The organism is Ruegeria sp. YKSD163 (genome assembly GCF_059612905.1).
In genome coordinates, this window is the sequence record NZ_JBXWRM010000007.1 from 167,484 (window position 1) to 223,340 (window position 55,857).

55 protein-coding genes (1 of these 55 cut by a window edge) are annotated in these 55,857 nt (G+C 63.1%); 32 read left to right on the forward strand and 23 right to left on the reverse strand.

Going from position 1 to position 55,857, the window contains the following annotated elements; all coding sequences use genetic code 11:
• Nucleotides 1-113: 113 nt before the first annotated feature.
• The 5 genes from AC2FNA_RS11640 (at nt 114) to lpxK (ending at nt 6,289) form a co-directional block, all read left to right on the forward strand.
• Nucleotides 114-1,640, forward strand: a complete 1,527-nt coding sequence (locus AC2FNA_RS11640; protein WP_496826665.1) for a DUF2125 domain-containing protein — start codon at nt 114-116, stop codon at nt 1,638-1,640.
• Between the two features lie 129 nt (nt 1,641-1,769).
• Nucleotides 1,770-3,116: a TldD/PmbA family protein gene (locus tag AC2FNA_RS11645; RefSeq protein WP_496826667.1), complete on the forward strand. Its 1,347-nt coding sequence runs from the start codon at nt 1,770-1,772 to the stop codon at nt 3,114-3,116.
• Nucleotides 3,103-3,906 (forward strand): inositol monophosphatase family protein, encoded by an 804-nt coding sequence (locus AC2FNA_RS11650; protein ID WP_496826669.1) that lies wholly within the window; start codon nt 3,103-3,105, stop codon nt 3,904-3,906. The genes AC2FNA_RS11645 and AC2FNA_RS11650 overlap by 14 nt, the downstream gene beginning before the upstream one ends.
• A gap of 237 nt (nt 3,907-4,143) precedes the next feature.
• Entirely contained in the window at nt 4,144-5,301 is a 1,158-nt protein-coding gene (locus tag AC2FNA_RS11655) for a 3-deoxy-D-manno-octulosonic acid transferase (RefSeq protein ID WP_496826671.1), read from the forward strand.
• Nucleotides 5,288-6,289 carry a tetraacyldisaccharide 4'-kinase gene (gene lpxK, locus AC2FNA_RS11660; protein WP_496826673.1) on the forward strand — a complete coding sequence of 334 codons (1,002 nt, stop codon included), beginning with the start codon at nt 5,288-5,290 and terminating at the stop codon, nt 6,287-6,289. Before AC2FNA_RS11655 ends, lpxK begins: the two co-directional genes overlap by 14 nt.
• A 2-nt stretch (nt 6,290-6,291) precedes the next feature.
• Here the strand turns inward: lpxK and AC2FNA_RS11665 are convergent, their stop codons facing one another.
• Together AC2FNA_RS11665 and AC2FNA_RS11670 are read right to left on the reverse strand one after the other, a co-directional pair.
• A complete protein-coding gene (locus AC2FNA_RS11665) occupies nt 6,292-6,960 on the reverse strand; it encodes a DsbA family protein (protein ID WP_496826675.1) in 669 nt (222 codons plus the stop codon).
• Nucleotides 6,961-6,974: 14 nt separating this feature from the next.
• Complete coding sequence (locus AC2FNA_RS11670; protein ID WP_496826677.1) at nt 6,975-7,481, reverse strand: DUF721 domain-containing protein; 507 nt, start codon at nt 7,479-7,481, stop codon at nt 6,975-6,977.
• Nucleotides 7,482-7,562: 81 nt separating this feature from the next.
• Here AC2FNA_RS11670 and mutY point away from each other — a divergent pair, with 81 nt between their 5' ends.
• Both mutY and AC2FNA_RS11680 read left to right on the forward strand, forming a co-directional pair.
• Nucleotides 7,563-8,618: an A/G-specific adenine glycosylase gene (mutY, locus tag AC2FNA_RS11675; RefSeq protein WP_496826679.1), complete on the forward strand. Its 1,056-nt coding sequence runs from the start codon at nt 7,563-7,565 to the stop codon at nt 8,616-8,618.
• 60 nt (nt 8,619-8,678) lie between these two features.
• Nucleotides 8,679-9,812: an alkane 1-monooxygenase gene (locus tag AC2FNA_RS11680; protein WP_496826681.1), complete on the forward strand. Its 1,134-nt coding sequence runs from the start codon at nt 8,679-8,681 to the stop codon at nt 9,810-9,812.
• Between the two features lie 6 nt (nt 9,813-9,818).
• On the opposite strand, the gene AC2FNA_RS11685 is transcribed toward AC2FNA_RS11680, so the two are convergent.
• From AC2FNA_RS11685 to AC2FNA_RS11700, 4 genes are all read right to left on the reverse strand, one after another.
• Nucleotides 9,819-11,195, reverse strand: coding sequence for an adenylate/guanylate cyclase domain-containing protein (locus tag AC2FNA_RS11685; RefSeq protein WP_496826683.1), 1,377 nt, complete (start codon nt 11,193-11,195; stop codon nt 9,819-9,821).
• A gap of 159 nt (nt 11,196-11,354) precedes the next feature.
• Nucleotides 11,355-12,458: a site-specific DNA-methyltransferase gene (locus tag AC2FNA_RS11690; RefSeq protein WP_496826685.1), complete on the reverse strand. Its 1,104-nt coding sequence runs from the start codon at nt 12,456-12,458 to the stop codon at nt 11,355-11,357.
• A gap of 91 nt (nt 12,459-12,549) precedes the next feature.
• Nucleotides 12,550-13,182, reverse strand: coding sequence for a ribonuclease HII (rnhB, locus tag AC2FNA_RS11695; RefSeq protein WP_496826687.1), 633 nt, complete (start codon nt 13,180-13,182; stop codon nt 12,550-12,552).
• Between the two features lie 96 nt (nt 13,183-13,278).
• Complete coding sequence (locus tag AC2FNA_RS11700; RefSeq protein WP_496826688.1) at nt 13,279-13,755, reverse strand: hypothetical protein; 477 nt, start codon at nt 13,753-13,755, stop codon at nt 13,279-13,281.
• A 180-nt stretch (nt 13,756-13,935) separates the two neighbouring features.
• Here AC2FNA_RS11700 and AC2FNA_RS11705 point away from each other — a divergent pair, with 180 nt between their 5' ends.
• The 3 genes from AC2FNA_RS11705 (at nt 13,936) to AC2FNA_RS11715 (ending at nt 16,844) form a co-directional block, all read left to right on the forward strand.
• On the forward strand, nt 13,936-14,223 hold the full coding sequence (locus AC2FNA_RS11705; RefSeq protein WP_496826690.1) for a hypothetical protein: 288 nt from the start codon (nt 13,936-13,938) through the stop codon (nt 14,221-14,223).
• Nucleotides 14,195-14,896 (forward strand): winged helix-turn-helix domain-containing protein, encoded by a 702-nt coding sequence (locus AC2FNA_RS11710; protein WP_496826691.1) that lies wholly within the window; start codon nt 14,195-14,197, stop codon nt 14,894-14,896. The genes AC2FNA_RS11705 and AC2FNA_RS11710 overlap by 29 nt, the downstream gene beginning before the upstream one ends.
• A 370-nt stretch (nt 14,897-15,266) precedes the next feature.
• On the forward strand, nt 15,267-16,844 hold the full coding sequence (locus AC2FNA_RS11715) for a DUF427 domain-containing protein (RefSeq protein WP_496826693.1): 1,578 nt from the start codon (nt 15,267-15,269) through the stop codon (nt 16,842-16,844).
• A gap of 12 nt (nt 16,845-16,856) precedes the next feature.
• Here the strand turns inward: AC2FNA_RS11715 and AC2FNA_RS11720 are convergent, their stop codons facing one another.
• From AC2FNA_RS11720 to AC2FNA_RS11745, 6 genes are all read right to left on the reverse strand, one after another.
• Nucleotides 16,857-17,654, reverse strand: a complete 798-nt coding sequence (locus AC2FNA_RS11720; RefSeq protein WP_496826695.1) for a DUF1217 domain-containing protein — start codon at nt 17,652-17,654, stop codon at nt 16,857-16,859.
• On the reverse strand, nt 17,651-18,055 hold the full coding sequence (gene flbT, locus AC2FNA_RS11725; protein WP_496826697.1) for a flagellar biosynthesis repressor FlbT: 405 nt from the start codon (nt 18,053-18,055) through the stop codon (nt 17,651-17,653). Before flbT ends, AC2FNA_RS11720 begins: the two co-directional genes overlap by 4 nt.
• Nucleotides 18,052-18,429, reverse strand: a complete 378-nt coding sequence (gene flaF, locus AC2FNA_RS11730; RefSeq protein ID WP_496826699.1) for a flagellar biosynthesis regulator FlaF — start codon at nt 18,427-18,429, stop codon at nt 18,052-18,054. The genes flbT and flaF overlap by 4 nt, the downstream gene beginning before the upstream one ends.
• 68 nt (nt 18,430-18,497) lie before the next feature.
• Nucleotides 18,498-19,709 carry a flagellin N-terminal helical domain-containing protein gene (locus AC2FNA_RS11735; protein WP_496826701.1) on the reverse strand — a complete coding sequence of 404 codons (1,212 nt, stop codon included), beginning with the start codon at nt 19,707-19,709 and terminating at the stop codon, nt 18,498-18,500.
• A 210-nt stretch (nt 19,710-19,919) separates the two neighbouring features.
• Nucleotides 19,920-20,279 (reverse strand): flagellar biosynthesis protein FlgN, encoded by a 360-nt coding sequence (locus AC2FNA_RS11740; protein WP_496826703.1) that lies wholly within the window; start codon nt 20,277-20,279, stop codon nt 19,920-19,922.
• Nucleotides 20,269-20,556, reverse strand: a complete 288-nt coding sequence (locus AC2FNA_RS11745) for a rod-binding protein (RefSeq protein WP_496826705.1) — start codon at nt 20,554-20,556, stop codon at nt 20,269-20,271. The genes AC2FNA_RS11740 and AC2FNA_RS11745 overlap by 11 nt, the downstream gene beginning before the upstream one ends.
• 107 nt (nt 20,557-20,663) lie before the next feature.
• On the opposite strand from AC2FNA_RS11745, the gene AC2FNA_RS11750 reads away from it, so the two are divergent.
• From AC2FNA_RS11750 to AC2FNA_RS11760, 3 genes are read left to right on the forward strand one after another with little or no spacing between them, the layout of a single operon-like run.
• On the forward strand, nt 20,664-22,943 hold the full coding sequence (locus AC2FNA_RS11750) for a flagellar hook-length control protein FliK (protein WP_496826707.1): 2,280 nt from the start codon (nt 20,664-20,666) through the stop codon (nt 22,941-22,943).
• Nucleotides 22,944-22,946: 3 nt separating this feature from the next.
• The gene (locus AC2FNA_RS11755; RefSeq protein WP_496826709.1) at nt 22,947-23,618 is read left to right on the forward strand and encodes a flagellar hook capping FlgD N-terminal domain-containing protein; all 672 of its coding nucleotides are present in this window, start codon (nt 22,947-22,949) and stop codon (nt 23,616-23,618) included.
• A gap of 36 nt (nt 23,619-23,654) precedes the next feature.
• Nucleotides 23,655-24,554 carry a phosphotransferase family protein gene (locus AC2FNA_RS11760; RefSeq protein ID WP_496826711.1) on the forward strand — a complete coding sequence of 300 codons (900 nt, stop codon included), beginning with the start codon at nt 23,655-23,657 and terminating at the stop codon, nt 24,552-24,554.
• A 4-nt stretch (nt 24,555-24,558) separates the two neighbouring features.
• On the opposite strand, the gene AC2FNA_RS11765 is transcribed toward AC2FNA_RS11760, so the two are convergent.
• From AC2FNA_RS11765 to AC2FNA_RS11785, 5 genes are all read right to left on the reverse strand, one after another.
• Nucleotides 24,559-25,863: an NAD(P)/FAD-dependent oxidoreductase gene (locus tag AC2FNA_RS11765; RefSeq protein ID WP_496826713.1), complete on the reverse strand. Its 1,305-nt coding sequence runs from the start codon at nt 25,861-25,863 to the stop codon at nt 24,559-24,561.
• A complete protein-coding gene (locus AC2FNA_RS11770; protein ID WP_011049149.1) occupies nt 25,863-26,678 on the reverse strand; it encodes an ABC transporter permease subunit in 816 nt (271 codons plus the stop codon). The genes AC2FNA_RS11765 and AC2FNA_RS11770 overlap by 1 nt, the downstream gene beginning before the upstream one ends.
• Nucleotides 26,675-27,556: an ABC transporter permease subunit gene (locus AC2FNA_RS11775; protein WP_496826715.1), complete on the reverse strand. Its 882-nt coding sequence runs from the start codon at nt 27,554-27,556 to the stop codon at nt 26,675-26,677. The genes AC2FNA_RS11770 and AC2FNA_RS11775 overlap by 4 nt, the downstream gene beginning before the upstream one ends.
• Nucleotides 27,556-28,683, reverse strand: a complete 1,128-nt coding sequence (locus AC2FNA_RS11780; RefSeq protein WP_496826717.1) for an ABC transporter ATP-binding protein — start codon at nt 28,681-28,683, stop codon at nt 27,556-27,558. Before AC2FNA_RS11780 ends, AC2FNA_RS11775 begins: the two co-directional genes overlap by 1 nt.
• 80 nt (nt 28,684-28,763) lie before the next feature.
• Nucleotides 28,764-29,849: a polyamine ABC transporter substrate-binding protein gene (locus tag AC2FNA_RS11785; RefSeq protein WP_496826719.1), complete on the reverse strand. Its 1,086-nt coding sequence runs from the start codon at nt 29,847-29,849 to the stop codon at nt 28,764-28,766.
• Between the two features lie 146 nt (nt 29,850-29,995).
• On the opposite strand from AC2FNA_RS11785, the gene AC2FNA_RS11790 reads away from it, so the two are divergent.
• The 6 genes from AC2FNA_RS11790 (at nt 29,996) to AC2FNA_RS11815 (ending at nt 36,924) form a co-directional block, all read left to right on the forward strand.
• The gene (locus tag AC2FNA_RS11790; RefSeq protein ID WP_496826721.1) at nt 29,996-30,676 is read left to right on the forward strand and encodes a GntR family transcriptional regulator; all 681 of its coding nucleotides are present in this window, start codon (nt 29,996-29,998) and stop codon (nt 30,674-30,676) included.
• Between the two features lie 77 nt (nt 30,677-30,753).
• Nucleotides 30,754-32,148, forward strand: a complete 1,395-nt coding sequence (locus AC2FNA_RS11795) for an aspartate aminotransferase family protein (protein ID WP_496826722.1) — start codon at nt 30,754-30,756, stop codon at nt 32,146-32,148.
• Nucleotides 32,149-32,351: 203 nt separating this feature from the next.
• On the forward strand, nt 32,352-33,452 hold the full coding sequence (locus AC2FNA_RS11800) for an ABC transporter ATP-binding protein (RefSeq protein ID WP_238904674.1): 1,101 nt from the start codon (nt 32,352-32,354) through the stop codon (nt 33,450-33,452).
• 117 nt (nt 33,453-33,569) lie between these two features.
• A complete protein-coding gene (locus AC2FNA_RS11805) occupies nt 33,570-34,643 on the forward strand; it encodes an ABC transporter substrate-binding protein (RefSeq protein ID WP_496826725.1) in 1,074 nt (357 codons plus the stop codon).
• Between the two features lie 70 nt (nt 34,644-34,713).
• Nucleotides 34,714-35,997, forward strand: coding sequence for an ABC transporter permease (locus tag AC2FNA_RS11810; RefSeq protein ID WP_496826727.1), 1,284 nt, complete (start codon nt 34,714-34,716; stop codon nt 35,995-35,997).
• A 6-nt stretch (nt 35,998-36,003) separates the two neighbouring features.
• A complete protein-coding gene (locus AC2FNA_RS11815) occupies nt 36,004-36,924 on the forward strand; it encodes an ABC transporter permease (RefSeq protein WP_234138237.1) in 921 nt (306 codons plus the stop codon).
• A gap of 73 nt (nt 36,925-36,997) precedes the next feature.
• Here AC2FNA_RS11815 and AC2FNA_RS11820 read toward each other — a convergent pair whose 3' ends face one another.
• Together AC2FNA_RS11820 and AC2FNA_RS11825 are read right to left on the reverse strand one after the other, a co-directional pair.
• The gene (locus tag AC2FNA_RS11820) at nt 36,998-37,345 is read right to left on the reverse strand and encodes a hypothetical protein (protein WP_496826729.1); all 348 of its coding nucleotides are present in this window, start codon (nt 37,343-37,345) and stop codon (nt 36,998-37,000) included.
• A 35-nt stretch (nt 37,346-37,380) separates the two neighbouring features.
• Nucleotides 37,381-38,103: a DUF599 domain-containing protein gene (locus tag AC2FNA_RS11825; RefSeq protein ID WP_496826731.1), complete on the reverse strand. Its 723-nt coding sequence runs from the start codon at nt 38,101-38,103 to the stop codon at nt 37,381-37,383.
• Between the two features lie 81 nt (nt 38,104-38,184).
• Here AC2FNA_RS11825 and AC2FNA_RS11830 point away from each other — a divergent pair, with 81 nt between their 5' ends.
• From AC2FNA_RS11830 to glcF, 3 genes are all read left to right on the forward strand, one after another.
• Complete coding sequence (locus AC2FNA_RS11830; protein ID WP_496826733.1) at nt 38,185-39,633, forward strand: FAD-linked oxidase C-terminal domain-containing protein; 1,449 nt, start codon at nt 38,185-38,187, stop codon at nt 39,631-39,633.
• A gap of 65 nt (nt 39,634-39,698) precedes the next feature.
• The gene (locus tag AC2FNA_RS11835; RefSeq protein WP_496826735.1) at nt 39,699-40,784 is read left to right on the forward strand and encodes an FAD-binding protein; all 1,086 of its coding nucleotides are present in this window, start codon (nt 39,699-39,701) and stop codon (nt 40,782-40,784) included.
• 3 nt (nt 40,785-40,787) lie between these two features.
• On the forward strand, nt 40,788-42,110 hold the full coding sequence (gene glcF, locus AC2FNA_RS11840; RefSeq protein ID WP_496826737.1) for a glycolate oxidase subunit GlcF: 1,323 nt from the start codon (nt 40,788-40,790) through the stop codon (nt 42,108-42,110).
• Here the strand turns inward: glcF and AC2FNA_RS11845 are convergent.
• Nucleotides 42,107-43,276 carry a YbfB/YjiJ family MFS transporter gene (locus tag AC2FNA_RS11845; protein ID WP_496826739.1) on the reverse strand — a complete coding sequence of 390 codons (1,170 nt, stop codon included), beginning with the start codon at nt 43,274-43,276 and terminating at the stop codon, nt 42,107-42,109. The genes glcF and AC2FNA_RS11845 overlap by 4 nt on opposite strands.
• Nucleotides 43,277-43,481: 205 nt before the next feature.
• Between AC2FNA_RS11845 and AC2FNA_RS11850 the strand changes: the two genes are divergently transcribed.
• The 3 genes from AC2FNA_RS11850 to AC2FNA_RS11860 all read left to right on the forward strand — a co-directional run bounded on the left by AC2FNA_RS11850 (nt 43,482) and on the right by AC2FNA_RS11860 (nt 45,705).
• On the forward strand, nt 43,482-44,294 hold the full coding sequence (locus AC2FNA_RS11850; protein WP_496826741.1) for a trypsin-like serine peptidase: 813 nt from the start codon (nt 43,482-43,484) through the stop codon (nt 44,292-44,294).
• The gene (locus tag AC2FNA_RS11855) at nt 44,291-45,109 is read left to right on the forward strand and encodes a trypsin-like serine peptidase (protein WP_496826743.1); all 819 of its coding nucleotides are present in this window, start codon (nt 44,291-44,293) and stop codon (nt 45,107-45,109) included. Before AC2FNA_RS11850 ends, AC2FNA_RS11855 begins: the two co-directional genes overlap by 4 nt.
• Nucleotides 45,110-45,234: 125 nt before the next feature.
• Complete coding sequence (locus AC2FNA_RS11860) at nt 45,235-45,705, forward strand: Hsp20 family protein (protein ID WP_496826745.1); 471 nt, start codon at nt 45,235-45,237, stop codon at nt 45,703-45,705.
• Nucleotides 45,706-45,952: 247 nt separating this feature from the next.
• Here AC2FNA_RS11860 and AC2FNA_RS11865 read toward each other — a convergent pair whose 3' ends face one another.
• Nucleotides 45,953-46,651 carry a glutathione S-transferase family protein gene (locus AC2FNA_RS11865; RefSeq protein WP_496826747.1) on the reverse strand — a complete coding sequence of 233 codons (699 nt, stop codon included), beginning with the start codon at nt 46,649-46,651 and terminating at the stop codon, nt 45,953-45,955.
• An 84-nt stretch (nt 46,652-46,735) separates the two neighbouring features.
• On the opposite strand from AC2FNA_RS11865, the gene AC2FNA_RS11870 reads away from it, so the two are divergent.
• The 3 genes from AC2FNA_RS11870 (at nt 46,736) to pheT (ending at nt 51,291) form a co-directional block, all read left to right on the forward strand.
• Nucleotides 46,736-47,425, forward strand: coding sequence for a helix-turn-helix transcriptional regulator (locus tag AC2FNA_RS11870; RefSeq protein WP_496826749.1), 690 nt, complete (start codon nt 46,736-46,738; stop codon nt 47,423-47,425).
• A 63-nt stretch (nt 47,426-47,488) separates the two neighbouring features.
• Entirely contained in the window at nt 47,489-48,760 is a 1,272-nt protein-coding gene (locus AC2FNA_RS11875) for a lytic murein transglycosylase (RefSeq protein WP_496826751.1), read from the forward strand.
• A gap of 134 nt (nt 48,761-48,894) precedes the next feature.
• A complete protein-coding gene (gene pheT, locus AC2FNA_RS11880; protein WP_496826753.1) occupies nt 48,895-51,291 on the forward strand; it encodes a phenylalanine--tRNA ligase subunit beta in 2,397 nt (798 codons plus the stop codon).
• A gap of 55 nt (nt 51,292-51,346) precedes the next feature.
• On the opposite strand, the gene AC2FNA_RS11885 is transcribed toward pheT, so the two are convergent.
• Complete coding sequence (locus AC2FNA_RS11885) at nt 51,347-52,231, reverse strand: LysR family transcriptional regulator (RefSeq protein WP_496826755.1); 885 nt, start codon at nt 52,229-52,231, stop codon at nt 51,347-51,349.
• 84 nt (nt 52,232-52,315) lie between these two features.
• Here AC2FNA_RS11885 and AC2FNA_RS11890 point away from each other — a divergent pair, with 84 nt between their 5' ends.
• From AC2FNA_RS11890 to AC2FNA_RS11900, 3 genes are all read left to right on the forward strand, one after another.
• The gene (locus AC2FNA_RS11890) at nt 52,316-52,948 is read left to right on the forward strand and encodes a class I SAM-dependent methyltransferase (protein WP_496826757.1); all 633 of its coding nucleotides are present in this window, start codon (nt 52,316-52,318) and stop codon (nt 52,946-52,948) included.
• Nucleotides 52,949-53,015: 67 nt separating this feature from the next.
• On the forward strand, nt 53,016-53,465 hold the full coding sequence (locus AC2FNA_RS11895) for a YtoQ family protein (RefSeq protein WP_496826759.1): 450 nt from the start codon (nt 53,016-53,018) through the stop codon (nt 53,463-53,465).
• 73 nt (nt 53,466-53,538) lie between these two features.
• Nucleotides 53,539-54,696, forward strand: coding sequence for an MFS transporter (locus AC2FNA_RS11900; RefSeq protein ID WP_496826761.1), 1,158 nt, complete (start codon nt 53,539-53,541; stop codon nt 54,694-54,696).
• A gap of 6 nt (nt 54,697-54,702) precedes the next feature.
• Here AC2FNA_RS11900 and AC2FNA_RS11905 read toward each other — a convergent pair whose 3' ends face one another.
• On the reverse strand, nt 54,703-55,404 hold the full coding sequence (locus AC2FNA_RS11905; RefSeq protein WP_496826763.1) for a glutathione S-transferase family protein: 702 nt from the start codon (nt 55,402-55,404) through the stop codon (nt 54,703-54,705).
• Between the two features lie 280 nt (nt 55,405-55,684).
• On the opposite strand from AC2FNA_RS11905, the gene mscL reads away from it, so the two are divergent.
• A protein-coding gene (gene mscL / locus AC2FNA_RS11910) for a large conductance mechanosensitive channel protein MscL (RefSeq protein ID WP_496826764.1) crosses the window boundary here: on the forward strand, nt 55,685-55,857 show its 5' portion. It continues 259 nt past the right edge of the window; 173 of the gene's 432 nt are visible here — the first part of the coding sequence; the start codon lies at nt 55,685-55,687; its stop codon lies beyond the right edge, outside the window.

Genomic DNA, 55,857 nt, shown 5'->3' on the forward strand with positions numbered 1-55,857 from the left:
TGCTTTGCCAAGTCCTACGCCGTGACGCGGGAAGGGTCCAGTACCAGCCCCCTTGACGCCCGTTGCCCACCGAAACACGATAGGGACGAAATTGATCCAGAGAGGTTCTTGTGATGCCCGTTTTCCTCCGCCGCACGTCCGGCGCCATACTCGCCTATGCCATTGCAACCCAGGGCGCCTGGGCCGATCTGACCGCCGAACAGGTCTGGGCCGACTGGAGCGCCTATCTGGGCGGCATGGGCTATGACGTCGCAGGCACGGAAAGCCGATCGGGCGACACGCTGACGATCACCGATTTCAGCATGTCCATGGGCATTCCCGAGCAGGACAGCGCGATGTCTTTCTCGATGCCACAGATCACCATGACCGATCAGGGCGACGGATCGGTGCGGATCGGCCTGCCCGAAGAGTTCCCGCTGACCTTCGTTTTCTCTGTCGAGGACGAGGCACCGGTAACGGGCACGCTCACATACGCCAACCGCAACATGTCCATGGTCGCGACCGGCGACCCGGATGACATGACCTATGATTATAGCGCCGATCAGGTCAGCCTGCGGCTTGCCTCGCTGGAGGCCGATGGCGAGACGATGCCCGCCGATGCGCTGAGTTTCCTGTTGGAGATGACCGCCGTCACCGGCACCTCGCAAATGATTCTGGGCGAGATGCGCAATCTGGTGCAAAGCTTCACCGCCTCCGGCCTGACATATGCGCTGTCTTTCGACGATCCCGACTCGGACGATGCGGGGAACTTCTCGGGCACGCTTTCGGATGTACGCTATTCCGGCACCGGCAGCCTGCCGAGCAGTTTTGACGCGACCAACTTCTCGGACATGCTGAAATCGGGTTTCGCCTTTGACGCACTGATGAGCTATGGCGCTGGCAGCGGCAATATGGCGGCCAAGGGTGATGGCGACGATTTTGCCATGACATCCTCATCGCAGGGCGGTGATTTCCGGATCGCCATGGATGCCAGCCACGTGGTCTACGATCTCAAGGGCCGCCAGTCGCAGATTTCCATGACGACACAGAACCTGCCCTTTCCGATCGATCTGGCCATGGCGGAATCGGGGTTCAAGCTGGATATCCCCACCCAGGCGGGCGACGATCCGCAACCGTTTGGCTTTGGCATGAACCTGACCGGTTTCACCATGTCGGACATGATCTGGGGCATGTTCGACCCCGCCGGCGCCCTGCCGCGCGATCCGGCAACCGTCGCGCTTGATCTGTCGGGCATGGTGACAGTCTTGGTCGATTTCCTCGACCCGACCGTGGCCGAAACGCTCGAAGCGACCGGCCGTGCGCCGGGCGAGTTGAACGAGTTGACCATCAACCAGCTGCTGGTCTCGCTGGTGGGGGCCAAGCTGACCGGTACTGGCGCCTTCACCTTTGACAATTCCGACTACGAATCCTTTGACGGCATCCCGGCGCCTGCCGGTGTGGCGAACCTGACCCTGACCGGGGCAAATGCGCTGCTCGACAAGCTGATCGCCATGGGTTTCGTGTCCGAGGATGACGCCATGGGCGCGCGGATGATGATGGGCATGCTGGCCGTACCCGGCGATGCGCCCGATACGCTGAACTCGAAGATCGAGATCAACGAGCAGGGCCATATCCTCGCAAACGGTCAGCGTATCAAATAACGGCTCCAGCGGGGTGCGCGCATCGGCTGCGCGCCCTGCTGACACCTTGGTCACCCGCACCGCGCGCCGTGGGTCTTGCAGCGGGCGGCGGCGGGGGCTACCTCCCTGACAACAGCCAAAGGACAGCCCATGCCGCACAAGGCCGAAGACCTCAGCCACGCTCTCTTGCACGCCGCCCGTCAGGCTGGCGCCGAAGCCGCCGATGCGTTGGTGGTCGAGGGTACTTCGGTCTCGGTCGAGGTGCGCGGCGGCGCACTGGAACATGCCGAACGTTCCGAAGGGACCGATCTGGGCCTGCGGGTGTTTGTCGGCAAACGGCAGGCGATCGTGTCCAGCTCGGACAGCCGCCCCGAGGCGCTGGCCGCAATGGCGGAGCGCGCGGTGGCGATGGCGCGCGAGGCCCCTGAGGATCCCTATGCCGGGCTTGCCGATCCCGATCAGCTGGCGCGCGGCTGGGACCTTGCCGCGCTGGACCTGCGTGACCCTGCCGCCGAACCCGACCCTCAGGCACTGATGCAGGACGCGCTGGCCGCCGAGGCCGCCGCCGCAGCGGTAAGCGGCGTGACCCAGGTGTCGGACGCCGCCGCCGCTTACGGTCAGCACCATGTGCACCTGGCCGCCACCAACGGGTTTTCCGGCGGCTACGGGCGCAGTGTGCGCTCGCTTTCCTGCGTTGCGATTTCGGGCAGCGGAACAGGGATGGAGCGGGACGCCGATGGCGACAGCCGCACCTATCAGTCCGACCTGCGCAGCCCCGAAGAGATCGGCCGCAGCGCCGGCGAACGAGCGGTGGCCCTGCAAGGGGCGCGCAAACCGGCGACAGGCAGCTATCCGGTGCTGTTTGACGAACGCATTTCAGCCTCGCTGATCGGGCACCTTCTGGCAGCGGCAAATGGCGCCTCGGTCGCGCGCGGGTCGTCCTGGCTCAAGGACAATCTGGGCGAGCAGGTGCTGCCCGCTGCCCTGTCGCTGATCGAGGATCCGCATCGCCCGCGTGTCTCTGGATCGCGCCCCTTCGATGCCGAGGGCCTGCCGACGCAGGCCCGCGCCATCGTCAAAGACGGGGTGCTGACCGGCTGGACGCTGGACCTGGCCAGCGCACGCAAGCTGGTGTTGGCCTCGACCGGTAATGCCACGCGCGGCGTGTCGGGTCCGCCCTCGCCCAGCAACTGGAACCTGACGCTGACGCCCGGCACGGCCAGCCGTGATGATCTGATCCGTGACATGGGAACCGGGCTGCTGGTGACCTCGCTGATCGGGTCGACGATCAACCCCAACACGGGCGACTATTCGCGGGGGGCCTCGGGGTTCTGGGTCGAGAATGGCCAGATCGCCTATCCGGTCAACGAATGCACCATCGCGGGCAATCTGCGCGACATGCTGCTGCGGATGGTCCCGGCGAACGATGCCCGACCCTGGCTTTCGCGGGTGGTGCCGTCGATCCTGATCGAGGGGATGACGCTTGCCGGAAACTGACCTCGACCTGTTGATCCGCGCTGCACGTGAGGCCGGGCGCATCGCCACCCGCTACTCAGGCCGCGATGCCCAGCGCTGGGACAAGCCCGATGGCGCGGGCCCGGTGACCGAGGCCGATCTGGCGGTGAATGCGATGCTGGCGCAAATGCTGCCCGCTGCCCGCCCCGGCTATGGCTGGCTCAGCGAAGAGACCGAGGATACCGCCGCGCGGCTGGATCACGACCGTGTTTTCATAATCGACCCGATCGATGGCACCCGCAGCTTTGCCGAAGGGTCGCGCACCTGGGCGCATGCGCTGGCGGTCGCGGACCGGGGCGTGGTTACCGCCGCCGCCGTTTATCTGCCCCAGCGCGACCTGCTGTTCACCGCCGCAGCGGGCGGTGGTGCCTTTCTGAACGGCCAACCGATCCGGGTCTCGGCGCCCACCCACCTGGCCCAGGCGCATATTCTGGCCGCGCGACCAAATCTGCGCCCCGAACACTGGACCGGCGGTCAGGCACCCGCCTTCCATCGCGACTATCGCCCCTCGCTGGCCTATCGCCTTGCACTGGTGGCGCAGGGCCGGTTCGACGGGATGCTGACCCTGCGACCCAGCTGGGAATGGGATATCGCCGCTGGCGATCTGATCCTGCGCGAAGCGGGCGGGCGCTGTACCGACCGGACCGGCGCAGCGCTGAAGTTCAACAATCCCAGACCCCGGCTGGATGGGGTCATCGCAGGCGGCGACACCGTGCATCGCGGCCTGTTTGGTGCCCTTGATCCGGCAAGCGCGGGTATTCCGGCCCATTGACGAATGCGGGCCTCGCCCCCCGATGCCTTGACCCGGCCTGCCAAACCCTTAGGGTGCCGCCGATTTCAACCCCTCCGTCAGGAGTGCCGCATGGCAGCCACCGTCCCCATAGACCGGCGAACCGGCGCCTCTGTTGGCATTGCGCTATCTGGGCTGGATTGAGCCATGGTGCGGTCGCTCAGCCTTGCCGCGTACCGGGTCCTGAACTGGCGGGGGGTGAACCCGCCAGGCCGGGACATGCCGGACCGTCCAAAGGGAGAGCTGATCTGGATACATGTCACCGATCGCAGCCGGTTTCCCGCGCTTTGCGATCTGTCACAGCGACTGATCTCGCTTCGCCCAGATCTGAGCCTTCTGTTCACCATCCCGGCGGAGACACGTATCGATGACTGGATCGCGCCCTGTGGCCTGATTTCGGTGCTGCCCGACGATCATCCCGCCCCTGCGCGGCGTTTCCTGGATCACTGGCGACCCGACCTGTGCCTTTGGTCTGGCGGTGCCCTGAAACCCAACCTGATTGACGAAACCGCTGGCAGCGGCATACCGATGCTGCTGATCGACATCACCGAACGCGAGTTGCAGGCCCGGCGCCACCGCTGGTTACCCGATCTTACCCGTACCATGCTCGATTGTTTTGACATGATCCTGACCGACGGCGAAGCGACCGCGCGCTATGTGCGCAGGACCGGTGTCGCGCCAACCAAGGTCCGCGCATCGAACCCGCTTCAGGTCAGTGCCAATCCCGCCCCCTGGTCCGAAGAGGAACTGGTCGAAACCAACACCACCTTGGGCGGCAGGCCGGTCTGGTTGTCGGCCTGGACCCAGCCCAAGGAATTCATCTCGGTACTGACCGCGCATCGCCATGCGCTGCGGCTGTTGCACAGGCTGTTGCTGATTGTGCATGTGGCCGATCCTGATGAGGCCGGTCCGTTGCAGACCCGGCTCGAGGCGATGGATCTGCGTTGTGCCGATTGGGATGCCGGTGACCGGATCGAGGATTCGACCCAGGTCGTGATCAGCGCCCATGCCGAGGATCTGGGTCTGTGGTACCGGATCTCCCCGCTGACCTTCATGGGCAGCTCGCTGGAGTTCGGCACCGGCGGGCGCGACCCGCTGACAGCGGTGGCACTGGGCTCGGCGCTGCTCTACGGTCCCAATGTGCGCAGTTTCATGGATACATATGTGCGGTTGGCCTCTGTCGGCGCGGCGCGCTCGGTGCGCGATGCCGAGGCACTGGGGCGCGAGGTCGTCGACCTGCTGGCCCCGGACGCCGCGGCCCGCATGGCCCTGGCCGGCTGGCAGGTGGCCACCGAGACCGCGCATCTGACCGATGAATTGATCGAAATGGTGCTGGACCGGCTGGACCGGCGAAAGGCAATTCATGCGAGCACCTGAGTTCTGGCAGAACGACCCCGCACATCCGGGCTGGCAGTCGCGGCTGCTGGCGCCGTTGGGCGCAGTCTATGCCCGGGCGACCGCACGGCGGCTGGCGGGCGGTGATCCGGTTAAGGTGCCTGTACCGGTGATCTGCATCGGCAACCTGAACGCGGGCGGCACCGGCAAGACCCCCAGCGCGATCTGGGTGGCCGAGCGGCTGCGTGATGCCGGGCACGAACCGCATGTGGTCACCCGTGGCTATGGCGGCACGCTCGAAGGTCCGGTGCAGGTCGATCCGCGCCGCCACCGCGCCGAGGAGGTGGGCGACGAGCCATTGCTGCTGGCTGCCTTTGCCGAGGTCTGGGTGGCCAAGGATCGTGCCGCCGGCGCCCGCGCGGCGGCAGCGGCGGGGGCCACCGCAATCATCCTTGATGACGGGTTCCAGAACCCGAGCGTCGCCAAGGATCTCTCGATTATCGTGGTCGATGCGGCGCAGGGCTTTGGCAACGGTCACTGTATTCCCGCCGGCCCCTTGCGGGAACCGGTGGCATCAGGTCTTGCCCGTGCCGACCTGGTTCTGGCCCTGGGAGATGCGCAGGCACAGGACCGGTTCCGCGCAACCTGGGGTCCGGACGTGACCGTGCCGCTGGTCACCGCTGAGCTGAAACCGCTGCGCACCGGGATGGACTGGACCGCGACGCCGGTGCTGGCCTTTGCCGGGATCGGCAACCCGGCCAAGTTCTTTCGCACGCTTCGGGCCGAGGGCGCCGATCTGCGCCGGGCCGAAGCGCTGGACGATCACCAGCCGCTGACTCCAGCGCTGATGACCCGGCTGGAGAACGAAGCGCGGCTTTTGGGCGCCCAGATGGTGACGACGGAGAAGGATGCCGTGCGGCTGCCCCCAGCATTCCGCGCCAAGGTCATCACCCTGCCCGTCCGGCTGGAGGTAGGGGACGAGGACAGGTTGCGCGGCATCCTGCTGGCCGCCGCGCCGCCGCCGCCCTGAGGTCAGCTGCCCAGTTCGGCCTCGATCAGGGCCTTGAACCCTTCATAAGCCTGGTTCTCGACCTTCTTGCCATTGATGATGAAGCTGGGGGTCGAGTTGATCTCGTCCCGGGTCGCGTGTTCCTGATACCAGGCGACCAACGTCTGTGCCATGGTGGCATCGCCCAGACACGCCTCCAACTTATCATTCTCGATCCCCGCCAGCCGACCGATCTTGCGCAGTTCCTCGGCGATCTCGGCCGGACCACCGGCGCGCGACCATTCAGCCTGCCCTTTGTAGATCAGGTCGGAAATGCCAAAAAATTTCTCGGGACCCGAGCAGCGCGCCACCATCGAGGCCCAGAGACCGTAGCGGTCGAAATACACCTCGCGATAGACAAAGCGCACCTTGCCTGTGTCGATGAAATCGGCCTTGAGCTGCTTGTAGGGGCCTTGGTGAAAGGCCGCGCAATGCGGGCAGGTATATGAGGCATATTCGATGATTTCGACCGGCGCGTCCTCGGCCCCTTGCACCATTTCGACAATGGTCGAAGTATCGATTTCGGCCTGCTGCGCCTCGGCGCTGCCAATCAGCGGGTTGGCGGGCAGGTTGCCCTGTGAGGGCAGGGTCAGCCAATAGGCCCCCGCCACGACGGCCACACCGGCAAACACCAAAGTTCCCAAACGGTTCATCTTTCTGCCCTTCTTCAAGATTTCTGTCTCGATAAAACGTTCTGCGCCAATCTTTCAAGCGCCGCGCGCAAATCTTCATCTTTGGCGCCGTCGGCCACCTGCGCCGCTTCGGCCACGATCTCGGGGCGCGGGGCGCTGGCTGCAGCCTTTGGGCGATGCTCGAATGTGGCCTGACCTTCGGCAAAGCCGACGGGCGCGGTCTGGGTGATGCGGACCCGGCTGATGGCGTTATAGCCATAGGCGGCGTTCACCCGTTCGCGCAGCTGCTCCTTCTGCATTTCCAGCATCGGCGCCTGGGCCCCGGTGGTCAGCACGGTCAGCGTCGCGCCAAAGCCACCCTTGCCATAGCCGATATTGACCGGTCGGGCGATGGCGGCCAGATCCTGTCCGACGATCTCGGCCCAGTGGGTCAGCACCCGGCCCACGGCAAAGCCGCGTGTTTCGCCAGCCCGGCGAATCTGATCACCCAGCACGCTGGCGGTGCGCTTGAAGCCACGGGTCGAGGAACGTCTGCTTGCCATCTGGAATCCGACTCTGTTGCCGCTATTCTAAAGCCCACGCACTGCGGCACCAGTGAAACCGATAGAAGCGAGGGAATTTTCGTGCGCGACCTCCAACACTTTGACGTGAGCGGCACGCTGCTCGACTGGTATGACCGTCACGCGCGCGAAATGCCATGGCGGGTGGGGCCAGCGGCGCGCGCGGCAGGCACGCGCCCCGATCCCTATCGCGTATGGCTGTCCGAAGTGATGCTGCAACAGACCACCGTGGCGGCAGTGCGCGACTATTTCCACCGCTTCACCACCCGCTGGCCAACGGTTGCGGCGCTGGCCGCCGCACCGGACGAGGCGGTGATGGGCGAATGGGCGGGCCTTGGCTATTACGCCCGCGCCCGCAACCTGCTGAAATGTGCGCGCGCGGTGACCGAGGAGCACGGCGGCCAGTTTCCCGACAGCTACGAAGGTTTGATCGCCCTGCCCGGTATCGGCCCCTATACCGCCGCGGCCATCGCCGCCATCGCCTTTGACAGGGCCGAGACCGTGCTGGATGGCAATGTGGAACGGGTGATGGCGCGACTACACGACGTGCAAGAACCGCTGCCGGGAGTGAAACCAGTGCTGAAAGAGCACGCCGCCGCGCTAACCCCGACCACGCGGCCCGGCGATCACGCCCAGGCGGTGATGGATCTGGGCGCGACGATCTGCACCCCGCGCGCACCTGCCTGCGGGATCTGTCCTCTGCGCCCCCCCTGCCTGGCACGCCAGCGCGGCACCGCGTCCGACCTGCCCCGCAAGAGCCCCAAGAAGCCCAAGCCGATCCGCCATGGGCATGTCTATCTGGCGCAGCATTCTGACGGTGGCTGGCTGATGCAGCGGCGCCCGGAAAAGGGCCTGCTGGGGGGCATGCTGGGTTGGCCCGGCTCGGACTGGTCCGAGGCACCTCAACCTGCGCCGCCATTCGAGGCCGACTGGTGCGAACTGCCCGCAGAGGTGCGCCACACCTTTACCCATTTCCACCTGATCCTGCGCATTCATACGGCGCCGCTGGAGGTCGACACCGCGCCCGAGGGACTGGTCATCATCGACAAACACGCCTTTCGCCCATCAGACCTGCCCACGGTGATGCGCAAGGCCTTCGACCTCTGGCGCGGCCAATAGCGTCATGGGCAGAACCGGAAAAAACGGTTATGTTTCAGGCATTCGGATGTGGAGCCTGCGATGATCCCCACGGAAACCTTGGCCCGTTGGCAAAGCGCTATGCCGTTCTGGCTGTCCTTCCTTCTGATCCCGCTGGTCTGGATCGTGGCGAGCCAGGGCGGATGGTGGCTGTTGGCGGTGCCGCTGTCGACCTGGTGGGCGTTTGCGATTTATGATCAGGTAACGGGCCTCAACGAGGAAAACGCCGATCCCCAGACCGGTGACGAGGAGTTGGGCTGGTACATCCTGCTGCCCAAGCTTTGGGTGCCGCTGCAATTCGTCACGCTCTACGGGCTGATCTGGTACGCCACGCGCGCCGAACACCTGTCGACCCTTGAAAAGATCGCGCTTTTCTTTGGGGTCGGGGTGATTACCGGGACCATCGGCATCAACTATTCCCACGAGCTGATGCATCAGAAGAACCGGTTCGAACGCTGGCTGGGCGATATCCTGCTGGCCATGGTGCTTTACTCGCATTTCCGGTCCGAGCACCTTCTGGTGCATCACCGTCATGTGGGCACACCGCGCGACCCTGTCACCGCGCGTTACAACGAAGGGTTCCACCGCTTCTATCCGCGCGTCCTGGTGCAATGCCTACGCTCGGCTTTTCGCGCAGAACGCGAGATGCTGGCCCGCAAGGACCGGCGCTGGACCGACCTGGCCAATCCGTTCTGGCGCTATTGGGCTTTGCAGGGGCTGATGCTGGCGCTGGCTGGGCTGCTGGGGGGCTGGGCCGGGATCGGCCTGTTCCTGGTGCAGGCGGGCATTGCGATCTGGCAGTTGGAACTTGTGAACTATGTCGAGCATTACGGCCTGACCCGCAAATACCTGGGCGACGGCAAATACGAACATGTAATGCCGCGCCATTCCTGGAACGCGGCGCAAAAGGCCTCGAACTGGCTGCTGATCAACCTGCAACGCCACTCGGACCATCACTACAAGCCCGACCGGCGGTTTCCCCTGTTGCAAAACCATACCGAGGCGGACGCGCCGCAGCTGCCCTATGGATATCCGGTGATGACGGTGGCCGCGATGATCCCGCCGCTTTGGCGACGGGTGATGAACCCGCGTGTACGGGCTTGGCGGCACCGGTATTACCCCGAGATCAGCGACTGGAAGCCCTATAACAAGGCGCTGAACCCGACCCCGCGCTGAGTTCTGTCAGAGAACCCAGACCACCATTGGATCGGTCATACCCGGGATCATCTCGTCCCGGCGTTCGTCGAACCCGTCCATCAGGATCGCCCCGCCCTCGGCCTCAACCTGGCGGCGCAGATCGTCGCTGATCACAATGCCGGCGTCATAGACCCGCGACTGGGCTTCCAGCTTGGCAGCAACATTCACCGTATTGCCGATCACGGCGAATTCCAGCCGATTGGCACCGATATCACCCAGAACCGCAGGGCCGTAATGCACACCGATCCCGGCCCGGATCTCGGGCTCGCCCTGGCGGCGGCGTTCGCGGTTCCAATCGCCGATCACCTTGGCCATGGCGCGGGCGCAGGCCAGCGCGTTGCTGCCATCGGTCTCGCCGCCCACAGGGGTGCCGAATGTCGCCATCAGCCCGTCCCCCAGATACTTGTCGAGCGTGCCGTTATGGCGGAACACTTCACCCTCCATCCGGGCGTGAAAACCGCGCAGCACCTCGATCACCTCATAGGGGTCTCGCCCTGCGGCAAAACGGGTAAAGCCGATGATGTCGATGAACAGAACGGCGATATCCTGTTGCCGCACCTGTTTCAGCGGCTCGTCATTCTGGCTGAGCGCATCGACCACATTGGGCGAGAAATAGCGCGACAGGTTGGCGCGTTCGCGTTCAAGCCCGGCATTGGTGGTCAAAAGCCGGTTGAACCGCCGCACCGTCACCCCCAGCGTGACCGCAACGATCAGGAACACCACCACCTCTTGCACGCGGAGTTGAACCATGAAGCTGTTGGGCTCCATCAGCTCGGCCACGTCGGGGAAACCTGCGAATGCTGCCCGCGCGCGGTCGGACAATTCGGCAATCGGCTCGGACTGCCACCGGGCGACAACCCAGCCAAGCGTCCACAGGATCGCGGTCCAGGTCCCGATTGTGATCACCGTACGCCAGGAATACGCCAGCGTTCCTGCCGCCAGGATGACAAAGAAGTACTGGAAATTGTCGAACCGGTACTGCATCGCCAGCGGTCTCACATCATCGGATAGCGGATTGGGTATCACCATGCCCAACGTCATGATCAGCAGATCGACCAGAATCAGCAGGAGTTCCAGCCGCGATTGCCCTACACGACCCGCCCGTCGGATGAACCAGCCATTGACGGCAAGCAGCGCCAGTATGCCGTGGTAGTAGATCACGTCCCAATGCGGGTTCACAAAGATCAGCAGCACCGAGATCACTGCCATCGCGACCCAGCGCGCGCGCACCGCCAGTTCCAGCCCTTCGCGCTTGTGCTTGCTCAGCGCCGCCTGGGTAAATCGGTTGTCGAAATCGAACTCGTCGGGCTGGGTAAAAAAGAACCGCTCACGGCGCGGGGGCGCGGCTGTGCTGTCGGTCATGAGTGCTTTCCTTCGTTCCTGCCCTTACAGATAGGCATACTAGGCCGGGGCGGGTACCGGGTGCGACAAAGAAAAAACCCCGCCGACATGCGGCGGGGCAAGGTGTAGTGCCATGTGTCAGGCCACAGGCACCGGCGGTATTCCTGGGATTTTACGAGGTCAGTTTTCCAGTTCTGCCCGGATTTGCTGGCGCAGAACATCAATCGGCACCGTCTTGCCGTCACGCTTGAAACACCAATACGTCCAGCCATTGCACGACGGCGCATTTTCCAGATGCGCGCCCACCTGGTGGATGGAACCCTTGATGTTCTGGCCGACCAGCGTGCCATCGGCGCGCACCTTGGCCTTGTGCCGCTGGTTCATGCTATACAGCTCTTCGCCCGGACGCAGCATACCGCGCTCGACCAACTGGCCAAAGGGAATGCGGGGCTCGGCCCGCTTACTGGCGCTGACTTCCAGCGCCTCGCGGTCGAACTTGCGCACCTTGGCAATACGTTTTTCGGCGACCTTGCGATAGGCCTCCTCACGCTCGATGCCGATGAACTCGCGGCCCAGCATCTTGGCGACCGCACCGGTGGTGCCGGTGCCAAAGAACGGGTCGAGCACCACATCACCCGGATTGGTCGAGCTGACCAGAACCCGGTGCAGCAGCGCCTCGGGCTTTTGGGTCGGGTGCGCCTTGTCGCCGTTTTCATCCTTGAGCCGCTCATGCCCGGTGCAGATCGGCATGACCCAGTCGCTGCGCATCTGCACGCCTTCGTTCAGCGCCTTTAGCGCCTCATAGTTGAAAGTGTACTTGGCGCCTTCGGCCTTGGACGCCCAGATCATCGTCTCATGGGCATTGGTGAACCGCTTGCCACGGAAATTCGGCATCGGGTTCGATTTGCGCCAGACCACGTCGTTGAGGATCCAGTACCCCGCATCCTGCAACGCCGAACCGACCCGGAAGATGTTGTGATAGGACCCGATCACCCAGATCGCGCCATTGGGTTTCAACAGTCGCCGGGCGGCTTTCAGCCAGTCGCGCGTGAACTGGTCATAGGCAGCAAAGCTGGAAAACTGGTCCCAGTGGTCATCGACCGCGTCCACCTGGCTGTTGTCGGGGCGATGCAACTGGCCCTTGAGTTGCAGGTTATATGGCGGATCGGCAAAGATCAGATCCACCGACGCCTCTGGCATCGCGTTCATCACGTCGATGCAGTCGCCGGCTATAATCGTGTTTAAAGGGAGCGCTGTTGCGCCCTTTGTCTTGGTCGTCGTCATAGTCTGCCTCAAGTTCCACGGCGCTTTTTGCGCTCATTTGGTTGATGACAGGATGAGTCAAACCGGATTCGCGGTCAATTTCTTTTTTGAATCAGCGAGTTACGATTTGCTCTTGATACAATATCTTGTGCACCGTCTTGAAAGAACGCCTATGGTGTGGGGTTGCACCAAGATCTTGCAAAGCGGCACGATGCTCTTTTGTCGGGTATCCGGCGTTGCGCTCCCAACCATAGCCGGGATGCTGTTGCGCCAAATCCACCATCAGCCGATCGCGCCATGTTTTTGCCACAATCGAGGCCGCCGCAATCGACACCGACCGCCCGTCGCCCTTGATCACCGCCTCTGCCGGGCAGCTTAGCCCGGCGGGGATCAGGTTGCCGTCGATCAGCAGGAAATCGGGTGCGGGGTTCAGCGCGGCGACCGCGCGTTCCATCGCCAGATGCGAGGCGCGCAGGATGTTGAGGGCGTCGATCTCCTCGACGCTGGCTTCGGCGATACTCACCTGGGCACTGGCATGCAGGATATCGTGCAACCGCTCGCGCTTGGCGGCGGTCAGTTTCTTGGAATCGTTCAGCCCCGCGGGTATGGCCGTCGGGTCCAGCACCACCGCCGCCGCGACCACCGGGCCGGCCAGCGGGCCGCGCCCGACCTCGTCAACGCCGGCGATACGGATGCGGCCTTGCTCTGTCAGGGCCGCTTCGAGCTGGTAGTCAGGCTGTGTCATGCCCGTGATTGACCTGAATTCACGCCCCGGGACAAGCAAAAAGACAGGGAGCCATGCCCCCTGCCCCACGGCCCTTTACGGGCCTCCTGCTCGACCTCAGTTGGAATAGGCGACGCGATAGCCAAACTGGCGCAGGCAGTTGGGCTCATAGGCGTTGCGGGTCCGTTCGCCATTCCAATAGGACACCTTACATTGCTGCGGCAGGCTGTTGGCATGACCATAGTGGCGCGTCAGGCAACGCGCACCCAGCACCGGACCGTGACCGCGATAGCCATCCGCCTCGCGCAAGCAGCGCGACGGCAGGTTATAACGTGCCACATCGGTCGGCAGCGGCTTGGCGCGGCGATGCGGATCATGTGTCGGATACGGGTTTTGCTGGTTGCGGGTGGCGTGCTCTTGCTGGCGGCGACGATCCTTCTTCTTGTCATAGTGATGAACGGCAGCACCCAGGATGGCGATGGCCGCCAGACCACCGAGAATATCATGCGCATCGGCGGCACGAGCCTGGCTGACAGAGACACCGGTGACGGCGATGGCGGTGGACAGGACAAGAGCAATGAACTTGCGGTGCATGAGAGGGATCCTTTTTAGTTGTCTGTTCTCTGGCCCGCATCGTCACGGGCGGTGGTGATGCGCCAAACCTGCGCCCACCCCGCCCGGACAAGCAATATCGCCCCCCTGTTATCCGATATCACCCCCGCTATCACCCTGCGGTTATTGAATATCCTCGCATCAGGGCGCAGGATGACGGCCATGAAACAGTTCTCCCAAATCCTGGCCGTTCTGGCCCTGATCGCGACCCCCGCCAGCGTCGGCGCCGCCGAATGCTATGCCGACTATAAGGCCAAGCAGGAGCAGCCGCTGAGGCTGCATTACGGTGTCATGCAGGTCTCCAACTGCGCGGCCGGACAGGCCACAGCCGAGGTCGCCGCCCGCCTGCAAGCCGCAGGCTGGACCCTGCTCAACGTGCTTTCGGTCTTTGGGCCCGAGGGACTGGACCAGAGGAAGGCCGATGCCGGACCCTATTTTCTCCGTTTCTGAGGCGCGCCGATCGGGCACCCGGCTGATCGGGTTCGGTATCGCCGCCATCGTCGTCATCCTGGCGACGGCGGCCACCTTTCTGCTGCTGACCCTGCCCGACGCCAACGCGTTCAATGCGCGGGTCGAGCGGGTGTTCATCGAAAACGATCTGACCACCCAGGCCGAGATCCGGCTGCTGGAGATCCTGGCCCAATCCGGCACCGCCTTTGCCGACACCCTGTCGAGCTATCGCATGGTAATTTTCGTGCTGCTGGTCTTTGCCAGCGCCATGATGATCGCGGCACTGGCCTTTCTGGCGATGCTGGTGCTGCTCAACCGCCGCATGGCCCAGATCGAACGCACCGGCATTCAGGTGACCTCGCTGCTGATCAGCCGCGAGGAGAACACCGTTTACCTCAACAACATGGAGTTCCAGCTGACCCCCGCCGCCATCGAGACCCTCGCCGTGCTGGCCGAGGCGCGGATGGATGACGAGGTGCTATCGGGGTCGCAGATCGAATCCGTTATCTCGGGCCGGGCTGCCGCCGATTGTGACGAGGCCGCTGGGGCCACCCGGATCAAGCGGCTGCGCGACACGCTGGGCAACCAGATGATCAGCGCGCTACTGGTCAAGAACATCGCCAAGCGTGGCTATATGCTGGCAATCGACAAAAGCGTGATCCAGATGGTCTGACGCATCAGTGATTGGGCGACTCGCGTCCCGGCGCGGGTCGCGCTTGCGCGGGCGGCCAGGCCGGGCAGGCGCAGGTGGCGCGATTGTCGATAATCAGCTCATCCCGGATATGCGGGCATGTTGGCGGCGGCCCCGCGACCCAGGCCGGACGGTTGGTCGCCTGGCAGACCGCGATACAGATGCATTGATCCCGCGTCGGCTGGGGTATCCGGCTGTGTTGCGCCTCTAGCGGTGCAATTGGCGCAATGACAAGAGCTGTCATCAGAAGAAATCGCATCAGCTGCCTCACCGATAATTTCAGTTTCGTGCCCTTGGCAATCACCCCCCCTGCCCCCATCCTATGACCTGACGGGCAAAAAGGAGGTTGTCGATGAACGTCCATACCACCCCACGGGCCCAGAGCTATGACATCAGTATCGAGCCGCTCGACGGAAAGGTCGAGGTGTATCGCGATGATGTACTGCTGGCGGCAACGACCCGCGCAATGGTGATGTACGAGACCCGCCTGGCACCGGCAATCTACATCCCGCGCGACGACGTACTGGTGCCGCTGGGAGAGCCGACCGAGCTTCAGACCTTTTGCCCGTTCAAGGGCACAGCCAGTTACCGCGACATGTATGTCGACGAGGAGAAGGTGGCCAACGCGGTCTGGTCCTACGACACGCCACTCCCCGAGAGCGTCGGCATACGCGGTTATGTCGGGTTCATGCCGCAGGCCCATACGCGGATCGAACTGGGCGACAACAGCCTGAACGAGGGGGCGGATGGCCATGTCAGCGGACCGCTTGTCGACTGGCTCTTGCGCGGTGCAGCCTCGTTCCGCACGGCCGAGGAATTCACCCGCGCGCTGGCCGAAAAGATGCTGGATCACGGGATCGCGGTCTCGCGGCTGAGCGTTCTGGCCTGGTCGCTGCATCCGCTGATCGCAGGCAAGCATTACATCTGGGAAAAGGGGAAGGCCGAGATCTCGACGTATGCGCCGACCTATGAAATCCACGATCATCCGGCCTTCAACAACAGCCCGCTGCGACATGTATCAAACGGGCTGGGCGGCATCCGGCAGCGGCTGACAGACGGGCCGACCGATACAGAATTCCCGATCATGCAGGAGCTGCGCGCGCAGGGCGCCACCGACTATGTCGCTATGCCGATGCCGTTTTCCGACGGCCGGATAAACGTCTTGACCATGAGCTGCGATCACCCGGACGGGTTCACCACCGCCAATCTGGGCCTCATCTTTGAATGCTCCGCCGTAATCGGCCGCTATTACGAGGTGTTCATGCAGCGCGAGAATGCGCAGTCACTGCTGGAGACCTATGTTGGCAAACGCAGCGGGGCCCGGGTTTTGGGTGGCGAAATCCGCCGTGGAGACGGCGACGAGATCGACGCCGCGATCATGTTCTGCGATCTGCGCGGTTCGACCCGGCTGGAAGAGGAGCTGGGGCGCGCCAGCTATATCGCCACGTTGAACCGGTTCTTCGAGACGGTGTCCGAAATCGTGCATGCCCATGACGGCGAGGTCCTGAAGTTCATCGGCGACGCGGTGCTTGCGGTATTTCCTGCCGGTGCGGATGCCCAGACCGCCCATCGTCAGGCCATGACCTCGGCAACCGGGATCGTTACGAAGCTGGCCGAAACACCCGAGGGGTCCGTGTCGCTGGATTGTGCCATCGGGCTGGCCTATGGCCGGGTCACCTATGGCAATGTCGGATCGAAGGAACGTCTCGATTTCACCGTGATCGGTCAGGCTGCGAATATCGCGGCGCGGCTGGGCGACTATGGCAAAGCCACCGGGCACAGAATTGTTGTCTCGGAAGAGGTCGAAAGCGCCTGCGGCAATTGCCTGCCGCTGGGTGAAGTCGCGTTACACAATGTCTCGCACCCCGTGACCTGCTATGCGGTCGAGGTCGAACGGACAATCCTTCGGGCGCAACAGACCAAGAGCTGAGCGCCCCACCGATCACCGCAGATTGCCTAACAGCGTCAAAGCGTTCTGGGCCGCTGACGCTGCCAGCGATTGGCTGTTGATCTGTGATCGCGCCAGGTAGGCAATGGTCACCTTGTCCAGCATTTCCGGATCGGTGAATTGAGACACTTTGGACGAACCGGTCAGGGCCTGCAATTTATCCTCGAATATCTCCAGCTGTTGGTCGATGTCGATACGCCCAAGGCCCGAGGGCAGGCCCAGCGCGGTCTCCATCATCTTGCGCAGCGGCGGAACTCCCATCAGGCTGAACCATTTGGCATTGTCGCTTGAGCGGTCTTCGGCAAGGGCCTTCAGTTCATGCTGCGCATAAAGAGCGATCCGCATGGTTTCGTCCTGTTCGCCGATCGCCTGTTCGAACCCTGCCACCTCGTTCTTGGCGACGATATCCTCCATGAAGGTGACCAGACCGGTTGTCCGTACCTCACCTGGCCCCAGTCCGAACGCCTTGGAGAACTCGCGATAGCGCTTGTCCGATAGCTTGTTGGCCAAGGCATCGGACGAGGTTGTCCCGTCTTCGAGGATCTTGCGCACGAAATAGGTATTGTCCAGATCGTCCCCGAGACCGAACGCCCCCAATGCCACCTGCAGGAGCCGCCGGTCCGACACCAGATCCTCGGCATTTTTCACCTGACCGATCTTCTCCATGAAGTAGGAGCTTTCGCGATTGCGTGCTGCGGAACTGGAGAAACTCTGCGCCTGGGCGTCATAGGTCCGTTGCAGAAACCGCCAGCCGGCAATGCCGCCCGATATCAGAACCGGCTGGTAACTCATTGCGGCCGCAGCGCCAGGATGCGCTCTTCACGGGGCAGCAGACTACGCAGCGCCTTGAGGCATTTATAGGGATGATCCGCGACCAGTGCCTCGGTTGCCATGGCCAGCGCCTTGCGGCTGTCGGGGTCGGTGAAAACCTGGCTAAGTTCCTCGATCCGGCGCAATAGCGACATCCTGGCCTGCTCGGGTTCGCTGTCGCCGGACAATACCAGCTGCGCGGCATAACAGACCCGGCGAACCGGCGTCGTTGCCTCTTCGGGATGGATGGCGTCGCGCAGACGCAGGATATTGGCATCGGGCGTCATGATCGACAACCTGCCCCGCCGGTCGCCATTCTCAATCACCGCTCCATTGATCAGCACCCGCTCCTTGGGCGCCAGTTTCAGGACCAAACCGCTCATTCCGTCGCGCCCCCTTGACGCAGACCGCGCAGGACGGCCGTGTTGATTTCAAGCAAGGGGCGTGGCGATACCTCGCGGCGCAATACCTTGCTGGTATGTACCTGGGTGAACTCGGCCAGATAGAACAACCGGGCCCGAAGATCAGGCGGCAGAGCGTTGTCAGCCTCGGCCACATTGGCCGCCAGGACCCCCCACAACCGGTTGTTCTCGTGCAGTGCCTCGACCAGATCACCGAACCCCGCGCGCCCGCGCTTGGCGGCGCTGTGCATGCGGTGGGTAATCCGGGACAGGACTTCGTATTCCATGTTCCGTGGCGTCCGGGTCGGAGCCGAAGCGGCCGAATAGGCCTGTCGTGCCTGAAGAAGCGCGTTCACGTGATGTCCTTACAGTTGGGAGATATCGGCGGTGAGGGGCCGGGGCGCGAACGCCCCGGCAGGATCGCTTAGCGGAACAGCGACAGGATCGACTGCGGTGCCTGGTTGGCGATGGACAGCGACTGAACCGCCAGCTGCTGCTGCACCTGCAGCGCCTGCAAGCGCGCCGAAGTCTCTTCCATATCCGCATCCACCATCGAACCGATGCCCGACTTCAGCGAGTCGGTCAGGTTCGAGATGAAGGTCTTTTGCGTCTCGATCCGCCCCTGCACCGAACCAAAGGCTGCGGCGGCGTCGATCGAGGTGTCGATCAGGGTCTCGACCGTGGCGAGCGCGGCCGTCGCACCAACACCGGTCGATACGTCGATCGTGCTCAGCGCGCCCAATCCGCCCGAACCGGCATTCGTGAACTGGCCACTTACGGTCAGGTCGTTCGCGCCACCATTGGTAAAGTCGAGCGTGCCCGGCGTACCGCTGTCGTAATCGACGACAAGTCCGGCGACACCCAGATCGTCGATCTTGGCCTTCAGAGCCACAGCGACGATGTCTGCCGTGGTGGTCGCCGCCGCATCGTCGGCGGTCACCGTATAGGACACGGTCTCGTCACCAACGGTGATGCTGACCTTGTCACCGGCCACAAAAGCCGCGCCATTCTCGGCAATCTCGATCTGCTCGTTGCCGCCACCATTGTCGAGCGCGATGGCCACGGTGTCGCCATTTGTCGATGCACCCGCCGAGCTGCCCGAGAAGATGTCATTGGCAGTGTAACCGCCAGTAGACAGATCCTGCCCCGTCACCGTGATCGAGGACGCGGTCACGTTGCCGGCGTTGTCACGGTCAAGCGATGCCAGGATCGAAGCGGAACCCGCGGAGCCATTGACCAGGTTCAGCCCGTTGAACTGGGCCGCGCCAACAACGGCCGCGATCTGGTCTTTCAGCGCAGTGACGTCGGCGTTGATCTTGGTGCGGTCGACGTTGTCCTCTTGAGCGGCAACGATCTTGCCCTTCATCTGGGTCAGCAGGTCGGTCACCGTTTCGGCCGCGTTACGGGCGACTGCGACGGTCGATTCACCCAGACTCAGGCTGTCCTTGATCGCCTTGAACCCCTTGACGTCGGATTCCATCACTTTCGAGATGGCCCAGACGGCAGAGTTGTCCTTGGCGGTGGCCACGTTCTTGCCGGTCGAGATGGCGTTCTGGGTTTGCCCCAGGTTCATGTTGACCGACTTGAGGGTTTGCAGCGCCACCATTGCGCCATTGTTCGTCAGAATGCTGGACATAGCATCATCCTTTGATCTTGTGGGCCTTTGGCCCGGGGTTGCATCCGCCCGTTCAGGCGTTCGGAAACGTCTTTCTGACGAGTGCGAAAGTCCGGGAGCCGGTCTCGCGCCACGCTCATTCCGAGGTGCGACGCCAGATTTGCCCCCGATCTCCTAATGGTTTGCTAAAGCGGCTATGCTGGTTTCGGCGAATTTGACTCAATTGTCCGCTCACGCCCGTTTCTCCAGCCGTGTCTTGGCCGACGTCACATAGCGTTGCTTGTGTCCAGCGCTGTCATAGGTCTCGAGCGCCTGCCTGACCTTGCGCAGTTCGGACATGCGATAGGCCACTGCCCGAATTCCTTCCAGCGCACTGCTGAGCAGCGCCTGGTTGCGGGTCACCTTGAGGTGAAGCGAACCCAGCCGGTCGCGGCTCAGGTCCGGCGCCGCATTGATCCGTGCGACCAGCCTTTCCTTCTCCTCTGTCATGCGCCCAAGCTGTTCCAGCTCTCCTCGAACCAGCGCGCCGCGCTCCAGTTCCAGCAGTTCATCAAGCGCGGCGATCAGATCGTCGAGGTCTTCAGTGTCCATCGCGGGTCTCCTTCAATGCGTTGAAGAGTGATTCGGCCAACCCGACGCCGCCGGATTGGGCCAGTTGATCGGCTTGCTGGCGCACCAGGAACGAAGAGAACTGCTCTTCGCCCGCGCCGCCGCCAAATGCGTCGCGTGCCTTGCCAAGGCCTGAAGCCTTGAGCATCTCGGCCAGAAACGTCGCCTCAAGCTCGACCGCAACCGCACGCAAGGCACTGTCGGACGACTGGGCTTTGCCGGGCCGGGGGACGATCTGGGGTGTCAGGGGTATCTCCATCGGGCGCCTCGAAATTGTTTCGAACTTTCCCGATCAGACAGATAAGCGGTTAAAATAAACGTAACCGGTTTGCGGCAATGGTCGGTCTTGCAACGAAAGAAATTCGCATGACCGGACCGACCAGTTTCCATGTTCCGCCGCTTGCCGGCCAACCCGCCAAGGCGGGAATCGTATCGTCACGTCAACAGATGGTGGCTGGAATCCCGAACGCGGATTTCGCTGCCGTGTTCGACGACGAGAAAGAGATCAAACAAATCCAGGAAACGGTCGAAGCCGTCGTTTCCGAAGACCCCGAAGCCTCGGCGCAGCCAGATGATTTGGGGCAGTCTGGGCGCAAAGGGGGCAAGACCCCCCAACACGCTTCTGATCATGAAACGCGAGGCAATGGACAAAGGGCAATCAGCGACAAGGCTGGACCGGAAGGGGCCCAAGCAGATACCGCCGCGCCGATTGTCTCTGAGCCAGCCGAAAGCGGGCAGATCAGCCCAGGGCAGATTGCGCGCAATAAGGACCAACAGCGGCTTCCACACGATTCCAGTGACGGCTACGGGGCATCCCCGCCGCGTCTATTCTCATCAGATCGAACGATTATAACGCATCGGTGGCAACCAGACCCCGCGGCCTCAGCTTTGTCCGGCGAGACGATCGTTGGCGAGACATCGGGCAAGGTTTCGATGATATCAGGCAATGCCGACACGCCGCCGGATTTTTCAAACCGGTCGTCCTGGTCACGATCAGTGTCCGAGCGCCCCCCCGTGGCCGAGGACCGGGCGCCCAGCCCGACAGGCGCCCTCGAGACGAGTGTATCTGAAACCAGCATTCAGACGGAGGTTTTGCCGAAAGAACCAGTGCCTCGCCCAAACGCAATCGAAGAACCTCGGCAACTGCGCGGTGTGGCAACCACCGAAACCCAGGCGAAAATCTTCGAACCTGGCACGAGCCTTTCCGGTCAAACGAGCGGTGGGCACCCAGTGTCAGAAGCACGAAATTCGGCCGTTTCATCCGCAACGAATGTAGACGGGGTGCGCAACATCACCACAACCAACCGAAGCCGGGCAATCCCCACGAGAACCGATATCGGGTCCCATTCCCCCTCGGTTCGGCCGGCCCAGGCCCAGGCACAGGCAGTATCGACGGATCAAACCGAACCGCGTGACTTCGTAGACGCGGTCACGTCACGGGTAGTCGAAACGCCTCGTCTCCGACATGCCCCCCATACCACGGCAACGGACAAACCGGCGGTGGCCATGGCTGCTGTCGCCAGAGGTTTCACTGATCGAACCGCTGCACAACCCGGTTACGCAGCGCCAAATACCGGTCCATCACCAGGACAATCATCGTCCACAGCTGAAACCGCCAGTATCGACAAATCTCTGCACGCGCCAAAAGCGCAGGCCAGCGGCGAACCCCGCTATCTCGCAGGCCTGGCCAATGTGCACATGGCGTCAAGTTCGGAATCGTCAGCGTTCCCACGCTCCGTTCCGTCGGTTCGGCCCGAGCTGGCCACAACACCGACCTCTCCGGATCGGTTTCAGTCAGCCCCCCTCCCCCACATGACACGGGCCCGGACTTCGGAACATACAGCACCAACACGCCCCGGCTCGGAGTATAAACCGCAGGCCATCGCGCAGGAATCCGGAAGGGCACCCACCATTCCAGCGGAAGCGTCAACCGGCGGAATATCCACCTTCTCTCATCGGTTGCTGCCAGAAGCAGAAGGCACCAGCCAGCCGGACGCGATGTCACGGCGGTGGACGGAATCCGCTACGCAAGCCGCATCGGGCGCGTTTTCGACGACACCCGTTACACAGTCCCGGACCTGGGACGCTGCAAGGCCGTTCCCTGCCAACAACTTGGTCAAGGCGGGGTTCGTCGCCGAACTGGGGATGCGACCTGAACACAGAAGCGAGTTGCCGCCAGACGCGCTATTTGTGTCGGCGGGTCATGGCAGCGTACCCACGACACCATCGGCACCGGGCATCCAGGCCGACTCGGCCCGCCATATCGGCGGGCAGTTGGCAACGGCGGTTGCAAGTCAGACCGGTGCGGACAGTGTCGAGATCGCTTTGGACCCTGAAGAGTTGGGCCGCGTCCAGATGAACCTGAAAACCCGTGGTGATGTCCTGACCCTGACAATCGTCGCCGAGCGACCGGAGACCGTTGAGCTGATGAGACGCAATATCGATCAACTTTCATCAGAGTTCCGACAGATGGGATATGCCGATGTTACCTTCAGCTTCGGGGGAACCCATGGCGGTGCCAACGGAGACCCGCATCAGCGCTCCGGTGGGAGGGGCCAGATTTCCGAAACAGCAGAGACAGACCGTCCGGACACTGCCGAAGATCGGCCGCGTATCGCCGCCAACGGACTTGACATGAGGCTTTGAGCCATGGTCACAAACGTGAATTCGACATCTGCGTCGGCGCAGCAGCAATCCGCGCAGAGCAGCAATCCGCAAGAAAAACGCAGCCTAAGTTCCGATTTCGACACGTTCATCCGCATGCTGACGACTCAGGCGAAATATCAGGATCCTCTGGAGCCGCTTGATTCTTCTGAATATGCCGCGCAGTTGGCGCAGTTCTCGATGGTTGAGCAACAGACCAAGACCAACGATATGCTCGCCGCGCTGGTCGACAAGCTTGGCGCCACAGATATGGCCAAGTTGTCAAGCTGGATCGACAAGCAGGCCCGCGCTGTGGCCCCCGCCAATTTCAAGGGGGCGCCTGTCACCGTATCACCGGCCCCGCTTGCGGCCGCCGACAAGGCCTATCTGGTGGTGCGCGACGCACAGGGCGAGATCGCTGACCGCTACCAGGTGCCGGTCTCTGCGGAGCCGGTTGTCTGGACTGGCAAGGAAAGCGACGGGAGTGAGCGCGAGCATGGGCTCTACAGCTTCACCATCCAGAGCTACAAGGCGGACGAGTTGCTGCTGGACGAGGCCGCGGCCGTCTATCACACGGTGCGCGAAGCACAGGTCGAGAATGGCGAAGTGATCTTGATCCTTGACGGCGGACAGGCGATTTTGGCCAGCATGGTAACCGCTGTGCGGGCGAACAGCTGATCTTGCGGCCCGCTGGGGTCATGGGCACAGTCCAGTTTGACCTGCGCCCAAAAGCCCGAGGTCGAGCTGATCGAGAACCCGGATATCCCGCCTCAGGGGCTGGTCGCGCAGTTGCGCAAACGTGGTCTGGTGCAGGCCGGCGACCGGTTCGAGACGCTCTATGGCGGGCGGACCAATCGTGTCTGGCGGCTGCACGGCCCGGCCGACGATCTGGTTCTGAAACTCTATCGCAAGGACTTCGACAATCCCCTGTTCGGAAATGACGCCCGGCTTGAGGCGCTCTGCCTCGAACGGCTGGCAGGAACCGGCCTTGCCCCACACTTGCGCGCCTCTGGCACCAACGGGCAAGAGGCATGGGTTGTCTACGATCATGCGCCCGGCGCCCCATGGCGAGCGGATTGCACAATCGCGGCCCGCGTTCTGGCCGACCTGCATGCGCAATCACCCGATGTCCCCGCACCACCCGGTTGCAACGGCAGCGCCGCCATCAGTCGGCATGCCCTAGCCATTCTGACGCGCTGCGCTGAACCAGAGCGCGGCCAACTCATTCGGATGCGCCCCTACACTGCACCGGTTGAAGCGGGGCCGACCTGCCTGATCCATGGCGACCCGGTCGCGGGCAATCTTCTGGTATCGGACGCGCGGGCTGTCCTGATCGACTGGCAATGCCCCGCCATCGGCGACCCGGCCGAGGATTTGGCCATGTTCCTGTCACCGGCCATGCAGCAGGTCTATCGGGGCGTTCCCTTGACCGCGACCGAAGAGAGCCAGTTTCTGGGTGCCTATGAAAACCGGGAAACGGTAGCTCGTTATCTTGTCCTGAAGCCGTGGTTTCACTGGCGCATGGCGGCCTATTGCCTTTGGCGGGCTCAGAACGGGGCGCCCGATTATGCCCCCGCCTTCCGGTTCGAGCGCGCGGCGCTGGCGGCCTGCTGAGCGATCACAGATCGCCCAGCCCAAGCGCCAGATAGACCGGCGGCATGATCGCACGGCGGAACCGGCCAAGGGGAAAACGCGCCAAGGGCGTCTTCATCGCGAGCGGCAAACTGGGGTCCGAGCCCAGCGCCATCCGCGCCAATGCGCGCCCTGAATAGGTTCCCATCGCCACCCCGTTACCGTGATAGGCCAGCCCGGCAAACAGGCCCGGCGTCCCCGGCACCGGGCCGACATAGGGCATCAACCCCCGCGTCAGACAGACCATCCCGGACCACAGGTTAGTTGCCTCGACTCCCGTCCATGCTGGGAACATCGAATCGAAATGCCGACGCAACCGGGCGTGGATGCCAGTCTCTGCACGGGGAGAGGAAAGCAGCCCACCGCGCATACCGAACAGAAACCTCCGGTCCGGCATCAGGCGAAAATAGTGGAGCAGGTTGCGCGTGTCATAGGCCATCTGGTCCGAGGTCCAGCCCTGCGCTTGCAGTTCTGCTTCGGACAGGGGGCGGGTGACCATGACGCTCGACTGCGCGGGCATGTAACGGCCAGCGAGCCAGGGCGGCATGTCCTCGCTGGAATAGCCGTTGGTGCAGATCAGTACGGTCTCTGCCTTGATCCGAGCCTTTGGCGTATGCAGGATATGGCCCCGCACGCCCTGCTCGATCCGGTTGACAGGGCTGTTTTGGAACAGGCGCGCACCCGACCGCGCCGAAGCAGCGGCCAGGCCGAACAGATATTTTCGCGGGTTCAGGGCAAAGCCGACATCGCTGGTCAGCCCGCCAAGGAACTTTCCGTTCAGACCTTCGGTCGCCAGCTCGTGTTTCTCATGCAATCGACCCTGCCCCGCGGCGGCCTGACGGCGTAGAGCCTCCATGGCACGGGCGGAATGCGCCAATTGCGTTTCGCCATGCGAATGGGTGTCAGCACTGATCAGGTGCCGTTCAATCAGGCTGGCGACAAGAGCAACCGCCTCTTTCTCGGCCTCATCGTAGGCGCGGGCCCCCGCCTCACCATAGCGTCTGCGTTTCTGGGCATCGCTCAGCTTGGAGCCGCCCAGGCAACAAAAGCCGCCATTGCGGCCCGACGCGCCCCAACCGGGCGTTTCGGCCTCGAATACGGCCACTGACACTCCGTTTTCGGCAAGGTGCAAAGCGGCCGTTATGCCAGTAAAGCCACCGCCAACGATGGCGACATCCGCCCGAATGTCGCCCGCAGCAACGGGCCAGTCTGGCGCGGCGATGGTCTCGTCCCACCAGCAGCCCGCGCGCGGCCCGTTGCCATAGGCGTAATCCGAAAAGATCCGGCGCATCAGCCGCGGGCCGCCGCCTGTTCATCCCGTTTCTGGCGCACCAGCGCCTGTTTCGAAATCAGCGAGGCGCTGATCACCCCAACGGTGACGATGCCAATCATGATCGTGCTGAGCGCGTTGATCTCGGGGCTGACCCCCAGACGCACCGCCGAGAAGATCTTGATCGGCAGGGTGGTTGCGGCAGGACCCGAGGTAAAGGACGCGATCACCAGATCGTCCAGCGACAGGGTAAAGGCCAGCAGCCAGCCCGAGATCACCGCGGGCGCGATGATGGGCAGGGTGACCAGCCGAAAGGCCTCGGCTGCGGAACAGCCCAAATCCAGCGCCGCTTCCTCCAACGAACGGTCGAAAGTAACCAGCCGCGAGGACACCACCACCGAGACATAGCACATGGCAAAGGTCGTATGCGCCAGCACGATGGTCATCACCCCGCGATCCAGGCCGATCCCGATGAACAGCAGCAAGAGCGACAAACCGGTGATCACCTCGGGCATCACCAGCGGTGCATAGATCATGCCGGAAAACAGGGTACGGCCCATGAACCGCCCAGCCCGCACCAGCACCAGCGCCGCCATCGTGCCCAGGATGGTGGCCAGGGTCGAGGACATCACCGCCACCTTGAGCGTGACCCAGGCCGCGTTCAGAAACGCGTCATTCTGGAACAGCTCGCCATACCATTTGGTTGAGAATCCGGCCCAGACCGTCACCAACTTGCTCTCGTTGAAGCTGTAAACGATCAGGATCAGCATCGGGATGTAGAGAAACGCAAACCCCAGTGTCAGCGACACGGTGTTGAACCAGCTCATCCTGTTCATTTCTCGGCCTCCGCCTGTTTCTGCTGGTTGCGCTGGAACAGCACGATGGGCACCACGAGGATCAAGAGCAGCACCACCGCCACCGCCGAGGCAACCGGCCAGTCGCGGTTGGAGAAGAACTCCTCCCACAGGACCTTGCCGATCATCAGCGTGCCGGAGCCACCCAACAACGAGGGGATCACGAATTCACCCAGAACCGGGATGAAGACCAGGAAACAGCCCGCGATGATACCCGGTCGGGACAGCGGGATGGTGACCAGCCAAAAGGCCTGCGCCCGCGAACAGCCCAGATCCTCGGCGGCCTCGATCAGCGACCCGTCGAGCCGGTCAAGCGCCGAATAGATCGGCAGGATCATGAAGGGCAGATAGGTATAGACGATACCGATATAGACCGCCGTATTGGTGTTCAGAATGGTCAGCGGCTCGTTGATGATCCCGGTCCAGAGCAGGATCTGGTTCAGGTAACCTTCGTTCGACAGGATACCCATCCACGCATAGACCCGGATCAGGAAAGAGGTCCAGAACGGCAGGATCACCAGCATCATCAGGGTCGGGCGCCATTCCTCGGGCGCGCGCGCCATGGCATAGGCGATGGGATAGCCCGCCACCAGCGTCAGCAGGGTCGCGGTGACCGCGATCTTGAGACTGCTCAGATAGGCTTTCCAATACAGGTCATCCTCGGTCAGGAAGATGAAATTTTCGAAATCCAGCTCCCGGACAAAGGCCATGATGCCTTCGGCCCAGTCGAATTGCGGGAAATAGGGCGGTCGGGCGATGGCCGCATCCGACAGCGAGATTTTCAGCACGATGACAAAGGGCACCAGGAACAGCACCAGAAGCCAGGCATAGGGAATGGCGATCAGCAGGAACCGGCGCATCAGTTTGCCAGCAGCACACCCGCCGTGGCTGTCCATGACAGCCAGACGGTGTCTTCCCAGGTAAAACTGCGACGCGAGATGCGGCGCGTGTTCGAGGTCTGCGCCTTGATGATCGTGCCGTCGGCAAGTTCCACATAATAGGTGGATAGGTTGCCGAGATAAGCGATGTCATGCACCCGGCCCTGCACTGCGTTGGCGGCATCGGCAGGGCGTTCGGCGCTGATCGCCACCTTTTCGGGGCGGATTGCCAGATGGCATTTCTGCCCCTTGTCGAACTTGGCAGAGGATTTCGCGGTCAGCGCCGGCTGCCCCTCGGCCCAGTCAATGTGATAGCCGTCTTCGCCCTCGGGCGTGGCGCGGCCCTCGATGATGTTCACGTCGCCGATAAAGTCGGCCACATAGACCGAATTGGGGGTTTCATAGATACGGTCAGGCGTGGCGACTTGCATCAGCTGGCCCTGATCCATGACCGCGACACGGCTTGCCACGGTCATTGCCTCTTCCTGATCGTGCGTCACGATCACGAAGGTAGTGCCGGTCTTTTCCTGGATGTCCATCAGTTCGAACTGGGTATCCTGGCGCAGTTTCTTGTCCAGCGCGCCCAGCGGCTCGTCCAGCAGCAACAGTTTCGGCGCCTTGGCCAGCGACCGGGCCAGCGCCACTCGCTGCCGTTGCCCGCCCGAGATCTGGTGCGGCTTGCGATGGGCAAATTTCTCAAGCCGGACCAGACGCAGCATCTCTTCGACCCGGGCCTTGATCTCGTCCTTGGATTTGCTGTCGCGGCGCAGACCAAAGGCGATATTGTCCCAGACGCTGAGATGCGGGAACAACGCATAGGATTGGAACATCATGTTCACAGCGCGCTTGTTCGGCGGCACCGGCGCAATGTCCTGACCCGCCAGTTCGATTACGCCCTCGGTGGCGGTTTCAAACCCGGCCAGCATGCGCATCATCGTGGTCTTGCCACAGCCGGACGGGCCAAGCAGGGCAAAGAACTCGCGCTCGAAAATATCCAGCGTCAGGTTGTCGATGGCGGTGAATTCGCCAAACCGCTTGGTCACGTTCTTGAAACGGATCAGCGGTTTTGCATCGGGGTCTTCCCAAGGCGCGAAGGTCGATGATTGCAAGGCTGGCCCCCGTATTCGGCTAAATGGGGTTGAGACTGGGGCAGGCCGTCAGGCCCGCCCCTGATAAGGTCCGGACCGGATCAGGTGCCCGATTTGACCTTGGTCCAAAGACGGGTCACCGTCCGCTGGATTTTCGCCGGATAAGGCGTGGTGGTATAGAGATTGTCCATGGTTTCCGCGTCCGGATAGATCGCGGTGTCGCCGATCACGTCCTCTACCAGGAACTCCTGGCTCGCCTTGTTACCGTTGGCGTAATAGACATAGTTCGACGCGGCGGCCATGTTCTGTGCGTCCATGATGAAGTTCAGGAACACATGCGCCGCATCCGGGTTCGGTGCGTCGACCGGAATGGCCATCTGGTCGAACCACATCAGCGAGCCCTGCTTGAAGGCGTGATACTCGATCTCGACGCCATTGTCGGCCTCGGCCGCGCGGTCACGCGCCTGAAGGATGTCGCCAGACCAGCCGATCGCCACGCAGATGTCGCCATTGGCGAGAGCGTTGATGTATTCCGAACTGTGGAACTTCTGGATGTAGGGGCGTACCGCCATCAGCACCGGTTCGGTCTTGGCGATCACATCGGCGTCGTGGCTGTCGGGGTTCTCACCCAGATACTTCAGCGTCGCGGGGATGATCTCTGTCGGCGCATCCAGGAAATGCACGCCGCAGGCGGCCAGCTTTTCCATGTTTTCAGGCTTGAACACCAGGTCCATGCTGTTCATCGGCGCGTCGTCGCCCAGCACTTCCTTGACCTTGCCGACGTTGATACCCAGGCCAGTGGTGCCCCACATGTAGTTGATCGAATACTCGTTGCCCGGATCGTATTGCGCGGTACGGGATTCGATCTGGTCCCACATGTTTGCGTGGTTCGGAAGCTTGGACATGTCCAGCTTTTGGAAGGCGCCGGCCTGAATCTGGCGCTGCAGGAAGGTCCCGGTAGGCACCACCACGTCATAGCCGGACCCGCCGGCCAGCATCTTGGTCTCCAGCACCTCGTTGCTGTCGAACACGTCATAGATCAGCGTGATGCCGGTTTCGGCCTCGAACTTGGCCAGCAGCTCCTCGTCGATATAGTCCGACCAGTTGTAGACGCGCACTTCGTCCGCAAAGGCCGTCGAGCTTGCCAGCGCAACCACCGCCGTGAGTGTCAGCGATTTGAATGTCATTGAGTGTCTCCCTGCAAGGTGGCGGGTATTTTCCCACCTCGGTAGATTTGATCAAGTTTTGCCTTCTGCGGCAACAGTGTTTATGTTTTCACCTAGTCGCAGGTATGACAAGTCGTCATGACGAAATAGGGGCAACTCCTTTGAATATGATCAAAAAAGCTGCATCCGGGCCCACTCCCAGTGAAGGAAAACAGCCTGTTCACGAACAGGTTTATCAGATGTTGCGGGCCCGAATCCTGTTCGGAGAGCTGGCTCCGGGGCAGGCCGTGACCATCCAGGGGCTGACTGATTCGCTGGGTGTCGGGATGACTCCGGTACGCGAGGCGATCCGCCGCCTGATGTCCGAAGGTGCGCTGTCATTTCAGGGCAACCGGCGGGTCATCGTACCGGTGCTGACCCAAAACGATTTGCAGCAGGTTATTTTCGTAAGGAAATCAATCGAGGCAGAACTGGCTCGCCGCGCGGCCGAGAGGATGACGCCCGAGGCGGTGGCACAACTGGTGGAGCTGGATTCGTCACTTGATCAGGCCATCGAGAGTGGCGATGTGGGCGGATATCTTCGCTCGAACTATGATTTTCACGCTCTGCTCTATAAGGTGGCGGACGCTCCGATCCTCACCGAAATGGCAGAACGGCTATGGCTGCGATTCGGGCCGTCGCTAAGGGTGGTCTGTGGTCGTTTCGGCACCCAGAACCTGCCGGACCGGCACAAGGAAATGCTCGATGCATTACGCGCAGGCGATATCAATGGGGTCGCTCTCGCCATGGAACAGGACGTCGAACAGGGCATGGAACAGATGGCCGGAGTGCTGGCGGAAAACGTCTGAGATCACGATTCGATTTGACACGATCAAATTTGATCATATTCTGCCATCAAGACCGTTTTTTGCAGGAGACTCACCCGATGGCGACCATCACAAATCACATGCCCACCGCCGAGTTGCAGGCGCTGGATGCGGCCCATCACCTGCATCCGTTCTCGGCAAACAACGCGCTGGGCGAAGAAGGCACCCGTGTCATCACCCGCGCCCGCGGCGTCTGGCTCAACGACAGCGAGGGCGAAGAGATCCTCGATGCGATGGCCGGGCTGTGGTGCGTAAATATCGGCTATGGCCGTGACGAACTGGCCGAGGTCGCGGCCCGCCAGATGCGCGAGCTGCCCTATTACAACACCTTCTTCAAGACCACCCATGTGCCGGCCATCGCGCTGGCGCAGAAACTGGCCGAGCTGGCGCCCGGCGATCTGAACCATGTGTTCTTTGCCGGTGGCGGGTCCGAGGCCAACGACACCAATATTCGCATGGTCCGCACCTATTGGCAGAACAAGGGCAAGCCCGAAAAGAACGTCATCATCAGCCGCAAGAATGCCTATCACGGCTCGACCGTTGGGTCGTCGGCACTGGGCGGCATGGCTGGCATGCATGCGCAAAGCGGCATGATCCCAGGTGTTCACCATATCAATCAGCCCAACTGGTGGGCCGAAGGCGGCGACATGGACCCCGAGGAATTCGGCCTGGCCCGCGCCCGCGAGCTGGAAGAAGCCATTCAGGAACTGGGTGAAGACCGCGTCGCGGCCTTTATCGCCGAGCCAGTACAGGGTGCCGGTGGCGTGATCGTCGCGCCCGACAGCTACTGGCCCGAGGTTCAGCGGATTTGTGACAAATACGATATCCTGCTGATCGCGGATGAGGTGATCTGCGGCTTTGGCCGGACGGGCAACTGGTTCGGGATCCAGACCCTGGGAATCCGTCCCCATATCATGACCATCGCCAAGGGGCTCAGCTCGGGCTATGCGCCCATCGGAGGTTCGATTGTCTGTGACGAGGTCGCCCATGTGATCGGTATGGACGAGTTCAATCACGGTTACACCTATTCTGGTCACCCGGTGGCCGCCGCCGTCGCGCTTGAGAACCTGCGCATCCTTGAAGAAGAGAACATCATCGACCACGTCCGCAACGTGGCCGCGCCCTATCTCAAGAAAAAATGGGAGGCGCTGACCGACCATCCGCTGGTGGGCGAAGCCAAGATCGTCGGCATGATGGCCTCGATCGCGCTGACCCCGGACAAGGCCAGCCGCGCCAAGTTCGCGTCGGAACCTGGCACCATCGGCTATATCTGCCGCGAACGGTGCTTCCGCAACAACCTGATCATGCGTCACGTGGGCGACCGGATGATCATCTCGCCGCCGCTGGTGATCACGCCGGCCGAGATCGACGAGATGTTCGTGCGTATCCGTAAATCACTCGACGAGGCGCAGGCTGAAATCGAGAAACAGGGCCTGATGAAATCCGCCTCCTGATCGGCGGACAATCGGCACAGAATCTCAAGCCGGTCCCAATGGGGCCGGCTTTGCTTATTCCGACAGCATTAGCGGCCACAGCTTAGCAATGCGTCGCATCCGTCGCTAAACTGTCGCAAATCGGTTGCAACTCCCCCCAGTGCGCGCTTAACCTCAGGGCAATAGCGGCCAAGATCGCAGTGTAAGTGTACGGGGAGCTGGCATTGACCACACGCACCAGCAACGATGCGTTCGTTGAATTCGAACGCGTCCAGAAGAGCTATGACGGCGAAACGCTTGTTGTAAAAGATCTCAACCTGACCATGCCCAAGGGCGAGTTTCTGACGATGCTCGGCCCGTCGGGTTCCGGCAAGACAACCTGCCTGATGATGTTGGCCGGGTTTGAAACCGCCACACATGGCGAAATCAAGCTGGATGGGCGACCCATCAACAATATCCCGCCGCACAAGCGCGGCATCGGCATGGTGTTCCAGAACTATGCCCTGTTCCCGCATATGACGATTGCCGAAAACCTGTCGTTTCCGCTGGAAGTGCGCAATATCGGCAAATCCGACCGCGAGGCCAAGATCAAGCGCGCACTCGACATGGTCGAGATGGGCGCCTTTGGCGGCCGTCGCCCGGCACAGCTGTCCGGCGGCCAGCAGCAGCGCGTTGCCTTGGCCCGTGCACTGGTTTTCGAACCGGAACTGGTGTTGATGGACGAACCGCTGGGCGCGCTGGACAAGCAGTTGCGCGAAAAGATGCAATTCGAAATCACCCGCCTGGCACATGATCTGGGAATCACCGTGGTCTATGTGACCCACGATCAGACCGAGGCGCTGACCATGTCCGACCGCGTCGCGGTGTTCAACGACGGTGTGATCCAGCAGTTGGCGCCGCCCGACGAGCTCTATGAGCAGCCTGCCAACAGCTTCGTTGCCCAGTTCATCGGTGAGAACAACACTCTCGAAGGCGAGGTGCAGGAGATCCGCAACGGTATCGCGGTGGTCCGTCTCGACGACGGCGAGTTGATCGACTGCAAACCGGTCAATGTCAGCCGCCCGGGCGAGCGTACCCGTGTGTCGATCCGCCCCGAGCGTGTCGAATTCAACAAGAGCCGCCTGAAAGCAGGTGCGCACACGCTCAAGGCCGAGGTGATGGAATTCATCTACATGGGTGACATCTTCCGCACCCGTGTCCGCGTTGCCGGAAACGATGAATTCATCATCAAGACACGGAACGCGCCCGATCAGGTGCGACTGGAACCCGGCGCCCAGATCGAAATCGGCTGGCTGCCCGAAGATTGCCGCGCGCTGGACGCCTGATCCAGCGCCGGAAACGCTCGCCCCGTGAACCGGGGCGGATGCAACCGGATCTGGCCGCAGCGCCCGTCGCGGCCGGTCCCGTGAAAAAAACCAAACGGGTCAACAAGGGAGCAATCCATGAAACTTAAGACAGCTTTGCTGGCAACCGCGCTGACCTCGGCAGCCTTTGCCGTTTCCGCGCAGGAAGTCACCGTGATGTCCTGGGGCGGCGCCTATACCAAGAGCCAGGTAGAAGCCTATCACAAGCCGTTCACCGCCGCGACCGGCATCAAGGTGAACTCGGTCGACGCCGACAACCCGGCAACCCCGATCAAGGCCCAGGTCGAGGCCGGCAACGTGTCTGTCGACGTCGCTGACGTTGAATTCTCGGACGCCGTGCGCCTGTGCGACGAGGGTTTGCTGGAAGAGATCGACCCCGCAATCCTGTCCGCAGCCCCCGATGGCACCGCCGCGACCGACGACTTTATCGATGGCGCGCTGCAGGATTGTGCCGTCGCGAACATCGTCTGGTCGACCTCGGTTGCCTACAACACCGCAAACGTGTCAATGGCCCCCAGCTCGATCGCCGATTTCTTCGACACCGACAAGATCCCCGGCAAGCGCGGCCTGCGCAAATCCGCCAAGGCCACGCTGGAAATGGCGCTGATGGGTGACGGCGTGCCGGCCGGCGACGTCTATGAGATGCTGGATACCGACGAAGGTGTAGACCGCGCATTCGCGGTGCTGGACCGGATCAAGGACGATATCGTCTGGTGGGAAGCCGGCGCACAGCCGCCGCAGCTGCTGGCAGACGGCGAAGTGGTGATGTCGACCGCCTATAACGGCCGTATCTTCAACGCCGCTGTGGCCGAAGGCCAGCCCTTCGAAATCATGTGGGACGGTCAGATCCTCGACTTCGACCTGTTCGTGGTCCCCAAAGGCGCACCGAACAAGGACGCCGCCATGCAGTTCATCGCCTTCTCCACCAGCACCCAAGCGCTGGCGGATCAGGCCAAGTGGATCAGCTATGGCCCGGCACGCAAGTCCTCGGGCGCGCTGGTCGGCCTCTACCAGGACGGCAAGACCGAGATGGCACCGCATATGCCGACCTCGGAAGCAGCCCTGAAGAATGCTCTGGTCAACAACTTCGAGTTCTGGGTCGACAAGGACGCTGAACTGAACGAGCGGTTCAACGCCTGGCTGGCGAACTGATCTGACACTGCCGGGCCGCCCCTCTCCGGGGCGGCTCTTTCCCACACAAGTTTCCCAGGACGAAGCCCCGATGACCGATATCGCTCAGCCGCTGACCACTGCGGACGGCAAACCGCTCAAGGGCGCGCTGCTCAGGGCGCAGGCCCGTGCGCGGCGCCGCGCCTTTCTCTTAGTTCTGCCGCTTCTGGCTTTCATCCTGATCACCTTCGTGTTCCCGATTGGGCAGATGCTTTACCGCTCGGTCTATAACGACGGGTTCACCTGGCACGAGGACGTAACCTCGGGCGACCGCACCCCGATCATGACCAACCTTGCCGCCTGGTTCGAGGCCAACCCGCCGGGCACGGTGCCAGACGAGGCCGCTTTTGCCGCGCTGGCCGCCGATCTGGTGACGCTGCGCGATCTGAAGGCACCCGGTCAGGCGGGCACCCGGATCAATTATGAACTGTCAGGCTCACGTTCGATGTTCACCAAGGCCGCCCGCAGCGCCAAAAAGCTGGAACCGCCCTACAAGGAGGCGATTCTCGAGCTGGACAAGGATTGGGGCAATCCCGAGCTTTGGCAGGCGATGCGCGGGGCCTCGTCCTCATACACGACGAACTTCTACCTTGCCGCCATCGACCGCGAACGCGATGCCAGCGGCGCGGTGACCATGGTGCCCGAGAACCGGCAGGTCTATGTCAAGCTGTTCATGCGGACCTTGACCTTGTCACTGTTGATCACCTTCCTGACCTTCATCCTGGCCTATCCGATCGCACATCTGCTGGCGACGCTGCCGCTACGCCATTCCAACCTGCTGATGATCCTGGTGCTTCTGCCCTTCTGGACCTCGCTGCTGGTGCGGACCACCAGCTGGATGGTGCTGCTTCAAAGTCAGGGTGTGCTGAACGATACGTTGGTTGGCCTCGGTATCCTTGGCGACGATGGCCGCTTGCAGCTGATGTATAACCGGGCCGGTACCGTGATCTCGATGACGCATATCCTGCTGCCGTTCATGGTGCTGCCGCTCTATTCGGTCATGCGGATGATCAACCCGTCCTATGTACGCGCCGCGCGCTCGTTGGGCGCCACCAGCTGGACCGCGTTCCGCCGCATCTACTTTCCACAGACCGTGCCCGGGATCGGCGCCGGGGCGCTGCTCGTCTTCATCCTGGCGGTCGGGTATTACATCACACCCGCGCTGGTCGGTGGTGCAGATGGTCAGCTGATCTCGAACTTGATCGCTTTCCACATGCAGAAATCGTTGAACTGGTCGCTCGCCGCCGCCTTGGCCGCGCTGCTGCTGGCCGGCGTCCTGCTTCTCTACTGGCTGTACGATCGCCTGATCGGCATCGACAATCTGAAACTGGGGTAATCGGACATGGCACTTCCCAAACACGCATCGCCCCTGGAACGGGTCTGGCACTATGCCTATCTCGTGATCTGCGCACTGATCTTTCTGTTCCTGATCGCGCCGATCCTGGTGATCATTCCGCTCAGCTTCAACGCCGAGCCCTATTTCACCTTTACCGACAAGATGCTGTCCTTTGACGCCGAGGGGTTTTCGACCCGCTGGTATGATCTGCTGCTGACCTTTGGCATGCTTGAACCCGAGGCACCGCGCGACAGTTCATGGTGGGCCGACGCATGGGCGAACGCACAGTGGATCCAGGCCACCAAGAACTCGATCATCATCGGTTTCTTCTCGACCATCCTGGCCACCACGCTAGGCACCATCGCGGCGCTGGGTCTGTCCCGGCCCGAGATGCCCGGACGGCGCGCGGTCATGGCGATCCTGATCTCGCCGATGATCGTGCCGATCATCATCACCGCGACGGGCCTGTTCTTCTTCTACTCGTCGATCGGCATTCAGGACTGGGGCATACCCTATCTGGGTATCATTCTCGCCCATGCCACGCTTGGCATCCCCTTCGTGATCATCACGGTGACCGCAACGCTGGTCGGGTTCGACCATTCGCTGACGCGGGCCGCGGCGAATATGGGCGCTGATCCCGTCACCACCTTCTTCAAGGTGCAGATGCCGCTGATCCTGCCCGGTGTGATTTCGGGTGCGCTGTTCGCCTTTGTCACCTCGTTTGACGAGGTTGTGGTGGTGCTTTTTGTCGGCGGCCTGGACGAACAGACCATCCCGCGCCAGATGTGGAACGGTATCCGCGAACAGATCAGCCCGGCAATCCTGTCGGTGGCCACGATCCTCGTCGTGATCTCGATTGCGCTGTTGACCGTGGTGGAACTGCTGCGGCGTCGTTCCGAAAAGCTGCGCGGCATGTCGCCGGGCTGAAATCCGGCACAGGACCAACACGCAGGGGCCGGACAACCGGCCCCTTTTGCGTTGCTGCCCGTGTCCGTTCAGGTCAAGGCAGGTCCACGACCAGACGCAGCGGCGCCCAACCATCCACATTGCAACGCGCCTCGATCTGTACCTGCCGGGTGCCCGCTGGGACAGCCACCCCACCCAGCGAGCGGGTAAAGGGCTGCTCGGTCTCATGCGGATGGAACAAGGTACGCATCCCCAACTCCTGCCCCTGCATATCCAACACCCGCCAGCCATCGGCATAGTGATCCCAGCCGGTATCGGGGTGGCGCAGGGTGACATCGAAGCGCCAACCATCGCCACTTTGGTGCGCGGTGACTTTCTCGATCGCGGGCGGGTCGGCCAGAACCGGGGCCGCCAGGAGAAGGAACGGAATCAGAAATCGCATAGCAACAGCCTAACCCGGTCGTCCCGTCGGCACGCTCACGATGCCGTGTCCAGGCTCCCTTCGGCTGGCAGGGTTAGCAGAACCGTTCGCGAGTGGGAGGCGAATTCGCGTCGGTAGAGCACCGCAACCGTCAACACCCCCGCCCCGATCAGCGCCAGTGGCCCGACCAACCAGGCCACCGAAGCGAGCGCGAAATAGGTCGAGCGCAGCCCCTTGTTGAAGCTTCGCGCAGCGGTGATGCAGATCTCGGCCGCCTGTGCCGCGCGCGGCAGACAGCGCGCATCCTCGGGCTCGTTCGGAACAGCGGCCATCAGCACCGCGCAGTACCCGAACAGGCGATTGGCCCAGACGAATTTCAGGAAGGCATTGGACAGGAACAGAAGCACAATCAATATCTTGACCTCCCACACCAGCGCCGGCGCGCTGGTCAGCGCCAGATCCTGCGCGATGTCCGACAACCGGTCGGTATTGCCGATCAGCGCCAACCCACCGCCCACCGCAATCACCGCCGTCGAAGCAAAGAAGGATGTCCCCTGCCGCATGATCGAGATCAGCTGCGCATCGAAAACGCGCGGCTGCCGGGTCACCATCTGGCGCATCCAGTCGCGTCGGAAATCCGCCATCAAGGCCGAGACCGAAGGCCTCCCCGGCGATGGATTCTCGATCCGCCAGCCGATCCACAGCCACCCCGCCAGCAAGACGGCAACGGCTAGGTAGTCCATCGGGGCAAAAGCAAGGGCGCGGTCGATCCAGGTCATGGGCGCGACAGTACGTCTTACCGCTTTGCCTTGCCAGATCGCAAAATTGGTAATATTACTTTACCAGATGGAGGATCCCCGATGGATATGCCCGCCCCGAATCCAACCGTTCTGGCCAAGAAGCCGCGCCTTGTGCAACGTCTGCGGCAGGTCTTGCCCGCCGATGCGGTGATCGACGACCTGTCCGAGACCCGCGCCTATGAATGCGACGCGCTGACCGCCTATCGCTGTCCGCCACTGCTTGTGGTGCTGCCCGCCTCGACACAGGACGTCTCGGACGTGCTGCGCATCTGCCATGAAGAGGGCGTGCCAGTGGTGCCGCGCGGTTCAGGCACCTCGCTGGCGGGGGGTGCGTTGCCCACCGCCGACAGCGTGATCCTGGGCGTCGCGCGGATGAACGAGGTGCTGGAGACGGACTATGACAACCGCATCATCCGGGTGCAATCGGGCCGCACCAACCTGAGCGTCACCGGCGCGGTCGAGGTCGAGGATTTCTTCTACGCCCCCGACCCCTCGTCGCAGCTGGCCTGCGCCATCGCGGGCAATATCGCGATGAACTCGGGCGGGGCGCATTGCCTGAAATACGGGGTGACCACCAACAACCTGCTAGGCGTCACCATGGTGCTGATGGACGGCACCGTGGTCGAGATCGGCGGCGCACATCTGGATGCGGGCGGGCTGGACCTGCTGGGCGTCATCTGCGGGTCCGAGGGGCAATTGGGCGTCGTCACCGAAGCCACCCTGCGCATCCTGCGCAAGCCCGAGGGTGCGCGCCCGGTGCTGATGGCGTTCGACAGCAACGAGGTCGCGGGCGCCTGTGTCAGCGACATCATCAAGGCAGGCGTTCTGCCAGTGGCGATCGAATTCATGGACCGGCTCTGTATCGAGGCCTGCGAAGCCTTTGCCAAGGCGGGTTATCCGCAATGCGAGGCGCTGCTGATTGTCGAGGTCGAGGGGTCCGAGGCCGAAATCGACGACCAGTTGACCCGCATCATCGAGATCGCCCGGCGCCATAACCCGCTGGAACTGCGCGAAAGCCAGTCGGCCGATGAAAGCGCCCGCATCTGGCTGGGCCGCAAATCGGCCTTTGGCGCCATGGGGCAGATCAATGACTACATGTGCCTCGACGGCACCATCCCCGTTTCCGCCCTGCCAATGGTGCTGCGCCGGATTGGCGAACTCAGCCAGGAATACGGGCTGAAGGTGGGTAACGTGTTCCACGCAGGCGACGGCAACATGCACCCACTGATCCTGTTTGATGCCAACAAGCCCGGTGACCTGGAAAAATGTGAGGCATTTGGTGCTGATATCCTGAAACTCTGCGTCGATGCGGGCGGCTGCCTGACCGGCGAACACGGGGTAGGGATCGAGAAGCGCGACCTGATGCTGCACCAATATGCAGCAGAAGATCTTGAGGCGCAGATGGCGGTCAAGGACGTGTTCGACCCGCAGTGGCTGTTGAACCCTGCCAAGGTGTTTCCACTGTCGGTCTCGGAAAGCCGCCGCGCGGTACAGGTTGCGGCAGAGTAACGGGGGCGCCGCCCCCCTTGGCCTGCGGCCAATTCCCCCCGGAGTATTTGGAGCAAAGTGAAAAGATGAAACCCGAGACAGAGGCTGAACTGGCCGAGATCGTGGCCGGGCTGAGCGGGCCGGTGCGAATTCTGGGCGGTGGCACGCGCGGCATTCCGGGACCCGAGGCCGAGTTGGATATCTCGGGGTTGAGTGGCATCACGCTTTATGAACCCGGCGCGCTGACTCTTGTTGCCAAAGCGGGAACGCCCGTGGCCGAGATCGAGGCGGCGCTGGCAGCTGAGGGGCAGCGGCTCGCCTTTGAGCCGATGGATCATCGCGGATTGATGGGGACCGAGGGCACGCCCACCATCGGCGGCGTGGTGGCCGGCAATATCTCGGGCCCCCGCCGGATACAGGCGGGCGCGGCACGCGATTTCCTACTGGGGGTGCGCTATGTCGACGGGCTGGGCCAGGTGATCAGCAATGGTGGTCGGGTGATGAAGAATGTCACCGGCTATGACCTGGTCAAGCTGATGGCCGGGTCCTGGGGCACGTTGGGGGTGCTGAGCGAGGTCTCGCTGAAAGTGCTGCCAAGGGCCGAGACACAAGCCACTCTGACCGTTTCGGTACCCGATGCGGCATCCGCAGTGCGCGCGTTGTCGGCCGGGCTTGGCTCTCCCTATGAGGTGACCGGTGCGGCCTATGACCCAGCCTTGGGATCGGCGCTGGTTCGGATCGAGGGCTTCGAGGCCTCGGTCGCCTATCGGGCAGAGGCGCTGAGCCGACTGTTGGCACCATTCGGAGCCGTCGCGCGGCTGGAGGACGATCCCTGGCCGGGTATTCGCGATGTGGCGCCATTTCACGGGCGCGAAGGCGAGGTCTGGCGAATTTCGGTGAAACCGGGCGATGCGCCCGAGCTGGCCGCGCGTTGCAAGGCCGAGGCATTGCTGTTCGACTGGGGCGGCGGGTTGATCTGGGCGCTGATGCCCAAAGGCACCGACCTGCGCGCGCGGCTGGGCGAATTTGCGGGCCATGCGACCCTGATCCGAGGGGATCGGACGCAGCGCGCCATGTTCCAGCCGGAACCGGCCCCGCTTGCCGCGCTGTCACGCGGCCTGCGGCAGCGGTTCGACCCGAAAGGGCACTTCAACCCGGGACTGATGGGGTAAGCGATGCAGACGAATTTCACCGCCGAACAGCTGAGCGATCCCGGCATCCAGCGCGCCAACGAGATCCTGCGTTCCTGCGTACATTGCGGGTTCTGTACCGCCACCTGTCCGACATATCAGGTGCTGGGCGACGAACTCGACAGCCCGCGCGGGCGCATCTACCTGATCAAGGACATGCTGGAAAACAGCCGGGTTCCCGACGCAAAGACGGTCAAGCATATCGACCGTTGCCTGAGTTGTCTGGCCTGCATGACCACCTGCCCCTCGGGCGTGAATTACATGCATCTGGTCGATCACGCGCGCGAGTATATCGAACAGAATTACCGCCGCCCGTTCAGCGACCGGGCGCTGCGCTGGATTCTGGCGCGCGTCCTGCCCTATCCAACACGGTTCCGGCTGGCTTTGCTGGGGGCCAAGATCGGCCGTCCGTTCCGCGGGTTGATGCCCGATGCGCGGCTGCGCGCGATGCTCGACATGGCGCCGAAACATATCCCGCCAGTGAGCCGCAACGACGATCCGCAGAGCTTTGCCCCGACCGGCGCGCGCAAGAAACGCGTCGCCCTGATGACCGGCTGTGCGCAAAAGGCGCTGAACACCGATATCAACGACGCCACCATCCGCCTGCTGACCCGGCTGGGTTGCGAGGTCGTGGTGGCCGAGGGGGCGGGCTGCTGCGGCGCGCTGACCCATCACATGGGGCGCACCGGTGAAAGCCACGCGACGGCGGCAAAGAACATCCGCGCCTGGGTGCGCGAAATGGATGGTGCGGGGCTGGACGCGATCGTGATCAACACCAGCGGCTGCGGCACCACCGTCAAGGATTACGGCCACATGTTCCGCAACGAGCCGCTGGCAGCCGAGGCCGCCCGCGTGTCGTCCATCGCGATGGACATAAGCGAGTTGTTGATGCAGCTCGACCTGCCCGAAGGTACCGACAAGGGGCTGACCGTGGCCTATCACGCTGCCTGCTCGCTGCAACACGGGCAAAAGATCAAGACCTATCCCAAGGACCTGCTGAAACGCGCGGGGTTCAAGGTGGTCGAACCTGCCGACAGCCATCTCTGCTGCGGCTCGGCCGGGACCTATAACCTGATGCAGCCCGAGATCTCGGGCAAGCTCAAGGCGCGCAAGGTCCGCACGCTTGAGGCAAAGAAGCCCGACCTGATCGCGGCGGGCAATATCGGTTGCATGATGCAGATTGGCTCGGGCACCGAACTGCCGATCATGCACACGGTGGAACTGCTGGACTGGGCCACGGGCGGGCCACAGCCACCGGCGATGACCGCGCCGGGCAAGCGCGCGCCCGAAGTACCGATCCTGCGTTAAAGCGGCCGCTGCCGCGATGCAATCGCCGCCCCGGCCAGCAAGAGGCCGGCGGCGACCAGCAGGCTGACGCCGATGTCGCCGACCAGATCACCGACCAACCCGGCCCCATAGGGGCCGAGCGTCTGGGCAACGGCAAACACCACCGTGAACAGGCTGATCGCCCGGCCCCAGCTTTCGGGAGGCAGGTTCTGGCGCGCGAAATTGGTCACCGCCCCCGGCGCCATAAATACCGACAGACCAAAGACCACCGCCGAGACCAACAGGGCCGGACCATTGGGCAACACCACCGGCAAGGCGGAGCCGACGGCGATGCCGGTCAGGATCATCGCCAACGGCAGGCCCGAGGCATGGCGCGCCAGCACCGGCCGCCACACCAGCGGCGAGACCGAGATGCACAGCCCCAGGATTACCCAGACCAGAGCGATAAAGGGTGCGCTGGCCGCCTGCTCGGTCATCCAGGCCGACAGAAAGGTCAGATAGACGATGTATCCCAGACCAAACCCGGCATAACCCGCCAGTTCCGGCAGCATCCGGCGCAGCGGCAACGGGGCTTGCCCCGCCTGCGACTGGACAGGGGCGCGTTGTTGCACCGCCGCCCACAGGGCCAGCGGCAGGAAGGTCAGGCTGGCGCCGCCAATCAGATACCAGGCCAGCGGCCATGCTGCCGGGCCATATGCCTCCAGAAACAGCGGCAGCGCGGCTCCGGCCAGCACAATGCCGAAGCCTCCGCCTGACCCGAACAAGATCGCGATCGCCAGCGCGTTACGCCTCGGATCGTCGCGGAACAGGCCAGCGGTCAGCGTTCCGGCAGTGGAAAAGGACATCGCGCCAAAGAACCCGGCAAGAATGCGCCAAGATGTCTGCCACCACAGTTCGGCATTCGCTCCGGTAGCCAGCAGCGCCAGTGTGGTGGCAATCAGACCGATGACGAACAAGCGCACCGGGCCGACGCGCCGGATCGCCATCATGGTTAGCACCGCGCCCGCGATATAGCCCAGCGCATTGGCCGTGTTCAGCCAGCCCGCCTGGGCATAGTTCCACTGCATCTCCGATTTCATCGCTGGCAGCAGCAGACCATAGGCAAAGCGGGCAAACCCGTTGGTCACTGTCACCCCAAGCGCCAGCCCCGCCAGCACCAGCCATGACCGTGTAGCAGACAATGTCATTGCTCGACCGATAGATGCAGAGACAATTCGGAACCCTTGTTATGTCGGTGTCGTCAGCCACGCGGCAACTGATGCGACCCTGCCAAGCCTGACCGTTTGGCGCAAGCGGCAGCTCGCGCATATCCGTCAAGAAGTCCCGACCGCGCCCCATTTTCGCCCAATGGGCCCACTACTTCTGTCCCCGACAACAGGTGCGGAGGACCGCGTGCGCAAATCCATACTGGCATTCGTTCTTGCCACCGCGGCGACCATCGCGGGTGCGCAGGACAGCGGGCTGACCAGCCTTGAAACCACCGATGCCGGGCGCAGCTGGCTTGCAGTCGGGCGGCTGGATATCGACGGGACCGGGTTCTGTACCGGCGCCCTGATCGCGCCCGATCTGGTGCTGACCGCCGCCCATTGTCTTTACGACAAAACCACCGGACAGCGGATCGACCCGGCCCGGATCGAGTTCCTGGCAGGTTGGCGGCGCGGGCGCGCCTCGGCCTATCGCAGGGTTGCGCGGGCGGTTCATCACCCCGACTATCTTTACGAAGGTTCGGTCACCGCCGACCGGGTACGCAACGACCTGGCGCTTTTGAAGCTGAGCCAGCCGATCCGCAACACCACCGTCATCCCGTTTGAGACCGGCAGCCACCCGATGCGGGGCGATGCGGTCCAGGTGGTCTCCTATGCCCATGACCGGGCCGAGGCGCCCTCGCTGCAAAGGTCCTGCGCGGTCATGGCCCGGCAGCAGGGCGTGCTGGTCATGACCTGCGATGTGGACTTCGGCGCCTCGGGGTCTCCGGTCTTCAGCCTGTCGGACACTACACCACGCATTGTCTCGGTGGTTTCGGCCAAGGCCGAGGTCGATGGCGCACGCGTGGCGCTTGGCACCTCGCTCGATGACACTCTGACCTATCTGATGGGAGAACTGGACAGTCGTAAACGGGTTGCCAATCCGACGGTACCTCGCGTCAACCGCCTGTCCGTCAGCAATCGGGGCAGCGCATCGGGCGCCAAGTTTGTCAAACCATGAAGGCACTATGCGCCCTTGCACTCTCGGCCCTGCTGGCCCTGCCTGCCCTGGCACAGAATTCCGGGCTCCGCCGCCTGACCGACCGCGACGACCTGTTCGGGTGGGAGGCAGTCGGGCGGCTTGACATTGCCGAACAGGGATTTTGCACTGGCACCCTGATTGCCCCCGACCTGGTTCTGACCGCCGCCCATTGCGCCTTTGACGGGCGCACCAGCGCACATTACCGCGCGGGCGAGATCACCTTTCGCGCCGGTTTCCGCGATGGCACCTCCATAGCCGACCGCCGTGTCGTGCAGATCGTGACACCTTCCGAATTCCAGCCCGCGGGCGCTGTCTCGGCCGAGCGTATCCGGGTCGATGTCGCCCTGATGCGGCTGGACAATCCGGTGCCGACCGCGCTGGCCGACCCCTTCGCCCTGCATTCGGGCGACGTGACCGGCAGCGAAATCAGCGTCTCGTCCTACGGGCGCGGTCGGGCCGAGGCGATATCGCGCCAGCGCGCCTGCCAGATGCTCTGGCGGCAAGAGGGGCTGATCGCCTTTGACTGTGACGTGACCTTTGGCTCGTCCGGCGCGGCCATCCTTGCGCGCGAAGGCAGCCGGGGCCGCGTGTTGTCGCTGGTTTCCGCCGGTGCCGTGATCGAAGGCCGCTCTATCGGCTATGGCATGGAACTGGCCGAAACCGTCGCCGCCCTGAAACAGAAGCTGCGCGCCAATGCCCTGGCGCCGGCGGCCAATATCCGCCGCCTGCAAGTGGGCGGCGGCCTGTCGTCGGGCGCCTCTGGGGCCAAGTTCCTGCGTCCCGGCGGCTCTTGAAAACACTTCTGCGCTTTCCCATGTCAATTTGACCGGGCCGCCGCAAAGCGGGGTCCGGGCCTGAAACCGCCCGTCCGTGACGGAGGGCTTTGGCATCAATCGCTCGAAGAAGAGGATTACGACATATGCGCAGTTTCGATTTCGCCCCGCTGCACCGCGCCAGCATCGGTTTCGACCAGATCGCCGATCTGATGGACAGGGTCATGTCAAGCGACGTGGGGCAGCCCAGCTATCCGCCCTATAACATCGAGAAAACCGCCGCAGACGCCTATCGCATCTCGATCGCGGTGGCCGGTTTCGCCGATAGCGACCTGTCGGTCGAGGTCAAGGAAAATGCCCTGGTGATCTCGGCCCGCAAGGCCGCCGACGAGGCCGAACGGACCTATCTGCATCGCGGCATCGCCACCCGTGCGTTCGAACGCCGCTTCACTCTGGCCGATCACGTGCGCGTGACCGGAGCCAGCCACGAAAACGGCATGCTGCATATCGACCTGAAGCGCGAGATTCCCGAGGCGCTGAAACCGCGCCGGATCGAGATCGCTTCGGTCAAATCCGCCGACACGCCCGAACGGATCGAGGCAAAGTCGGTCAACTAACCTCCGATCCGCGCGCCCCTGCGGTTTGATGGGCGCGCGGGTCATTCGCGATAAACCGGACCTCCCTCGGTTGTCGCGCCTTGCGCGCGCCTCATGTTCCTCCAGGCATGGGGCGCGCCGTTCGTTTCGAGCCGTGATCCGGGGTTGGCGCAACAGATGGCCAGCCAGCGCGCGCAAGTTGACCAGACCCGCGCTGTGCGGTCGGACAGGCCGCAAACCGAAACAAGCTTTTAATCCAAAGGGCTGGTCATGTCAGGGGAATGGTCGCGTCCATCCTGTCGACATAGTCCGACAATAGCCGGTCACCCGCGACGCGGCGTTGCAGCGGGGTCGCGACCGGTGTCGCCCGCATCGCGGCCAGCATCGGCGCGACCGACAGATCGGCACCGGTTGGCGTATCACCAAAGATGAAGGGTTTCTGCCACAACAGTGCGGTCACCGCTTCGAAACTGCGCTCGACCCGGTCGCGCCGATCTGTTTCGGAAAACCGGCCCATGCCCTGAAAGTCGAGCCCGCGCAGCACTTGCGCCCGGATCCGATTGGTGACCGGTTTGCGCAACAGGCGCGGGATCTCACCAAAGAATGTGTCGCAAATGATTGCCCAGACCGCGTCATCGCCCCATCGATCCAGCACCAGATAGGGATACAGGTGATCCTCGGCCATATGGATCAGCGCCCGCGCACTGGCCCGCTGGGCATCGGTCAGACCACGGTCGAATTCCGCGCCCCGCGACTCCAGCCAGGCGCGGATACCATCGCTGTCGGGCACCAGCCGTTCCGGCGTGCGCAGGACGGGCAGTTTGCCATGAGGCATGCGGCGCGGATCGTTCATGTCCTGTCGTTGCCAGGTGTGCCTGCTCAGTTGCATCAGATAGGCCGCTTTCACGCAAAACGGGCTGGCAGAGTATAGCCCGAAGGCCTTGGGAAACATCATCAGGGTCAACATCTGTCCGGTCCTTGGTTTCAACTGCCGACTGGATAGGGCAGCATGATGCCAGTTTCTGTCATCAGCATCGGGTTACCCTGCGCCATGTCCAAAACCGCAAGATTGTTCCAGCTGATGCAGGCCCTGCGCTCGGGCCCGGCGCCGCATACCTCGACGGCGCTGGCACAGGATCTGGGCGTCTCTTCCCGTACCATCCATCGCGACATCGACGCGCTGCGCGGTCTTGGCGCCGTGATCGACGGCGAAGCAGGGTTTGGCTTTACCCTGATCGAGGACGCCACCCTGCCCCCGCTCGGCTTTACCGATGACGAGTTAGAGGCGCTGGTTCTGGGTCTGCGCGAGGCGGAACTGATCGGCGACCCGGCACTCAGCCAGGCCGCCAGCGCCGCCTTGCGCAAGCTTCAGGGCCGTCTGCCGCCGCGCCAGTCGCACCGCCTGTCACATGCGGTGCTGACCGCGACCCGGTTTGACCGGCCCCAGCCACCGACAATCCCGGTGGCCCAGCTGCGCGCCGCCGCCTGGGACGAGATGGCGGTCAGCTTCGACTATACCGACATGCATGGCGCCGCCACCTCGCGCACTGTCTATCCGCTGTCCATCGTCTATATGGATCGCTCCAGCGTGCTGATTGCCTGGTGCCTGTTGCGAAAGGATGTGCGGGTGTTCCGGCTGGACCGGATGCGCGATCTGGTGGTCACCGGGCAGAGCTTTCGCCCGCGCAGGGTGCCGATGCTGCGCGATGCGCTGGCACAGATTCGCGCGCAGCAAGCGTGAGTACTTTGTCCGCCGCCGCTTTCGCGGTAGGCTGGGGCCGAGCAGCAAAGCAGGGCGCGACCCATGATCCGGTTCCTGACATCTCTGGCGTTATGCCTGGGCGGCAGCGTTGCGGCGGAAACACCCGCCACGCTGATACCGGCGGTGGCGCAATCGCTGCGCCCAGTATTGCGGCCGGTTACACTCACGCCTGCCTCTCAGGATCTCGAAGCGCAGTTTCAAACCTGGTTGGCCGGGTTTCGCGCCCGTGCGCTGGCTCTCGGCATCACCCCGGCTACGCTGGATGCCGCCTTGCCCGGCCTCCGCTATGATGCCGAAGTGGTCCGGCGCGACCGCAACCAGGCGGAGTTCACCAAAACGATCTGGGATTACCTCGACACTGCCGTGTCCGAGGCCCGCATCGCCAATGGCCGCAAGGCCGTCGCGCGCCATACCGACCTGCTGACCCGGATCGAGGCACAATGGGGCGTCGACCGCCATGTGGTCGCCGCCATCTGGGGACTGGAAAGCGCCTATGGCGCGGTACGCGGGAGCGACAGCACCCTACGTTCGCTGGCTTCGTTGGCCTTTGACACGCGTCGCGCCGCGTTCTTCGAAGAACAGCTGATCGCCGCCCTACGCATTCTTGACAGCGGCGATGCCCGGCTGCGCGATCTGCGCGGCAGCTGGGCGGGCGCGATGGGCCATACCCAGTTCATGCCGACCTCATATCAGGATCACGCGGTGGATTTCACCGGCGACGGGCGCCGCGATATCTGGTCGGACGACCCCAGCGACGCGCTGGCCTCGACCGCTGCTTATCTCAAGGCCAATGGCTGGGTCAGCGGCCAACCCTGGGGGGTCGAGGTGCAGTTGCCAAAGGGGTTCGACCTGACAAGCGCACGGCGCGAGTTGACAAGGATGCCGTCGGATTGGGCCGCTCAGGGCGTGCGCGACGTTCAGGGCCACGCGGTGCCCGACCATGGCCCCGCCAGCATCCTGCTGCCCGCCGGGCATAGCGGCGCGGCCTTCATGATCTTTGACAATTTCGCGGTGATCGAGACCTATAACACCGCCGATGCCTATGTGATCGGGGTCGGCCATCTGGCCGACCGCATCGCCGGTGGGGGGCCGATCCGGGGCAGCTGGCCACGCGCCGACCGGGCGCTGACCCTGGACGAACGGATCGAGCTGCAAGAGCGCCTGACCGCCGCCGGGTTCGATACGCAAAAGATCGACGGCAAGATCGGACCGCTGACCATCAACGCGGTGCGCGACTATCAGCTGGATCAGGGCCTGGCGCCTGACGGCTACGCCTCGTTGCGGGTGCTGGAACGGCTGCGCAACGCAAGCTGACAGCCCGCACATATGCGGTCCACTCTTTTCCATCCTGACCTAATCCGCTAAAGCCGGTCTGACCAAAACGAACCTTGGCAGCAGCGTACCGGAACCGGCGACGGGCTGACCCGCATCAAGGACAGGACGACGACATGAAATTCACCCTCTCCTGGCTGAAGGACCACCTGGACACCACCGCCAGCGTGGACGAAATCGCCGAGGCGTTGACCGATCTGGGGCTCGAAGTCGAAGGCATCGAGAACCCAGCCGCGCGTCTGGCCGGGTTCACTCTGGCCCATGTCAAATCGGCCCAGCAACACCCCGATGCCGACCGCCTGCGCGTCTGCGTGGTGGAAACCAACGAGGGCGAGAAACAGATCGTCTGCGGCGCCCCCAACGCGCGCGAAGGCATCACCGTGGTTTTGGCAAAACCGGGCGACTATGTGCCCGGCATCGACGTGACCCTCTCGGTCGGCAATATCCGCGGTGTCGAAAGCCACGGCATGATGTGTTCCGAGCGCGAGCTGGAACTGTCTGAGGAACATGACGGCATCATCGAACTGCCCTCGGGCGAGGTGGGCGAGCTGTTCATCGATTGGCTGGCCGAGAACGACCCGGCCAAGGTCGACCCGGTGATCGAGATCGCGATCACCCCCAACCGCCCCGACGCGCTGGGCGTGGCGGGCATCGCCCGCGACTTGGCCGCGCGCGGCATTGGTACGCTGAAAACCCGCGCCTATGCGCCGGTGCCAGGCGATTTTGACTGCCCGATCAAGGTCACCATCGACGAGGATACCCGCGACGGCTGCCCGCTGTTCACCGGCCGCCTGATCCGTGACGTGCGCAATGGCCCCAGCCCGCAATGGTTGCAGGACCAGCTGCGCGCCATCGGCCTGCGCCCGATCTCGGCGCTGGTCGATATCACCAATTACATGACCTATGACCACAACCGCCCGCTGCACGTCTTTGACGCGGACAAGGTCAAGGGCAACCTGCGCGTCCACCGCGCGGCAGGGGGCGAAACGCTCAAGGCGCTGGACGAGAAGGAATACACCTTCCAGCCCGGCATGATGGTGATCTCGGACGATGAAGGGCCCGAGAGCATCGCCGGTATCATGGGCGGTGACGCCACTGGCTGTACCGAGGAGACGGTGAATGTCTTCCTCGAAAGCGCCTATTGGGACAATGTGCAGATCGCGCTTGCGGGCCGCGCACTCAAGATCAACTCGGACGCGCGCTATCGCTTCGAGCGCGGGGTCGATCCGGAATACACGCTCGAAGGGCTGGAACACGCGACCCAGATGATCCTCGATATCTGCGGCGGCGAGGCCTCGAGCGTGGTGATCGCGGGTGCGGTTCCCAACCATTCCCGCGCCTACAAGCTGGACGCCGAACGCGTGCGGTCGCTGGTCGGCATGGACATCCCCGAAAGCGAACAGCGCCAGACGCTGACGCGCCTTGGCTTCCGGCTCGAAGGCAACATGGCGCATGTGCCCAGCTGGCGCCCGGATGTGCAGGGCGAGGCCGATCTGGTCGAGGAAGTGGCCCGCATCGCGTCGCTGACCAAGCTGGTGGGCAAGCCGCTTCCGCGTCTGACCTCTGGCGTGCCGAAACCGGTGATGACACCGCAACAGCGCCGCCTGTCGATGGCGCGCCGTACGGCGGCCTCGCTGGGGTACAACGAATGCGTCAGCTATACTTTCATCGACCAGGCCTCGGCGGCGCTGTTCGGTGGCGGTACTGATGCGACCATGCTGGAAAATCCGATCTCGTCGGAAATGAGCCATATGCGCCCCGACCTGCTGCCGGGCCTGCTGGCTGCCGCTGCCCGTAATCAGGCGCGCGGCTTTGCCGATCTGGCCCTGTTCGAGGCGGGGCCGGTGTTCCACGGCGGCGAGCCGGGCGAACAACGGGCGCAGATCGCGGGCCTCTTGGTCGGCCGTACCGGACCCAAGGACGTGCATGGCGCCGCGCGCCCGGTCGATGTCTATGACGCCAAGGCCGATGCCGAGGCGGTGCTGGCCGCCATGGGCGCGCCCGCCAAGGTGCAGATCCTGCGCGGGGCCGAGGGCTGGTGGCATCCGGGCCGCCATGGCCGTATCTGCCTTGGCCCGAAAAAGGTTCTGGGCATCTTTGGCGAGCTGCACCCCCGCGTGTTGCAGGCAATGGACGTCAAGGGACCGGCGGTCGCCTTCGTGCTCTGGCCCGAAGAAGTGCCGCTGCCCCGCAAATCGGGCACCACGCGCGAGGCGCTTGCACTGCGCGACCTGCAAGCGGTCGAACGCGATTTTGCCTTTGTGGTCGATGCAGGCGTCGAGGCGCTGACACTGGTCAATGCCGCCGCCGGGGCCGACAAGGCGCTGATCGAGGATGTGCGCGTCTTTGACGAGTTCATTGGCGGTTCGCTGGGCGAAGGCAAGAAATCGCTCGCCATCACCGTGCGCCTGCAACCGACCGAGGCAACGCTCAAGGAAAAGGATATCGAGGCCGTCAGCGCCAAGATCGTCGAGAAGGTCGCCAAGGCCACCGGCGGAACCCTGCGCGGCTGATCCGGCTCTCGTCTCACGGTACAAGGGCGCGCCTCCTGGCGTGCCCTTTTGCATTTCAAGCGGCCAGGAAATCGGCCAATATGTCGAACACCAGACGGATGCGCCGGCTGGTGTGCACCTCGCGATGCGCAGTCAGCCAGACCGGGAACAGCAGCGGCTCCATCTCTGGCAATAACCGCTCCACACCTTCGGTCAACGCGGCCACATCATCGCTCATCGGTGCTATGCCGAACCCCTGCCGCACATAGTCCCAGGCCACCACGCCGCTTTGCGAGCCGAGCCGGAAATTCGCACGCGTCAGCGGCAAGCCCAGCGGCGCCAAGTGCCCAAGCATCTCGCTGACATCGCCAAAGGCGATGAAGTCATGCGTCGCCAGATCAGCCTTGGTCACCGGACGCCCGCGCCGGTCGAGATAGGCGGAGGCTGCGTAGAAATGCGCCGTCGCTTCGCGCACCAATCGGGCGATCAGATCGGGCTGTTCGGGGCGCACATGGCGGATCGCGATATCCGCCTCGCGCCGCATCAGATCGCGGATATCGTTGGCGGCAATCACCTCGATCTCCAGCCGGGGCGCCTGCGCACGGATGCGGCGCAGCGCCTCGGGCAGCACATAGGCCGACATCACGTCGCTGGCGGTGATCCTGACGCGCCCCTCGATGGATTGCGCCTGGCCCGAAGCTGCCAGCGCCACCCGCTCCGCTGCCGCCCCCATGGCGCGCGTATGCTCCAGCAGATCGGCCCCCGCCTCGGTAAGCACCAGCGCCCGCCCGATCCGCTCGAACAGCAAGACGCCCAGATCCTGCTCCAGCGCCGCGACCTGGCGGCTGAGCGTCGGCTGTGTCAGGTTCAATCGCCGCGCGGCCGCCGACAGCGATCCCGCCTCGGCGGTTTTCAGAAAGGCGCGGATGTGGTTCCAGTCCAGCTTGGTCAGATCATTCATGCATTCCTGTATAAGCAAACTGCGAATTTCGGCAATTTCTAATGACTCTGCGTATATCTATTGTGCCGCCAAAAGGAGACACGCATGGTTGACAGCGTCACATTCTGGAACCGGATTGCCGAAAAATACGCCCGCAGCCCGATCGCGGACATGGCATCCTATGACTATACACTCGAACGCACCGCCGCCCACCTGAAGCCCATCGACCGGGTTCTAGAACTGGGCTGCGGCACCGGCACCACCGCCTTGCGGCTGGCGCCGAAGGTGGCTGGGATCGTCGCCACCGACATTGCGCCTGCAATGCTGGCCGTGGGGCGGCGCAAGGCGGCGGAACAGGGGGTGGAGAACGTCGAGTTTGTAGAAGCCCGGGCCGAGACACCGCCCGAAGGGACGTTCGATGCGGTACTGGCCTTCAACCTGCTGCATCTGGTCAATGATCTCGATGCCAGCCTGGCCGCGATCCATGACCGGCTAAAGCCTGGCGGGTTGTTCATCTCCAAGACTTTCTGCTTGAGCAAGGGCCGCAACAGCCTGAAGCTCACCGTGATCCGCCTCGCCCTGCCGGTGATGCAACTGCTGGGCAAGGCACCCCCGGTTACCTTTTCGACAGAGGCGCAACTGGAACGCGCAATCACCCGCGCGGGCTTTGACATGGTCGAGCAAGAAAGCTTTCCCGCCAAGGACCCGCGCCGCTTCCTCGTTGCCCGCCGTCGCTGAAGCGTCGGGGTTGTTCCACGCCACCCTGCGCCCTAGGCTCCACCCGGAACAAAGCAAGGAGAGCCGTATGACCCTGAACGTCTATCTGTCGGGAGAGATCCACACCGATTGGCGCGAGCAGATCGTTGCCGGTGCAAAGGAGCTTGACGTGCGCTTCTCAGGCCCGGTCACCGACCATGCCGCCAGCGACGATTGTGGTGTGGCGATCCTGGGCGCCGAGTCGGACAAGTATTGGCACGACCACAAGGGCGCCATGGTAAACGCAATCCGCACCCGCAAGGGCATATCCGATGCGGATGTTATCGTGGTCCGCTTTGGCGACAAGTACAAGCAGTGGAATGCCGCCTTCGACGCGGGCTATGCCGCCGCGCTGGGCAAGTCGATCATCGTGCTCAGCCCACCCGAACACCAGCATGCCCTGAAAGAGGTACACGCCGCCGCCCTTGCGGTTGCCGAAACACCCGCGCAGGTGGTCGCCGTCCTGCGCTATGTGCTGACTGGGGCCTTGCCCGGCTGACCGGTACGCGATTTGCGTTGACGGACAACGGATTATACTGATGCTGGTCGCATTTGCTGTCGGAGGGGGAACGATGGCGTTGCACTGGCGTATTCTTGTCCTGCTGTTTCTGGTGCGCTGCACCATGGCCTTTCAGTTCGCGACCATCGGCGGCATCGGTCCGGTGCTGTCTGACACCTATACGTTGGATATCGCCGGGCTCGGCTGGATCGTGGGGCTCTATTTCCTGCCGGGGGTGGTGGTCGCCTTGCCGGGCGGCGGCATCGCCCGCCGGTTCGGTGATGAAAGGGTGATCCTCTTCGGGCTGGCGCTGATGACGGCGGGGTCGTTGATCATGGCGCTGCAACCGCCGTTGAGCGTGTTCAGCGCCGCCCGGTTGATGGCCGGTATCGGCGGCATCCTGATGAACGTCCTGATGAGCAAGCTGGTGCTCGACTGGTTTGCCAATCGTCAGATCGCAACCGCCATGGTGATCTTCATCAACTCCTGGCCTGCCGGTATCGGCCTGTCGCTTGTGGTACAGCCGTGGCTGGCGGCCCAGGGTGGCGTCGCCCTGCCGTTCGCGGTCGAAACCGGCCTGATCGCGACGGCCCTGGTGGCCTTTTTCCTGTTCTATCGCCGCCCCGAAACAGCACCCGTCACCACGGGTACGCCTGCCCGGGCCGTGCCGCAGGGTGCTATTCTTGGCGCGGTGCTTGTTGCCGGGTTCTCGTGGGGCGCGTTCAACGCCAGCCTCGCCGCCTTGCTGTCCTTTGGTCCCACATCGCTTGTCGACCGGGGGATGCCACTGGAGCTGGCGGGCCTGTCGATCAGCATCGTGTCCTGGACCGTCGTCGCTACCGGCACATTTGGCGGCTGGCTGACGGATCGCACCGGACGGCCCGCGACGGTGCTGTTGACCGGCCTTGGTCTCTTTGGCCTCGCCCTGTTCCTGTTTCCCCGCGTCCCGCCGATGCTGATCACCATGGCCTTGATCGGTCTCTTGTCGGGCGTCCCGGTTGCGGGATTAATCAGCTTGCCCGCCCGCGTTCTGAAACCCGAGCAACGGGCCATCGGCATGGGCCTGTTCTACACTGTCTATTACGCCTGTTTCGCGATCCTGCCCGGTCTGGGCGGTAAATGGGCCGAAAGCGCCGGAACAGTGTCCGCCGCTTTCGAATTTGCCGCCTTTGTCATCGTGCTAACGATGCTGGGCGTATTTGTCTTTCTACCCCTGTCGCGCCGGGTCTGAGGGGGATCATCCCTCGCGCGCCGGGATCGTCAGCCCGCGCTGCACCGCAGGCCGGGCCAGGAACCGGTCAAGATAGGCGACAACATTGGGGAACCCGTCCCAGCCCAGAACCTCGCGCGCGCCGTAATAATCGAGCCCACGCAGCCATGGGGCGATAGCGATATCCGCGATCGAGTAGTCGCCCGCGATCCAGTCCCGCGTCGCCAGCTGCCCGTCCAGCACCGCCAGAATCCGCCGCGCCTCGGCAATATAGCGATCACGCGGGCGCGGATCCTCGATCTCGGCTCCGGCAAACTTGTAAAAGAACCCGAGCTGGCCGAACATCGGCCCGACCCCACCCATCTGGAACATCAGCCATTGCACGACGCGTGCCTTGTCAGCGGCGGTCTCACCGATGAAACGCCCGGACTTCTCCGCCAGATACAGCAGGATCGCCCCGCTTTCGAACAGCGTCAGCGGCTGACCGTCCGGCCCGTTCGGGTCGATGATCGCGGGGATCTTGTTGTTGGGGTTCAAAGACAGGAATTCGGGGCTTTTTACATCCGCGTCCGACAGCGTGACGGTATGTGCCTCATAGGGCAGGCCCAGCTCCTCCAGCAGGATCGAAACCTTGACCCCGTTTGGCGTGGGAAAGGAATAGAGTTGCAGGATATCGGGGTTTGCAGCGGGCCAGCGGCGGCTGATAGGGAATTCTGCAAGATCAAACATGGCGTGTCTCCAGTTTTGGTTTCGAACACGACCTATGCTGCCTGCCGGGCGAAAGAAGAGGTCGCATTGTGCGCCCCTGACCAACTGGCTGTGTAGAAGCGAACAGGCCTTGACCGACGTCTGTATGCCGGGTCAAGCCGAGACAGCTGCAAAAACGCGTATTTCCGCGTTATTTTTCCCCGTGCGGATACCCTGCACCCTGCTATTTCTGACCCTATGCCGGACCGGCCACAAAGTCTGGCAAGACAACAACGGTTCAAATTCAGACACGGAACTGACCATGCTAAAAGAGTTCAAGGCCTTCGTCGCCAAGGGAAATGTCATGGACATGGCGGTCGGGATCATCATCGGCGCAGCCTTTACCGCGATCGTGAAATCGCTGGTCGACGACCTGATCAATCCCATTGTCGGGCTGTTTACCGGTGGCGTCGACTTTACCAACAATTTCGTCGT

Excerpts from the sequence above, each read along its gene's own strand:
- lpxK (WP_496826673.1), top strand. The coding sequence starts at position 5,288 with ATGCGAGCACCTGAGTTCTGGCAGAACGACCCCGCACATCCGGGCTGG.
- AC2FNA_RS11680 (WP_496826681.1), top strand. The coding sequence starts at position 8,679 with ATGATCCCCACGGAAACCTTGGCCCGTTGGCAAAGCGCTATGCCGTTC.
- AC2FNA_RS11845 (WP_496826739.1), bottom strand. The coding sequence starts at position 43,276 with ATGACATTGTCTGCTACACGGTCATGGCTGGTGCTGGCGGGGCTGGCG.
- AC2FNA_RS11755 (WP_496826709.1), top strand. The coding sequence starts at position 22,947 with ATGGTCACAAACGTGAATTCGACATCTGCGTCGGCGCAGCAGCAATCC.
- AC2FNA_RS11900 (WP_496826761.1), top strand. The coding sequence starts at position 53,539 with ATGGCGTTGCACTGGCGTATTCTTGTCCTGCTGTTTCTGGTGCGCTGC.
- rnhB (WP_496826687.1), bottom strand. The coding sequence starts at position 13,182 with ATGACACAGCCTGACTACCAGCTCGAAGCGGCCCTGACAGAGCAAGGC.
- AC2FNA_RS11785 (WP_496826719.1), bottom strand. The coding sequence starts at position 29,849 with ATGACATTCAAATCGCTGACACTCACGGCGGTGGTTGCGCTGGCAAGC.
- flbT (WP_496826697.1), bottom strand. The coding sequence starts at position 18,055 with ATGAGCGGTTTGGTCCTGAAACTGGCGCCCAAGGAGCGGGTGCTGATC.
- AC2FNA_RS11670 (WP_496826677.1), bottom strand. The coding sequence starts at position 7,481 with ATGGCAAGCAGACGTTCCTCGACCCGTGGCTTCAAGCGCACCGCCAGC.
- AC2FNA_RS11825 (WP_496826731.1), bottom strand. The coding sequence starts at position 38,103 with ATGACCTGGATCGACCGCGCCCTTGCTTTTGCCCCGATGGACTACCTA.
- AC2FNA_RS11790 (WP_496826721.1), top strand. The coding sequence starts at position 29,996 with ATGATCAAAAAAGCTGCATCCGGGCCCACTCCCAGTGAAGGAAAACAG.
- pheT (WP_496826753.1), top strand. The coding sequence starts at position 48,895 with ATGAAATTCACCCTCTCCTGGCTGAAGGACCACCTGGACACCACCGCC.
- AC2FNA_RS11890 (WP_496826757.1), top strand. The coding sequence starts at position 52,316 with ATGGTTGACAGCGTCACATTCTGGAACCGGATTGCCGAAAAATACGCC.
- glcF (WP_496826737.1), top strand. The coding sequence starts at position 40,788 with ATGCAGACGAATTTCACCGCCGAACAGCTGAGCGATCCCGGCATCCAG.
- AC2FNA_RS11860 (WP_496826745.1), top strand. The coding sequence starts at position 45,235 with ATGCGCAGTTTCGATTTCGCCCCGCTGCACCGCGCCAGCATCGGTTTC.
- AC2FNA_RS11835 (WP_496826735.1), top strand. The coding sequence starts at position 39,699 with ATGAAACCCGAGACAGAGGCTGAACTGGCCGAGATCGTGGCCGGGCTG.
- AC2FNA_RS11700 (WP_496826688.1), bottom strand. The coding sequence starts at position 13,755 with ATGCACCGCAAGTTCATTGCTCTTGTCCTGTCCACCGCCATCGCCGTC.
- AC2FNA_RS11710 (WP_496826691.1), top strand. The coding sequence starts at position 14,195 with ATGCCGGACCCTATTTTCTCCGTTTCTGAGGCGCGCCGATCGGGCACC.
- AC2FNA_RS11820 (WP_496826729.1), bottom strand. The coding sequence starts at position 37,345 with ATGCGATTTCTGATTCCGTTCCTTCTCCTGGCGGCCCCGGTTCTGGCC.
- AC2FNA_RS11875 (WP_496826751.1), top strand. The coding sequence starts at position 47,489 with ATGATCCGGTTCCTGACATCTCTGGCGTTATGCCTGGGCGGCAGCGTT.
- AC2FNA_RS11735 (WP_496826701.1), bottom strand. The coding sequence starts at position 19,709 with ATGTCCAGCATTCTGACGAACAATGGCGCAATGGTGGCGCTGCAAACC.
- AC2FNA_RS11795 (WP_496826722.1), top strand. The coding sequence starts at position 30,754 with ATGGCGACCATCACAAATCACATGCCCACCGCCGAGTTGCAGGCGCTG.
- AC2FNA_RS11775 (WP_496826715.1), bottom strand. The coding sequence starts at position 27,556 with ATGCGCCGGTTCCTGCTGATCGCCATTCCCTATGCCTGGCTTCTGGTG.
- AC2FNA_RS11855 (WP_496826743.1), top strand. The coding sequence starts at position 44,291 with ATGAAGGCACTATGCGCCCTTGCACTCTCGGCCCTGCTGGCCCTGCCT.
- AC2FNA_RS11810 (WP_496826727.1), top strand. The coding sequence starts at position 34,714 with ATGACCGATATCGCTCAGCCGCTGACCACTGCGGACGGCAAACCGCTC.
- AC2FNA_RS11655 (WP_496826671.1), top strand. The coding sequence starts at position 4,144 with ATGCCGGACCGTCCAAAGGGAGAGCTGATCTGGATACATGTCACCGAT.
- AC2FNA_RS11715 (WP_496826693.1), top strand. The coding sequence starts at position 15,267 with ATGAACGTCCATACCACCCCACGGGCCCAGAGCTATGACATCAGTATC.
- AC2FNA_RS11865 (WP_496826747.1), bottom strand. The coding sequence starts at position 46,651 with ATGTTGACCCTGATGATGTTTCCCAAGGCCTTCGGGCTATACTCTGCC.
- AC2FNA_RS11830 (WP_496826733.1), top strand. The coding sequence starts at position 38,185 with ATGGATATGCCCGCCCCGAATCCAACCGTTCTGGCCAAGAAGCCGCGC.
- AC2FNA_RS11720 (WP_496826695.1), bottom strand. The coding sequence starts at position 17,654 with ATGAGTTACCAGCCGGTTCTGATATCGGGCGGCATTGCCGGCTGGCGG.
- AC2FNA_RS11765 (WP_496826713.1), bottom strand. The coding sequence starts at position 25,863 with ATGCGCCGGATCTTTTCGGATTACGCCTATGGCAACGGGCCGCGCGCG.
- AC2FNA_RS11740 (WP_496826703.1), bottom strand. The coding sequence starts at position 20,279 with ATGGACACTGAAGACCTCGACGATCTGATCGCCGCGCTTGATGAACTG.
- AC2FNA_RS11690 (WP_496826685.1), bottom strand. The coding sequence starts at position 12,458 with ATGACGACGACCAAGACAAAGGGCGCAACAGCGCTCCCTTTAAACACG.
- AC2FNA_RS11645 (WP_496826667.1), top strand. The coding sequence starts at position 1,770 with ATGCCGCACAAGGCCGAAGACCTCAGCCACGCTCTCTTGCACGCCGCC.
- AC2FNA_RS11640 (WP_496826665.1), top strand. The coding sequence starts at position 114 with ATGCCCGTTTTCCTCCGCCGCACGTCCGGCGCCATACTCGCCTATGCC.
- AC2FNA_RS11770 (WP_011049149.1), bottom strand. The coding sequence starts at position 26,678 with ATGAACAGGATGAGCTGGTTCAACACCGTGTCGCTGACACTGGGGTTT.
- AC2FNA_RS11905 (WP_496826763.1), bottom strand. The coding sequence starts at position 55,404 with ATGTTTGATCTTGCAGAATTCCCTATCAGCCGCCGCTGGCCCGCTGCA.
- AC2FNA_RS11815 (WP_234138237.1), top strand. The coding sequence starts at position 36,004 with ATGGCACTTCCCAAACACGCATCGCCCCTGGAACGGGTCTGGCACTAT.
- AC2FNA_RS11805 (WP_496826725.1), top strand. The coding sequence starts at position 33,570 with ATGAAACTTAAGACAGCTTTGCTGGCAACCGCGCTGACCTCGGCAGCC.
- AC2FNA_RS11705 (WP_496826690.1), top strand. The coding sequence starts at position 13,936 with ATGAAACAGTTCTCCCAAATCCTGGCCGTTCTGGCCCTGATCGCGACC.
- AC2FNA_RS11870 (WP_496826749.1), top strand. The coding sequence starts at position 46,736 with ATGTCCAAAACCGCAAGATTGTTCCAGCTGATGCAGGCCCTGCGCTCG.
- AC2FNA_RS11665 (WP_496826675.1), bottom strand. The coding sequence starts at position 6,960 with ATGAACCGTTTGGGAACTTTGGTGTTTGCCGGTGTGGCCGTCGTGGCG.
- AC2FNA_RS11750 (WP_496826707.1), top strand. The coding sequence starts at position 20,664 with ATGACCGGACCGACCAGTTTCCATGTTCCGCCGCTTGCCGGCCAACCC.
- AC2FNA_RS11745 (WP_496826705.1), bottom strand. The coding sequence starts at position 20,556 with ATGGAGATACCCCTGACACCCCAGATCGTCCCCCGGCCCGGCAAAGCC.
- AC2FNA_RS11885 (WP_496826755.1), bottom strand. The coding sequence starts at position 52,231 with ATGAATGATCTGACCAAGCTGGACTGGAACCACATCCGCGCCTTTCTG.
- AC2FNA_RS11895 (WP_496826759.1), top strand. The coding sequence starts at position 53,016 with ATGACCCTGAACGTCTATCTGTCGGGAGAGATCCACACCGATTGGCGC.
- AC2FNA_RS11685 (WP_496826683.1), bottom strand. The coding sequence starts at position 11,195 with ATGACCGACAGCACAGCCGCGCCCCCGCGCCGTGAGCGGTTCTTTTTT.